This is a genomic window from Pseudomonas sp. LBUM1652 (assembly GCF_059716105.1).
This window is the reverse complement of sequence record NZ_CP166804.1, coordinates 5,655,273-5,712,943: the sequence shown is the minus strand read 5'-3', so window position 1 is coordinate 5,712,943 and position 57,671 is coordinate 5,655,273. Positions and strand designations below refer to the sequence as shown.

Genomic DNA, 57,671 nt, shown 5'->3' with positions numbered 1-57,671 from the left:
TTGGCTCGATGAACAGTTGGCAATCCTCTTTGCAGATCAGGGCTGGGGCGCCGTGCCCCCGGCCACGTTGACCGCGGCCAGTAGCGACGCGAGTTTCCGCCGTTACTTCCGTTGGGAAGGCGCGGGTCGCAGTTTCGTCGTAATGGACGCGCCGCCGCCCCAGGAAAACTGCAAACCGTTCGTGGATATCGCCTTTTTGCTGGCGAAATCCGGAATAAATGTGCCGAAAATTTATGCCGAAGACCTCGAACGCGGATTTCTTTTGCTCAATGACCTGGGCAACAAGACCTATCTGGACGTGATCGATGGCGAAAATGCCGACGCATTGTTCAGCGATGCCCTGCAAGCGCTGCTGGCTTTTCAGCAGTTGCCGATGGTCGCACCGTTACCGAGTTACGACGTTGCATTACTGCGTCGTGAGCTGGAACTGTTTCCCGAGTGGTACGTGAAGCGTGAATTGGGTATCGAATTCGATTCGACCCAACAGCAACAGTGGCAACACGTCAGCGACCTGCTGATCGACAGTGCCCTGGCCCAGCCGAAAGTGCTGGTGCACCGCGACTACATGCCGCGCAACCTGATGCTCAGCGAGCCGAACCCCGGCGTGCTGGATTTTCAGGATGCGGTCTATGGCCCGGTGACCTACGACGTGACCTGCCTGTTTAAGGACGCCTTCCTCAGTTGGCCTGAAGAGCGCGTCCGTGGCTGGCTGGAAACTTACTGGCAGCAAGCCTCGGCACTGAACATTCCCGTGCAGCCGGACTTCGAAGACTTCCTGCGCGCCAGCGACCTGATGGGCGTGCAGCGTCACCTGAAAGTCATCGGCATTTTCGCTCGCATCTGCCATCGCGATGGCAAACCGCGTTACCTCGCCGACGTACCGCGCTTCTTCTCCTATATAGAAGCAGTGATCGCCCGTCGTCCTGAGCTGGCCGAACTGCAAGCGCTGTTCATCAGCCTGCGTGGTGGAGCGACGGCATGAAAGCAATGATTCTGGCGGCAGGCAAAGGCGAGCGTATGCGCCCGCTGACCCTGACCACGCCGAAACCGCTGGTACGTGCCGGCGGCGTCCCGTTGATCGAATATCACCTGCGTGCCCTCGCGTCGGCGGGTTTCAGCGAGATAGTAATCAATCATGCCTGGCTCGGTCAGCAGATCGAGGATTACCTGGGCGACGGTTCGCAGTTTGGTCTGAGCATCCAGTACTCGCCGGAAGGCGAGCCGCTGGAAACCGGCGGCGGGATTTTCCGTGCGCTGCCGTTGCTCGGCGATGATGCGTTCCTGGTGGTGAACGGTGATATCTGGACCGATTACGATTTCAGCGTGCTGCACCAGCCGATCACCGGTCTGGCGCATCTGGTGCTGGCGGATAATCCGGCGCATCACCCGACAGGTGATTTTTCTTTGGTCGACGGTCAGGTCATCGACGGCCAGCCGACTGCCGCCACCCTGACCTACAGCGGTATCGCCGTGATCCATCCGCAACTGTTCGACGGCTGCGCGGACGGTGCCTTCAAGCTGGCACCGCTACTGCGCAAGGCCATGGCGGATGGGCAGGTGACGGGCGAGCGTCTGAAAGGTCATTGGGTGGATGTCGGCACGCATGAGCGTCTGGCCGAAGCTGAAACCTTGATAGAAGCGAGTCGCTGATATGTTGTGGCCAGGGACTCTGATTGGAGCCGGAGCGGGTTTTGCGATTGCCAGCATTCCGGGGGCCATGCTTGGGGCTTTGTTGGGGCAGGCGCTGGATCGGCGCCTGCATTTGCAGAGCTGGGGGCATCTGCGGGAGAAACTCGGTGGTCGGCCGATGCTGCGCAACGACGAATTGTTGTTCGTGTTGCTCGGGCGTCTGGCCAAGAGTGACGGACGGGTGACGGATGGACATATCCAGCAGGCGCGCAATGAGATGCGCGCGCTGGAGATGAGCGAGCCGGCGACGCGCCGGGCGATTGCGGCGTTCAATCGCGGCAAGTCCGGGGACGATAATCTTCGCGGTTATCTACGGCGCCTGAGTGCGCAGCCGCATGCGGCCGAAGGCGTGTTGCGCGCGTGTTGGCGGATGGTCTGGGCCGATGGTCGTGCCGGCGTCAGCGAGCGGGAATTGTTGGCGCAGTGGGGTAAATGGCTGGGCTGGACGACGCATCAGGTGCAGGCGTTGGCCAGTGATTACGAGCCCGGCAAACGGCCCATCGTCAGTGCGGCGGTAAGCTATCAGGAAGCGATGCGATTGCTCGGTGTTTCGGCGAGCAGCGAACCGGCGCAAATCAAACGAGCTTATCGACGTCTGCTCAGCCGTCATCATCCGGACAAGATTGCCGGCAGCGGTGCAACGCCGATGCAGGTGCGAGAGGCGACCGATAAGACCCGCGAGTTGCACAATGCCTACACGTTGATTCGTGAACGGCGGGATTTTCGTTAGGCGGTTTCAAGATCAAAAGATCGTCCGATCGCGGCCTGAGCTTTCGGACGATCTTTTGCTTTTGGGTCAGTCTGTGTTCTGTGGGCTCAACCAGCCACGCACCCGACGGAACAACTGTTCCTGCTCAGCCTTGTTATCCGGTAACGCCTTGAGCGCCACTTGGCTGAACGCCGACGTCTTCAAGCGCTTGCTCGCCTGCATGCGCTCCAGCGCCGCGTTGCGATCCAGCGCTTTGTCCATGTAGAAAATATCAGCCGTTGGCAGTTTCAGCGTTGGCGTCAGTTCCACCAGCGGCGGCTTGGCTTTGGCCGGTGCTTGCGCGTCGACCATGACGAATTTCTCCACCTGCGCCGTTTGCCGCTCGCTCAAGAAACGCGCCGCCCAATACGCGCCCGTTCCATGACCGAGCACGACAATGCGCCGCGCACTTTGCTGTTCGGCGTAGGCAATGGCGGCGTCGATGCGCGCGAAGATGCGTTCGGCATCGGCTTTGGACTGTTCTTCAGTCGTTTCGGCGATCACCTGGTCGGCGACTTCGGCCTCACCGCCTGCTGCTTGTTCGATCGGCTGCGCGGTGGTGGCGTCCTTGCTGCCTGTTTCGGGGGCTTTCGGCGCAGCAACGGCTTCAATTACGCGTGGAGCGATGGCATCGCTTTGCAGATCGGGCAGGGTGATACTCAGACTGCTCCATTCGGCGTCCGGCAATTTGCTCCGCAACGGGCCGATTGCTTGTGGCCAGTCAGCGGTTTCGCCGGCACCGGGGACGATAATCACCGCGCCTTTCGGTTCAGCGGTGTTGGCCGGTTTCCACAAGGCGAGGAAAGTGTCGCTGCCGGCTTGAAGCTGTTGCTGTTCTTGCGCCGGGACTTTACGTTCCAGTGCCGCGGCCTCTTCCTGACTACGCTCAAGCAGTGGTTGGCGCTCGGCCGGTTTTTCTTCGGCGGATTTTTCCGCAGGGGCGGCAGGGGCCGGGTCGGCCGCGTGGACAGAAAACGCACAAGGCAGGATCAGCGACAGGCACAATGCTGGCATTGCCAGGCGGTAGACAGAGGGCATCGGTTATTCCAGGCCAGAAAGTATCCCGGCAGCCTAATGGGTTGGTCAGAATTTGTCAGTGTATGAGACTTCAATGAAGCGATTTTGCTGCCTGTGGGTTATCGGCTGTTTGTGGCTTCCCTTGATGGGCTGGGCGGCGCCTGCGCCATCGGCACACGTTGCGCAGTTGTCAGCCAGCGAGCAGCAATGGCTCGCGCAACACAACGAATTGCGGGTCGGATTGGTGTTGCAGGCGCCGTACGCGCAATACGATCGGCGTTTGCAGCGACTGTCCGGGGCCAACGTCGAGCTGATGAAATTGCTGGCCAAAGCCCTTGATGTCGAATTGAGCTGGCGCAATTTTCAGGATCTGGCGCAACTGGAAGCGGCTGCACGCGATGGCGAGATCGACATCGCTCCTGGTCTGACCCAGACACCGAGCGCGCTGCGCCTGTGGCAGTTTTCCGATCCGTACATGCGTGTGCCACAACTGGTGGTCAGCGACCAGAAGGCCAGCGGTGTGGTGGATCTGGAAAAACTCGATGGCCAGACCCGCGTCGCCGTGCGCATGCCGAGCACCACCGCCGACTATCTGCGCGGCAACTATCCACACCTGAATCTGCAAGGCGTGCCGCTGGAGCGTCAAGCGCTGCAATTGTTGCTGAGTCAGCAGGCGTCTTACGCGGTGGTCGATGAAGCGCAGCTCGGGCGGTTGTCGGCAGAACCGGAGTTCGCTGAACTGGTAGTGGTCGGCGATATCGGCCTGCCGCAATTGTTGCGAGTCGCTTCGCGCCGGGACTGGCCTGAGCTGGCCGGCATCGTCCAGAGCGCGCTGCGCTCGATCCCGGCCAAGGATCTGGAGCGCCTGCACAATCAATGGCTGCAACCCAAATATCCACGGTTGTCGGAATCGCCGGGGTTCTGGCAGAACCTCAGTCTGTTGTTCGCGGTCATGCTGCTCAGTTGCGTGGCGATCGTGTTCTGGCAGCGGCGCCAGCAGCACAGCCTCGAACAACGCCTGCTCGCCGCGCGTGAAGACATCGCCTTGCGCGCCGCCAGCGAAGAAGCGCTGCGCCTGACGCAGTTTTCCATCGATCAAAGCACTGTCGGCATCCTTTGGGTCAACTGGGATAGCCATGTGCGCTACGCCAACCGGGCGGCGGAAAACATGCTCGGCTACCCCTCGGGCGGGCTGATCGAGCGGCCGCTGATTGATTTCGAACCGGATCTGCACATGGACCGCTGGCTCAATCTGTGGAAACGCGCGCGTGCCAGTGAAGAAGGGCCGCTGAGTTTTGAGACAAGCTGTGTGCGCGCCGATGGAAGTATTTTGCCGGCGGATGTATCGCTGAGTTTCCTGCGTTTTCGCGACAGCGAGTATTTGGTGGTCTATCTCAACGACGTCACCGAGCGCCGTCGCGCACTCGCGGCGTTGCAGGAAAGTGAAGCGCGTCTTCAAGGCATCGCCGCCAATGTGCCGGGCCTGGTGTTCCGCCTGGAGCGGGCGCCGGTCACCGGGCAGATCGACTTTGCCTACATCAGTGAGGGCAGCGAAAGTCTGGTCGGCTACGCGCCGGCCGCTATTGCCCACCGCGACATGGGCCTGCGCAGTCTGGTGCATCCGGATGACAAGGCCAGTTATCACCGCACCCAGGATCAGGCGCTGGACACCGATAGCGACTGGTCGTGGCAGGGGCGAATTCTCACACGACAGGGCGAGCAGCGCTGGGCCGAGATCAAAGCGATCACCCGGCAGCTTGAAGATGGCGCTTATGTCTGGGACGGCATCGTCTGGGACATTACCGAGAGCAAGCGCATCGAGCTGGAGCTGGCGGCATCGCGTGAGCAACTGCGCGAGCTGTCGGCACACCTTGAGAGCGTGCGCGAAGAAGAGAAGGCGCGGATTGCCCGGGAAGTACACGATGAGCTGGGGCAGATGCTGACGGTGCTGAAACTGGAGACATCGATGTGCGAACTGGCCTACGCGCAACTCGACCCCGGTCTGCACGACAGGTTGAACAGCATGAAGCGCCTGATCGCCCAGTTGTTCCAGTTGGTGCGTGATGTAGCGACCGCATTGCGCCCGCCGATTCTCGATGCGGGGATTGCGTCAGCGATTGAGTGGCAGGCGCGCCGGTTCGAGGCGCGCACGCAGATTCCGTGTCTTGTGCAGGTGCCGGACAATCTGCCGCCGCTCAGCGATGCCAAGGCGATTGGCCTGTTCCGCATCCTGCAGGAGGCGCTGACCAACGTCATGCGTCATGCCCAGGCGCATACTGTGGAACTGACGCTGGCGCTGGAAGGCGATGAATTGTGTCTGACGGTCAGCGATGATGGCGTAGGATTTGTCGCCGCTGCCGGTCGGCCGACTTCGTTTGGCTTGGTGGGCATGCGTGAACGGGTGCTGATCATGGGGGGGCGCCTGGCGCTTGAGAGTGAGCCGGGGGAGGGCACCAGTCTGAATGTCTGGGTGCCGGTGGATGAGGTTTGACTGAATCTGGAGAACAACGTGATCCGTGTACTGGTAGCCGAAGACCACACCATCGTCCGTGAAGGCATCAAGCAATTGATCGGCCTGGCCAAGGACCTGCAAGTCGTGGGAGAGGCGAGCAATGGTGAACAACTGCTCGAAACCCTGCGCCATGTGCCGTGCGAAGTGGTGCTGCTGGACATCTCCATGCCAGGCGTCAACGGCCTGGAAGCGATCCCGCGAATCCGTGCGCTGAACAATCCGCCGGCGATTCTGGTGTTGTCGATGCACGACGAGGCGCAAATGGCTGCTCGCGCCTTGAAGGTCGGCGCTGCGGGTTATGCGACCAAGGACAGCGATCCGGCGCTGTTGCTGACGGCCATCCGCAAAGTCGCGGCGGGTGGGCGCTACATCGACCCGGATCTGGCCGACCGCATGGTCTTCGAGGTCGGCCTGACCGATGCGCGGCCGTTGCATTCATTGTTGTCCGAGCGCGAGTTCTCGGTGTTCGAGCGCTTGGCCCAGGGCGCCAACGTCAACGACATCGCCCAGCAATTGGCCCTGAGCAGCAAGACCATCAGCACCCACAAGGCGCGGCTGATGCAGAAGCTCAACATCACTTCGCTGGCGGAACTGGTGAAGTACGCGATGGAACACAAGCTCCTCTGAACAACGCCGCGCTCTGTGTAGGAGTTGCCGAAGGCTGCGATCTTTTGATCTTGCTGTTTACAGGGTCAAAAGATCGCAGCCTTCGGCAGCTCCTACAGTAGACCGCGTTGGCATATCCATTCGCGACAAACGCTTTTGCCGTTACTGGCGGCTTGCAGCTTGACGCTCGTAGTCGGCGTGCCAATCCGCGCCATCCTTGTAGGGCAATCCCTACCCCCAACCTTCCATCCCGCTGAGGCGATTCTCTCCTGCGCCCCGATTTGCGTGCCTGCCGCCAGCCACTAGGCTTGGTACACAAGCAGTCATCAACAACAAAGGTGTGGGTATGAGCCAGGTCGATACAAACGCAGGGGCCAGTGATGTGCTGGTCAGCTTTCGTGGAGTGCAGAAGAGCTACGACGGCGAGAACCTGATCGTCAAAGACCTCAACCTGGACATTCGCAAAGGCGAATTCCTTACCCTGCTCGGGCCGTCCGGTTCCGGCAAGACCACCAGCCTGATGATGCTCGCCGGTTTCGAAACGCCGACCGCTGGCGAAATCCTCTTGGCCGGGCGCGCGATCAACAACGTGCCGCCGCATAAGCGCGACATCGGCATGGTGTTCCAGAACTACGCACTGTTCCCGCACATGACCGTCGCGGAAAACCTCGGGTTCCCGCTGACTGTGCGCGGCCTGAACAAGAGTGACGTCGCCGACAAGGTCAAGAAAGTCCTGAGCATGGTGCAGCTCGACGCGTTCGCTTCGCGCTACCCGGCGCAGTTGTCCGGCGGTCAGCAACAGCGTGTGGCCCTGGCCCGTGCGTTGGTGTTCGAGCCGCAACTGGTGCTGATGGACGAACCCCTCGGCGCCCTCGACAAACAACTGCGTGAACACATGCAGATGGAGATCAAGCATCTGCACCAGCGCCTCGGCGTGACCGTGGTCTACGTAACCCACGATCAGGGCGAAGCGCTGACCATGTCCGATCGCGTCGCCGTGTTCCACCAAGGCGAAATTCAGCAGATCGCGCCGCCGCGTACGCTTTACGAAGAGCCTAAAAACACCTTCGTCGCCAACTTCATCGGCGAGAACAATCGCCTCAACGGTCGTTTGCTCAGCCAGAGCGGTGAGCGTTGCGTCGTCGAGTTGGGCCGTGGCGAGAAGGTCGAGGCACTGGCGGTCAACGTCGGCCAGACCGGCGAGCCAGTGACCCTGTCGATTCGCCCGGAGCGCGTCAGCCTCAACGGTTCCAGCGACCAATGCGTTAACCGCTTCTCAGGGAGGGTGGCGGAATTCATCTATCTGGGCGACCACGTCCGAGTGCGCCTGGAAGTCTGCGGCAAGACCGACTTCTTCGTGAAACAACCGATTGCCGAGCTCGATCCCGCGCTCGCGGTTGGTGACGTGGTTCCGCTTGGCTGGCAGGTCGAGCACGTTCGCGCGCTTGATCCGCTGTTAGAGGCGAACTGATCGCCCCCCGCAATACCAACACCAACCCTGCACGTGGAGAGAACAATAAATGTTGAGATCCCTGAAGTTCACCGCCCTGACCCTGGGCCTGATGGGTGCGGCCAGCGCAATGGCCGCTGGCCCGGATTTGACCGTGGTGTCGTTTGGCGGGGCGAACAAGGCGGCGCAAGTCAAAGCCTTCTATGCACCGTGGGAAGCGGCGGGTAACGGCAAAATCGTCGCCGGTGAGTACAACGGCGAAATGGCCAAGGTCAAAGCCATGGTCGACACCAAGAGCGTGTCGTGGGATCTGGTCGAAGTTGAATCGCCAGAGCTGTCCCGTGGCTGCGACGAAGACATGTTCGAGCAACTCGACCCGGCACTGTTCGGCAAAACCGAAGACTACGTCAAAGGCGCGATTCAGCCGTGCGGCGTAGGTTTCTTCGTCTGGTCGACCGTACTCGCCTACAACGCCGACAAGCTGAAAACCGCGCCGACCAGTTGGGCCGATTTCTGGGACACCAAGAAATTCCCGGGCAAACGTGGCCTGCGTAAAGGCGCCAAGTACACCCTCGAATTCGCTTTGATGGCTGATGGTGTGGCGCCTAAAGACGTCTACAAAGAGCTGGCGAGCAAGGGTGGTCAGGATCGCGCGTTCAAGAAACTCGACGAGCTGAAGCCAAGCATTCAGTGGTGGGAGGCCGGCGCACAACCGCCGCAATACCTCGCTTCCGGCGACGTGGTCATGAGCTCTGCCTACAACGGTCGCATCGCTGCCGTGCAGAAAGAGTCGAACCTGAAAGTGGTGTGGAACGGCGGTATCTACGACTTTGACGCGTGGGCCATCCCGAAAGGTCTGGACGCCAAGCGTGCTGAAGCGGCGAAGAAGTTCATCGCCTACTCGGTACAGCCGCAGCAGCAGAAGATCTACTCGGAAAACATCGCTTACGGCCCGGCCAACACCCAGGCTGTTCCGTTGCTGAGCAAGGATGTGCTGAAAGATATGCCGACTACCCCGGAAAACATCGCCAACCAGGTGCAGATCGACGTCAGCTTCTGGGCTGACAACGGCGAGCAACTGGAACAGCGCTTCAACTCCTGGGCGGCGAAGTAACCACTGTTTCACCTGCATGGGAGATGGCGATGGGTGCTTTTGTGGCGAGGGGATTTATCCCCGATCGGCTGCGCAGCAGTCGTAGAACCTGAGACTCCAACCTTCCTGACACACCGAGCTGCGTGGTTTTGGGGCTGCTTCGCAACCCATCGAGGATAAATCCCCTCGCCACAAGGTTCGATCTCTCAGGAAAGCTCGCGCCCACAGGTAGCTGTGTTCCAACACAACAGAGGTGGTTCGCCACCTCTGTAACGATCAAAGATTTGCGGAGTACGTCATGGCCATCGCCGTTCCCCTGAACGAGGGCGCCAGCCCCACCTTGAAGCAGAAGCTCAAGCGCGCCGAGCGGGTCAACCGCTGGAAAGCCCAGGCGTTGATTGCGCCGTTGGTGCTGTTTCTGTTGCTGGTGTTTCTGGTGCCGATCGTGGCGCTGCTCTACAAAAGCGTCGGCAACCCGGAAGTGGTCGGCGGCATGCCGCGCACCGTGGCGGCCATCGCCAGTTGGGACGGCCGTGGCCTGCCCGCTGAACCGGTGTACAAAGCGGCCGGCGAAGACCTCGCCGAAGCGCGCAAAAACCAGACACTGGGCGATCTGTCGAAGCGCTTGAACATGGAGTTGGCCGGCTATCGCAGCCTGCTGACCAAAACTGCCCGGGCGCTGCCATTTGCCAGCGAACCGGCCTCTTATAAAGAAGCACTGGAAGCACTCGACGAACGTTGGGGCGATCCGGCCTACTGGCAAGCGGTGAAACGCAACACCAGCAGCATTACGCCGTATTACTTGCTGGCATCGGTCGATCACCGCATCGACGACCTCGGTGAAATCGCCCCGGCGACCCCGGATCAGGCGATCTACCTGGACATCTTCGCCCGCACCTTCTGGATGGGTCTGGTCATCACCGTGATCTGCCTGCTGCTCGCCTATCCACTGGCATACCTGCTGGCAAACCTGCCATCGCGCCAGAGCAACCTGTTGATGATTCTGGTGCTGCTGCCGTTCTGGACGTCAATCCTGGTGCGGGTCGCGGCGTGGATCGTGCTGCTGCAATCGGGCGGTCTGATCAACAGCGCGCTGCTGGCCATGGGCATCATCGATAAACCGCTGGAACTGGTGTTCAACCGCACGGGCGTCTACATCTCGATGGTGCACATCCTGCTGCCGTTCATGATCCTGCCGATCTACAGCGTGATGAAAGGCATCTCGCCGACCTACATGCGTGCGGCGATCTCGCTGGGCTGCCATCCGTTCGCCAGTTTCTGGCGCGTGTATTTCCCGCAGACCTATGCCGGTGTCGGCGCCGGGTGCCTGTTGGTATTCATCCTCGCCATCGGCTACTACATCACCCCGGCGCTGCTCGGCAGCCCGAACGATCAGATGGTCAGCTACTTCGTCGCGTTCTACACCAACACCAGCATCAACTGGGGCATGGCCACCGCGCTGGGCGGGCTGTTGCTGCTGGCGACCGTGGTGCTTTATCTGATTTACAGCTGGCTGGTGGGCGCCAGTCGCCTGCGCCTGAGCTAAGGGGAATTTGAAATGCTGAGTCCTTATATGTCGCCCATTGAACGGGTGTGGTTCTACAGCTTGCGGATCCTCTGCGGCTTGATTCTGCTGTTTTTGATTCTGCCGGTGCTGGTGATCGTGCCGCTGTCGTTCAACTCGGGCAGTTTTCTGGTGTACCCACTGCAAGGCTTCTCGCTGCAGTGGTATCACGACTTCTTCGCCTCGGCGGAATGGATGCGCGCGCTGAAGAACAGCATCATCGTCGCCCCGGCCGCGACGGTGCTGGCGATGATCTTCGGCACGCTGGCGGCGATCGGCCTGACCCGTGGCGACTTACCCGGCAAAGCACTGGTGATGGCGCTGGTGATTTCGCCGATGGTGGTGCCGGTGGTGATTATTGGTGTGGCGAGTTACCTGTTCTTTGCACCGCTGGGGCTAGGTAATAGCTTCTTCTCGTTGATCGTTGTGCACGCGGTGCTGGGTGTGCCGTTTGTGATCATCACGGTGTCGGCGACGTTGCAGGGGTTTAACCACAATCTGGTGCGTGCCGCGGCCAGCCTTGGCGCTTCGCCGTTGACCGCGTTCCGTCGGGTGACTTTGCCGCTGATTGCGCCGGGGGTGATTTCCGGTGCGCTGTTTGCCTTTGCGACGTCGTTTGATGAGGTGGTGGTGACGCTGTTTCTTGCAGGTCCCGAGCAGGCGACGTTGCCTCGGCAGATGTTTAGCGGGATTCGGGAGAATTTGAGTCCGACGATTGCGGCGGCTGCTACGTTGCTGATCGCCTTTTCCGTAATCCTTTTGCTGACGCTGGAATGGTTGCGTGGGCGCAGCGAAAAACTGCGAACCGCGCAGGTTTAAGGGCCAGATCAAAAGCTTACCCCCTCACCCCAGCCCTCTCCCCCAAGGGGGCGAGGGGGAAGGGAGCAGATCGTTGTGCTGTTCAAGGCCTGAGTTCGACTCGGTAATTCAGGTCGATGTACTTCGAGAGTACAACTCGGTCAGTCCCCTCTCCCTCCGGGAGAGGGCTAGGGTGAGGGGCTGTTGATCTTGCCCTTGATGGGTCATTCACGACCTGAATAGCAGACAACCCCAAATCTCCAGCTAATCTTGTGCCCAGCTCCCACATCTATAAGAGGCTGCGCACGATGAGTCTTTCCCAGTTCAAAATCGCTCACAAATTGATCACCGGCGCGGGGGCCATCGAGCAACTGGCGGCCGAACTCACCCGTCTCGATATCGACAATCCGCTGATCGTCACCGACGCCGCGCTGGTCAAGTCCGGCACCGTGGAGCTGGCGCTGGTGCAATTGGGGGGGCGCGAGTACGAGATTTTCGACCGCGTGCTGCCGGATCCGGAAATCGCCATCGTCGAAGACTGCATGCGTGTCTATCGCGAGGGTGGGCATGACGGCTTGATCGGTCTCGGTGGCGGCAGTGCCATCGACATCGCCAAGAGTGTCGCGGCCTATGCCGGTTATCACGGCGCGCTGGAAGATCTGTTCGGCGTCGAACAGGTGCCACGCAAAGGCCCGCCGCTGATCGCCATCCCGACCACCGCCGGCACCGGTTCGGAAGTGACCAACGTCGCCATCCTTTCCGACAAGGTTGCGCAACTGAAGAAAGGCATCGTCAGCGACTATCTATTGCCGGACGTGGCGCTGGTCAGCCCGCAAATGACCCTGACCTGTCCGCGCAGTGTCACCGCGGCCAGTGGCGTTGATGCGCTGGTGCACGCCATCGAATCCTATCTGTCGGTCAACGCTTCGCCGATCACTGACTCCCTGGCCATCGGCGCCATCAAGCTGATCGCCAACGCACTGCCCAAGGCCTACGCCAACGGCGCCAACCTGCAAGCCCGAGAAGACATGGCCACCGCCAGCCTGATGGCCGGCATGGCGTTCGGCAATGCCGGCGTCGGCGCGGTGCATGCGCTGGCTTATCCACTGGGCGGGCGTTTCAACATTGCCCATGGCGTCAGCAATGCCTTGCTGCTGCCGTATGTCATGACCTGGAACAAGATGGCCTGCGTCGAGCGGATGCAGGATATCGCCGAGGCCATGGGCGTGAAGACCGCTCATCTGAGTGCCAGCGAAGCGGCGGACAAAGCCGTGCAGGCCATGACCGACCTCTGTATGGCGGTGGAAATCCCCGTCGGCCTGCGCAGTTTCGGTGTGCCGGAAGACGCGATCCCGGCCATGGCCGTGGAGGCCGCGGGAATCGAGCGCTTGATGCGCAATAACCCGCGCAAGCTCAGCGCCATCGATATCGAGAAGATCTACCGCGCGGCCTACTGATCATCGCGGTCACGGTGCGCGCGCGGAAACTTGAGGTATACAATGCGCGCCATCGTGATTTAGCTCAGAAAAGGTGCGTCATGCAGCCCTTCGTAATTGCTCCGTCGATTCTCTCCGCCGACTTCGCCCGCCTCGGCGAAGAAGTGGACAACGTCCTCGCCGCTGGTGCCGACTTCGTCCACTTCGATGTCATGGACAACCACTATGTGCCCAATCTGACCATCGGTCCGATGGTTTGCGCGGCATTGCGCAAGTACGGCATCACCGCGCCAATCGACGCGCACCTGATGGTCAGTCCGGTGGATCGCATTGTTGGCGACTTCATCGAAGCCGGCGCGACTTACATCACATTCCACCCGGAAGCCACGCTGCACGTCGATCGCTCGTTGCAACTGATCCGCGAGGGCGGCTGCAAATCCGGTCTGGTGTTCAACCCGGCGACCCCGCTGGACGTGCTCAAGTACGTGATCGACAAAGTCGACATGGTCTTGCTGATGAGCGTCAACCCAGGCTTCGGCGGACAGAAGTTCATTCCCGGCACCCTCGACAAACTGCGCGAAGCGCGGGCAATCATTGATGCGTCGGGCCGTGACATTCGTCTGGAAATCGACGGCGGCGTCAACGTCAACAATATCCGTGAAATCGCTGCCGCTGGCGCCGACACCTTTGTTGCCGGCTCGGCGATCTTCAACGCGCCGAACTATCAGGAAGTCATCGACAAGATGCGTTCCGAACTGGCACTGGCACGCCCATGAGCGGTTTTGAGCAGCTGTTCCCGGGCAAACTGCCACGGTTGGTGATGTTCGATCTGGATGGCACGCTGATCGACTCGGTTCCCGACCTGGCGGCGGCGGTGGACAACATGCTGCTCAGCCTCGGCCGCCAGCCTGCGGGCATCGAGTCGGTGCGCGAGTGGGTCGGCAACGGCGCGCCAGTGTTGGTGCGTCGTGCGCTGGCCGGCGGTATTGATCACTCGGCTGTCGACGACGTCGAGGCCGAACATGCGCTGGAAGTGTTCATGGAAGCCTATGGCGCCAGCCATGAGCTGACCGTGGTCTATCCCGGCGTGCGCGACACCCTGAAATGGCTGCACAAGCAGGGCGTGGCGATGGCGCTGATCACCAACAAACCGGAGCGTTTTGTCGCGCCGCTGCTGGATCAGATGAAAATCGGCCGCTACTTCAAGTGGATCATTGGCGGCGACACCCTGCCGCAGAAGAAGCCTGATCCAGCGGCGCTGTTCTTCGTGATGAAAATGGCCAACATCCCGGCCTCGCAATCGCTGTTCGTCGGCGACTCGCGCAGCGATGTGCTGGCGGCGAAAGCGGCGGGGGTCAAATGCGTGGCGCTGAGTTATGGCTATAACCATGGCCGACCAATCGCCGAAGAGTCCCCGGCGCTGGTGATTGACGATCTGCGCAAGCTAATTCCCGGTTGCCTGGATCTGGCCGGTGGGATAACGTTGCCCGACGCTGTTCAACCCCCTGCCGGAAACGCCATCGTGGTGGTCACTCGCAAACTCTGGATGAAAGTCATCAAGGCCCTGGCCCGCTGGCGTTGGCGCGCCTGACTTGTTCCTGGCCGGCCCGCCGGCACGTTTGCCTACCTGACTGATTAGCACCTCACACCACGAGGCACCTCATGATCCGCGAAGAATTCCTGCGCTTGGCCGCTGATGGCTACAACCGCATTCCGTTGGCCTGCGAAACCCTGGCCGACTTCGACACGCCGCTGTCGATCTACCTGAAACTGGCTGACCAGCCCAACTCCTACCTGCTCGAATCGGTTCAGGGTGGCGAGAAATGGGGCCGTTACTCGATCATCGGTCTGCCGTGCCGCACCGTGCTGCGGGTTCACGACCATCACGTCAGTATCACCGTCGATGGCGTCGAGACTGAAAGCCATGACGTCGAAGACCCGTTGGCCTTCGTCGAAACCTTCAAGGCTCGCTACAACGTGCCGACCATCGCCGGTCTGCCGCGTTTCAATGGCGGTCTGGTCGGTTACTTCGGCTATGACTGCGTGCGTTATGTGGAAAAGCGTCTGGGCAAATGCCCGAACCCTGATCCGCTGGGCGTGCCGGACATTCTGCTCATGGTTTCCGATGCGGTCGTGGTGTTCGACAACCTCGCCGGCAAGATGCACGCAATCGTACTGGCCGACCCTGCTCAGGCGGATGCCTACGAGCAAGGGCAGGCGCAATTGCAGGGCCTGCTGGAGAAACTGCGCCAACCGATCACCCCGCGTCGTGGCCTGGACTTCAGCAAGCAGCAATCGGCTGACCCGGTATTCCGCTCCAGTTTCACCCAGGACGATTACGAAAAAGCCGTCGACACCATCAAGGAATACATCCTTGCCGGTGACTGCATGCAGGTCGTGCCATCGCAGCGCATGTCGATCGACTTCAAGGCTGCACCAATCGACCTTTACCGCGCACTGCGTTGCTTCAACCCGACGCCGTACATGTACTTCTTCAACTTCGGCGACTTCCACGTCGTCGGCAGTTCGCCGGAAGTGCTGGTGCGGGTCGAAGACAATCTGATCACCGTGCGCCCGATTGCCGGTACTCGCCCGCGCGGTGCCACCGAAGAGGCGGATCTGGCGCTGGAAGAAGATCTGCTGTCGGACGACAAAGAGATCGCCGAGCACCTGATGCTGATCGACCTCGGTCGTAACGATACCGGTCGCGTTTCGGAAATCGGTTCGGTGAAGCTCACCGAGAAGATGGTCATCGAGCGTTATTCCAACGTGATGCACATCGTGTCCAATGTCACCGGCCAGTTGAAAGCCGGGCTGACGGCGATGGACGCGCTGCGGGCGATTTTGCCGGCGGGCACCTTGTCGGGCGCACCGAAGATTCGGGCGATGGAAATCATCGACGAACTGGAACCGGTCAAGCGTGGTGTGTATGGCGGGGCGGTCGGTTATTTCGCCTGGAACGGCAACATGGACACCGCAATTGCCATCCGTACCGCAGTGATCAAAAACGGCGAACTTCATGTGCAGGCCGGTGGCGGCATCGTTGCCGACTCGGTGCCGGCGCTGGAATGGGAAGAAACCCTGAACAAGCGTCGGGCGATGTTCCGCGCTGTGGCCCTGGCCGAGCAAACCCCAGAAGCCTGAATCCGCGTAAAACCTGTGGGAGCGATCCTCTGTGGTGAGGGGATTTATCCCCGATGGGGCAGCGGAGCGGCCCTGAAACCTGCAACAGAGATTTTTCAGGTATACCGTGAACAACGGTTTGCGACTGCTGCGCAGCCGATCGGGGATAAATCCCCTCGCCACAGAGGAATATGAATACGCATAAAAAAGCGGCGCCTGAGAGGGCGCCGCTTTTTTGTGCCTGCGCTTCAGAAGTCCAGCACGACGCCGACGTTAACCCCTTGCTGGGTAAAGTCATCATCCTTGCGGAATGTGTACCCACCACGCAGCGCCAGATCCGCCGTGAGTTTGTGGCTGACGCCCAGGCTCAAGCGGTTCAAATGACTCTGCGGCGTATAGCCCTCAAGTGTGAAGTCGTTGGCCGGCAGGGTGTTGAGCGCGATGTTGACCTTCTGCACATCATCTTCGTACTCACGCTCGTGGGCGTACTCGCCGAACACCTGAGTTTGCGGCGTGAAGTTGTACTTGCCCTGAATACCCACGCCCAAACGTTTCGAATCGCGCGCCTGATCATCGAAAGTCAGTGCGGTGGCGCGGTTGCTCTTCTCCGAGTAGCCGTCGACGTCGACACTGGCGTAGTCGGCGCTGACGAATGGCGACAGATGCCATTCACTGCCCGGCTGGGCGATGTCGTAGCCGACGCGGGTACTGAATGCCCACAGATGGCCGTCGGTATCACCTTTCTCCGCCCCCTCGCTGACACCCAGATCGAACTTGCGCTTGAGGTTGTCGTAGTCGAGCTTGCCACCAGTCAGCGCGGCATCAGCCCACCAGCGATTTTGCTGGAACTGGGCAAAAGCTGTAGCCAGATAGCTGTTGAGTTTGTAGTCCGAATCGTTATGACCGGCCTCCAGATTCTGCCGGTAAAAACCCGCTGCCACGCCAACGCGCCAAGCCTCATTGAGGCGATAGCTGCCACCCACGTTGAGGTTGTAACCGCTGCCGTCGGCGCTGGCGCCGCTGCTTTGGCTGTCGACGTCCAGGTGCTGGCCGCCGGCGGAAACAATGGCGCGCCATTGGCCGACTGCCTGCCAGTTTTCCCAGTCCGCCTGCCATTGGCTGCGCAGTTCATCCTGATGCGCGCGCACGGTGGCGTGGGCCATTTCCGGGAGCAGCGTCAATTCCCACGGCGCGGCCAGCAGGGAATAGGCGTAATCGGAAATCAGTTTCTGCCCGGCTTCAGTCGGGTGCACGCCGTCGTTGTAGATCAGTTTGCTCGGATCCGGTGTCCCACTGTTGATGCCGTAACGGGCGTTTTCCGTGCAACTGCTGCCGCTGAAGCAGGTTGCGGTCAGGTTTTGGTCTGTGGCGAGGCCGAAACGTCCTGGATCGGCAAACACTTCGGACAGAAGCACCGGAATGTTCAATGGAATGATTTCGGCGTTGATGCCTTGCAGGCGGGTGGTCAACTGACTGTTGAACTGGCCGGCAAGTTGACTACTGAACGCTTGCAAAGGCGTGCCGTTGATTGCCGGAGTCAGGCCGACGTCAGGCAACAGCCAGACCATCACGTATTTGGCGCCGGCGGTTTGCAGGGTTTGCACGCTATCGGCCAGTCGATCTGCCGCCGCATTGGCTTGGGGCAGGCTGAGAATACGACCTTGCAGGAAGTCGTTACCGCCGCCGGAGATGTAATACAGCGCATTCGGATCGGCACGGAAACCGTTCGACGGCAGGTAGCCGGCGCGGGTGCGTTCACCGGTGGCTGATTGCGTGGTGATCGAATCGAGGATCTGATCCGTGCGGTAGCCGCCGACCGCCCAGTTATTGCCGTCGGGCTGGCCATTGTCGGCGCGCACTGCCGAACTGGAAGAGGCCGTCTGATCCGCCGTAAAGCCGAGGCGTCCGCCCAGCAGTTGGGTGGAGTTCAGCGAATACAGCTCACCGCTGCCATCCAGATAAACCGGACCGGTACGGTTGGTATAGCGTTCAGTAGAACCCGCCGGGCCGCCGCTATCGGCGAAGGTCCCGGCGTCGTTGAGGCTGTCGCCGAAGACAATGAAATTCGAATAAGGATTGGGCGCCGCATTCGCCTGGGCACAGGCCAGTGCGAGCAAGCAGCCGGCCAGCGGTACAAACAACGTCTGTTTGATCATGAGCAAGTCCGTTTTATTTATTGTTGTAGGTGAACGAAACGACAGTACCAAAAACTTCCGGCCTAGTGCCATCGGTCGCGAACCCTCCCTTGGATTTCTCCCCCAAAGGCCCCGCCATATTGCACGCTCTGCCCAGCTAAGTTACTGTGCCGGAACGTATGAACGAGACCTTCCCCGTGTTGATCACCAGCAAACTTCTGGATCAAGTCATCAAGGCACACGCCCGTTGGCGTTGGCGCGCCTGAATCTTTTCTGCCGGCCCGGCCGGATCTGTATCGCTTTGCCTTCCTTGCCCGTTTGAAATGCCGCTTTGCCGACGCCACTTGCGTGTCCGACATCGTGCAGCGCCCTGCGGGCAAGTCATCTGAAGGCTGTCTTCAAGTCAGAATTCAAGAGGTTCGAAACGCCATGTTGCTGATGATCGACAACTACGACTCCTTTACTTACAACGTTGTGCAATACCTCGGCGAGCTGGGTGCCGAGGTCAAAGTCGTGCGCAACGATGAATTGACCATTGCTGAAATCGAAGCGCTCAAGCCCGAGCGCATCGTCGTGTCCCCTGGCCCTTGCACGCCGACCGAAGCCGGCATCTCTATCGACGCCATCAAGCACTTCGCCGGCAAACTGCCGATCCTCGGCGTCTGCCTCGGCCACCAGTCCATCGGCCAAGCCTTTGGTGGTGATGTGGTGCGTGCCCGCCAAGTGATGCACGGTAAGACTAGTCCGGTATTCCACGAGGACAAGGGCGTTTTCCAAGGCCTGAATCATCCGCTGACCGTTACCCGCTACCACTCGCTGATCGTCAAGCACGAGACGTTGCCCGATTGCCTGGAGCTGACCGCGTGGACGCAACACGATGATGGTTCGGTCGACGAAATCATGGGCCTGCGTCACAAGACCCTGAACATTGAGGGCGTACAGTTCCACCCCGAGTCGATCCTGACCGAACAGGGCCATGAACTGTTTGCCAACTTCCTCAAACAAACCGGCGGCACGCGCTAAGGACTTCCCATGAATATCAAGACAGCCCTGAGCCGTATCGTCGATCACCTCGACCTCAGCACCGATGAAATGCGCGATGTGATGCGCGAAATCATGACCGGCCAGTGCACCGAGGCACAGATCGGCGCGTTCATGATGGCCATGCGCATGAAGAGCGAGAGCATCGACGAAATCGTCGGCGCGGTATCGGTGATGCGTGAGCTGGCCGATCAGGTCGAACTCAAGACCCTCGACGGTGTGGTCGATGTGGTTGGCACCGGCGGTGACGGTGCGAATATTTTCAACGTATCCACCGCTTCTTCTTTTGTCGTTGCGGCAGCAGGTTGCACCGTGGCCAAGCACGGCAACCGCGCGGTCTCGGGCAAGAGTGGCAGTGCCGACTTACTGGAAGCCGCCGGCATCTACCTCAACCTGACGCCGGTGCAGGTCGCCCGTTGCATCGACAACGTCGGCATCGGTTTCATGTTCGCCCAGACACACCACAAAGCCATGAAGTACGCCGCCGGCCCGCGCCGCGATCTCGGCCTGCGTACGCTGTTCAACATGCTCGGCCCGCTTACGAATCCGGCCGGTGTTAAACATCAGGTGGTGGGTGTGTTCAATCAGGCGTTGTGCCGCCCGTTGGCTGAAGTCTTGCAGCGTCTGGGTAGCAAGCATGTGCTGGTGGTGCATTCGAAGGACGGTCTGGACGAATTCAGTCTGGCGGCGCCGACTTTTGTTGCCGAGCTTAAGAACAACGAGATCACCGAGTATTGGGTCGAGCCGGAAGATCTAGGTATGAAGAGCCAGAGCCTGCACGGCCTGTCGGTCGACGGCCCGGAAGCTTCGTTGGCGTTGATTCGCGATGCGCTGGGCAAGCGCAAGACTGAAAACGGCCAGAAAGCCGCTGAAATGATTGTGCTAAACGCCGGTGCAGCGCTGTACGCCGCCGACGTAGCCAGCAGTTTGAAACAAGGCGTGGAGCTTGCGCACGACGCCCTGCACACCGGCCTCGCTCGGGAAAAACTCGAGGAGCTGGGTGCCTTTACCGCGGTATTCAAAGTGGAGAATGAGGGATGAGTGTACCGACGGTTCTGGAAAACATTCTGGCGCGCAAAGTTCAGGAAGTCGCCGAGCGTAGCGCTCGTGTCAGCCTGAGTGAGCTGGAAAGTCTGGCCAAGGCGGCCGATGCACCCCGTGGTTTCGCCAAGGCTTTGCTGGCGCAGGCCAAGAAAAAACAACCGGCGGTGATTGCCGAAATCAAAAAGGCTTCGCCAAGCAAAGGCGTGATCCGCGAGAACTTTGTTCCCGCCGACATCGCCAAAAGCTACGAGAAGGGCGGGGCAACCTGTCTCTCGGTGCTGACTGATATCGATTACTTCCAGGGCGCCGATGCCTACCTGCAGCAGGCCCGTGCCGCGTGCAAGCTGCCGGTGATCCGCAAGGACTTCATGATCGATCCATACCAGATCGTCGAAGCCCGTGCGCTGGGCGCCGACTGTGTGTTGTTGATCGTCTCCGCGCTGGACGACGTGAAAATGGCCGAGTTGGCTTCCGTGGCAAAAGGCGTTGGTCTCGATGTGCTGGTGGAAGTGCACGACGGCGATGAGCTGGAGCGCGCGTTGAAAACCCTCGACACGCCACTGGTCGGGGTCAACAACCGTAACCTGCATACCTTCGACGTCAGCCTGGAAACCACCCTCGATCTGCTGCCGCGTATTCCGCGTGATCGTCTGGTAATCACTGAGAGCGGCATCCTCAACCGTGCCGATGTCGAGCTGATGGAGATCAGCGACGTGTACGCGTTCCTGGTCGGTGAGGCGTTCATGCGCGCCGAAAGCCCGGGTACTGAGCTGCAACGATTGTTCTTCCCGGAGCGCGGTGTTTCGGTGAGTGGTTCGACCCTCGACTGATCACTCCTTCACAGGCACCCGCGCCCCCTGTGGGAGCGGGCTTGCCCGCGAAGAGGCCAGCCAGTTCCCTAAAGATTCCAGATCTGCCGGAGTCCGCTATGTCGCTGCCAACCTCCCTGACCATCGAAGCCGGCCTGCAAGCCGAACAGGACTTGCTGGCCTCGATCTGTGCCGGCGACGCCGAATTCGGACTTCTATTCTGGCAGCCCAGCGACCGCGCTCTGGTCATGCCTCGCCGCTTGAACCGCCTACCCGGATTCGAACACGCCTGCGAAGTCTCCGCCGCCGCCGGCTGGCCGGTGCTGCTACGCGAAACCGGCGGGGAACCGGTCCCGCAATCGGCCGCGACCATCAATATCGCACTGGTTTACGCACCGCCTCGCAGCGAAGGCGATCTCAACCGCATCGAAACCGGCTACCGCCGTCTGTGCGATCCGATCTGCCAATTGCTGGATGAGTTGGGCGGCACTTCGTCATTGGGAGAAATCGAGGGCGCGTTTTGCGACGGTCGCTTCAACGTCAACCTCGACGGCCGCAAAATGGTCGGCACCGCCCAGCGCTGGCGCCAGAGTCAGGGCGGACAGCGTCCGGTGGGTTTGGTACACGGTGCGATGCTGATGGATAACGAGCGGGATTCGATGGTGGCAGCGGTCAATCGCTTCAACGAAGCCTGTGGTCTGGAGCAGCGGGTACGCGCGCAAAGCCACATTGCCCTGCATGAAAAATTCAACGCGCCACAGGCCTTGGCGCGTCTCGATGAGTTGTTTCGTTTAATGCTGGCGCAGATGTACAGCGTTTAAGCGTTCGCGTTTAACGTGTACCGAAGACCACCATGGTCTTGCCCTTCACATTGACCAGGTTGCGTTCCTCAAGATCCTTGAGAACGCGACCGACCATCTCCCGCGAACACCCGACAATCCGCCCGATTTCCTGACGGGTCACCTTGATCTGCATGCCGTCGGGGTGGGTCATCGCGTCCGGCTGTTTGCACAGTTCCAGCAGGCAACGAGCCACGCGACCGGTAACGTCGAAGAACGCCAGATCGCCGACCTTGCGCGTGGTATTGCGCAGGCGTTGTGCGATTTGTCCGCTGAGCACGTAAAGAATGTCCGGATCCTGCTGCGATAATTCGCGGAATTTCGCGTAGCTGATTTCCGCAGTCTCACACTCGACCTTGGCCCGCACCCAGGCGCTGCGCTGCTGCTCCTGACCCGCCTGCTCGAACAGTCCCAGTTCACCAAAGAAATCCCCGGCGTTGAGATACGCGATGATCATCTCGCGGCCGTCGTCATCCTCAATCAGGATCGTTACCGAGCCCTTGATGATGAAGTACAGCGTGTCCGAACGATCGCCAGCGCAAATGATGTTGCTCTTGGCCGCATGGCGGCGACGTTGGCAATGCATCAACAGCTTGTCGAGGTTCTTGATTTTGGGTGTGGGGGTAATAGCAACCATGGTTGTATCCCGAAAAGACTGCACGGTGATGTTTGATTTTTTTATGAGGCGCTGAAGGCGGTCGCTACACAGCTGGCATGGGGCGCCAGCGAATTGGCGCCAGCTTACCAGACACTTCGTCGAAAATTCGAGAAATTACCTACGCAGTTGGAGCATCCGTCCTAGGAACAGTCGCGCTGTCAGAGCAAAACCCTGTGCTAAGCTGGCGACCCTTTTTTTACAGTGGAGTCTGGGCGATGAAGGCACGCATCCAATGGGCTGGCGAAGCCATGTTCCTCGGCGAATCCGGCAGTGGCCATGTCGTGGTCATGGACGGTCCGCCGGACGCCGGTGGTCGTAATCTGGGTGTTCGCCCGATGGAAATGCTCCTGTTGGGCGTCGGCGGTTGCAGCAACTTCGACGTGGTCAGCATTCTGAAGAAATCGCGCCAGGCTGTTGAAAGCTGTGAGGCCTTCCTCGAAGCCGAGCGCGCAACCGAAGATCCTAAAGTGTTTACCAAGATCCACATGCATTTCGTGGTCAAGGGCCGTGGCCTGAAAGAAGCCCAGGTCAAGCGCGCCATCGAACTGTCCGCCGAGAAGTATTGCTCGGCCTCGATCATGCTCGGTGCGGCTGGCGTGGCGATCACCCACGATTACGAAATCATCGAACTCGGTTGAACCGACATTCAACTATCATAAAAGCAGTGCAGACTCTGGGGATCCCCCTCCTGACGTCTGCATAATGCGCGACTTTTTTCAGGGCGGTGATCGGTCAACCGACGTGTCATCCGCCTGAACAGATAACCGTAATCGCCATCGCGAAGAGGTGTTGACCGTCCTACGCAGGTGCGTTGTTCGCACTTGACGGGCATGCTTGATCACGCGGCCGGGCCGCATACACAGAGAGTTTTCAACGGTGAAAAGCAAACTCAAGCTCCACGGGTTCAATAACCTGACAAAGACCTTGAGCTTCAACATCTATGACATCTGCTACGCGGAAACCCCGCAAGACCAGCAGGCTTACGTCGAGTACATCAATCAAGAGTACAACGCGAAACGCCTGACGCAGATTCTCACCGAAGTTGTCGAAATCATTGGTGCCAACATCCTGAACATTGCCAGTCAGGACTATGAACCTCAGGGCGCCAGTGTCACGATTCTGATTTCTGAAGAGCCGGTAACCCCGACTGAAAGCCAGATTGAAGAGTCCCCGGGCCCGTTGCCTGAAATCATCCTGGCCCACCTCGACAAGAGTCACATCACGGTGCACACCTATCCGGAAATCCACCCGGACGACGGCATTGCCACCTTCCGTGTGGACATCGATGTGTCGACGTGTGGTGTCATTTCACCGCTTAAAGCGCTCAATTTCCTCATTCACCAGTTCGATTCGGACATTGTGACTGTGGATTACCGTGTGCGTGGTTTCACCCGTGATGTTGAAGGCAACAAACACTTCATCGACCACGAGATCAATTCGATTCAGAACTACCTGTCCGAAGACACCCGCGACGCGTACCAGATGACCGACGTGAACGTGTACCAGGAAAATCTGTTCCACACCAAAATGCTGCTGAAGGACTTCGAACTGGACAACTACCTGTTCGGCGACGCCACCAGCAGCCTGTCTCCTGAGCAGCGCGCTCAAGTGACTGAGCGTGTGAAACACGAAATGCTCGAAATTTTCTACGCGCGGAACATGCCGACGTAAGAAATCCAAGCGCAAAAAAGGCGACTACTTAGCGGTAGTCGCCTTTTTTATCGCGCAAACACATAACCCTGTAGGAGTGAGCCTACTAGCGGTGAGGCCCTTAAAGCGTCTAAAGCTTCAGATCCGATAAGTACTCTTGGTCATAACCTTCGCCAACAGACTCATCCCGAACTTCACCGGCGCCGGAAAACGGAAGCCGCCAGCATCCAGCGCGCTCTCCGCATGATGCTCCTCATCAATACGCATCTGCTCCAGAATCGCCCGGGACTTCTCGTCCTCGGCCGGAAGTTGTTCCAGATGCTCGTTCAAGTGTTTGCACACCTGATGCTCGGTCGCTGCGACAAACCCGAGGCTGACCTTGTCGCTGATCAGCCCGGCCACCGCGCCAATCCCGAACGACATGCCGTAGAACAGCGGATTGAGAACGCTGGTATGGCTGCCCAACTGGTGAAGGCGTTGTTCGCACCAGACCAGATGATCGATCTCTTCTTCGGCTGCGTGCTCCATGGCTTCGCGCACCTGCGGCAGCTTGGCGGTCAGGGCCTGCCCTTGATACAGCGCCTGGGCACAGACTTCGCCGGTATGGTTGATACGCATCAGGCCGGCGACGTGGCGAGTGTCTTCGTCGCTCATCTGCGTGTCTGGCTGCAGAATCGCTGGCGACGGACGGTATGGCTGGCCGCTGAAGGGCAGCAAGGTACGCATCGCGGCATCGGCTTGCAGCAGAAGACGGTCAATCGGCGAGTAGTGACGTTGGGTAGTCATGCTGACCTCCGGGAAGAATCTCGGCGGCCAGTTTAACCGAATCGGCCGGGGAGCGTTTGCGCTGGGTCATGTGGGAGCAGGGCGCTCCCACAGATTTGCCGTGGATCAGCCCGGCGGCCAGTTCATCTGGCGCTGACCGAGTACGTGCATATGAATGTGGTAGACGGTCTGCCCACCTTTCTCATTGCAGTTCATCACCACCCGGAAGCCGTCTTCGCAGCCCAGCTCCAGTGCCAGACGCTGGGCTGTGAAAAGAATGTGCCCGGCCAATGCCTTGTCGTCTTCGGTCAGGTCATTGAGGGTGCGCACCGGTTTTTTCGGGATCACCAGAAAGTGCACTGGCGCCTGAGGTGCGATGTCGTGGAACGCCAGAACCTGGTCGTCCTCGTAGATGATCTTGGCCGGGATTTCCCGGTTGATGATCTTGGTGAACAGAGTATCCACTGCTGTTTTCTCCGTGGTGTGGGCTGGTCTGAGTGTACTCATGGGGAAAGAACCCGCCCAGTGTTTTGCCGTAGGACAGTTCAGCGCGGGCAGTAAGCCTTGTTGACCATGCCGACGATGGTGCGGTTGAGCCAGCGCGAACCCAGTCGCGGCAGAAACGCGAACCAGCGGTTGCGTCGTCCCGGAATAATGATTGCGCGGTTCTTGTCGAGCGCACGCACGGTGTACAGCGCGACCTCTTCGGGGCTCATCAGCAACTTGCTGTCTTTGAGTTTGTCGCTGTTCAACTGCGCGGTGCGGAAAAACGCCGTGCGGGTCGGGCCGGGGCAGAGCACTGAAACCTTCACCGCGCTCTGTTTGAGTTCAACTCTCAGTGCTTCGGAGAAGTGCAGCACATAGGCCTTGCTGGCGTAATAGGTGCTCATCCACGGGCCGGGGTTGAACGCCGCTACCGAGGCAACGTTGAGAATCTGCCCACCGCCTTGCAGCGCCATGCTGTTGCCGATCGCATGGCACAAACGGGTGAGGGCGAGGATGTTCACCTCGATCAAGTCCTGCTCGGTCATCCAGTCCTGAGCCAGGAATGGACCACAGGTGCCAATGCCGGCGCAGTTCACCAACAGATCGATCTGCCGGTCACCTTCTTCCAGTTCCAGCAAAAAGCCGGACAGGCGCAACGGCTCACCGAGGTCGCAGGCGCGAAACAGCACCTCGACGCCGAAGCGCTGGGTCAACTCGATCGCAATACTTTCCAGCTGATCACGCTGTCGTGCCACCAGAATCAGGCTGCGGCCGCGCCTGGCCAGCGCTTCGGCCATGGCCAGGCCGATACCGCTGGAGGCGCCAGTGATCAGAGCGTAACGGGTCATGCATTTCTCCATCGCAACAGCTCCGCGCCAGCGACGCAGGTGTCACGGCGGGGAGCGCTGTTCATTCTTTCGCAGAGTCTACAGGGGCCTGCGCCGCTTCGGCTGCATCGTCGGCGGAATTCGCTGCCGGTTCGACCTCGACGTCGATTTCATCGGTAGTTACCGAGCCGCTGTCGTAGCTGCTTTCGAGGCTGGTTTCGTATTCCTGCTGAATGGCGGAGATCCCGCCGAGCATTCCACCTACGAAAAACAGCCCGATGAATACGATCCACAGAGAGCACAGCACCTTGACTGCTGTGCTGTTGGGCGGAGGTGGTGGCCCGTAGCGGTTTGCACCGGTATTGCCCGGCACAACCATGATCACAAAAGGAAAGATGCTGCCCACCAACGGGACAAGATTCAGCAGCCAGAGCCAGCCGGACCAGCCGATATCGTGCAGGCGTTGAACGGTGAACAAAATGCTGATGATGATGAGCGCCAAACCCAGAATGGCCGCGATGAGGCCGCCGATGATCAGGCCGCTGGTGGAGTCGGAACTGACAAGGCCGACGGCGATCAGCGCAAAAATGCTGAGAATTGGCAGGCTTACCAGCGTCACGACCATCGTCCAGGCCAGAAAGCGCAGACGTCCGATCCGGCCTTCGACGCTCAACGGTTTGAGCACGGCGAATGCCGGAAGGTTTTCACCAACACTGGCGCGGGGTGGCGCATAAGGTGAGTTCGGTTCCGCGTAGGCGGGAGCGGGGGAGTGCTCGTGGACGTCCGACAGATTCAGCTCGATGGCCGTGTCAGATTCGATCCGTGCGTCAATCCCGGTTTTGCTCAATGCCTGCAGATAAGTCTGCGCATCGCTGTGCGACAGATCACGCTTAAGCGCCACGGTGCTGCCATTGAACAGTCGCTCGATGGCTGCAACATCGCTTTTGAACAAATCCGCCAGATTGAGCTTGGCAGTGGTGATATCGACACCGGGCTGTAGAGCACCGTCGAAAACGATCTTGTAACGGGGTTCGCTCATGGCCGAGGCATCCTTGTCGCGAAGAGAATGAAAGGTCGTTAGTGTAAGGCCAGTCCATGAGCGACTGGCTTGATTTTTACCTTGGCCAGCGTTTCGGCAGCTGTGCTGCGCGTTCCTGTGCCTGACGATATTCAGCATCGAGTCGAGCGATCAACTGATCCACGCCTGGCAGATCGTCGATCTGCCCCACGCCTTGCCCGGCTGACCACACGGTCTTCCAGGCTTTGGCTTCATCGCTGATCGGTTTGAGCTTGTCGCCAAAATTCACTTCGCCTTTACCTTGTAGCGCTGCCATGTCGAAACCGGCCGCCTCCAGGCTTTGCCGCATGAAACTGGCCGGCACTCCCGACACCGCTGGAGTATGGATGATGTCGGCCGCTTTGGCTGTCAGCAGCATCTCCTTGTAGGCGTCAGGTGCATGACTTTCGGTGGTGCCGATAAAGCGCGTACCGAAGTAGGCCAAATCCGCGCCGAGCATCTGTGCGGCGAGAATCTCATGGCCGTGGTTAAGACATCCTGCAAGCAGCAGGGTTTTGTCGAAGAACTCGCGAATCTCGGCGATCAGCGCAAACGGACTCCAGGTGCCGGCATGGCCACCGGCCCCGGCCGCGACCGCAATCAGACCGTCGACACCAGCCTCGGCGGCCTTCTCGGCATGCCGACGGGTGGTGACATCGTGGAAGACCAGGCCGCCATAACTGTGCACTGCATCGACCAGTTCCTTCACCGCGCCGAGGCTGGTGATAACGATCGGTACCTTGTGCTCCACGCAAATGGCCAGATCCGCCTGCAAGCGTGGATTACTGTTGTGCACGATGAGGTTCACCGCGTACGGCGCGGGGTTGTCCAGCGCCGCGAGGCCCGCTTCGATCTGTTCCAGCCAAGCCTTGAACCCGCTGCTTTCGCGCTGGTTCAGCGCGGGAAAACTGCCGACCACGCCATTGCGGCAGCAGGCCAGCACCAGTTCAGGGTTGGAAATCAGGAACATCGGCGCAGCCACCACAGGCAGGCGCAGACGTTGTTCGAGCAAAGCGGGCAGCGACATTGGAAGTACCCCGAAGTGATTGACTTATTAAAGTTAGAACGGCTTGACCACGACCAGAATTACGATAGCCAGCAATATCAGAACCGGCACTTCATTGAACCAGCGATAAAAGACATGGCTGCGGGTGTTCTCGCCACGGGCGAAGCGTTTTACCTGCGCGCCGCACATATGGTGGTAACCGATCAGCAAGACGACCAGGGTCAGTTTGGCGTGAATCCAGCCGCCCATGCTGAAGATGCCCGGGTTGAGATAGATCAACCAGCCGCCGAAGATCAGCGTGGCGATCATTGCCGGGCCCATGATGCCGCGATACAGCTTGCGCTCCATGACGCTGAAGCGTTCTTTGCTGACCGTGTCTTCACTTTGCGCGTGATAAACGAACAGTCGCGGCAGGTAAAACAGGCCTGCAAACCAGCAAACGACGCTGACGATGTGAAACGCTTTGATCCACAGATAGAGCATTTTTAGGTATTCCCTTATTCACGGTAAGCCGGATAGTAGAGGCTTGAGCGTCCGCGCGTCACCTTGACGGTTGTCGCAGGGCCGCGTGGCCCCTATTATCGACGGCTTTCCAGTGGGTTCGTTGAGGGCAGGTTTATGGTCAAGGTCGGTATCGTCGGCGGCACGGGTTACACCGGTGTCGAACTGCTGCGTCTGTTGGCACAGCATCCGCAGGCAGAAGTGGTGGTGATCACTTCCCGATCCGAGGCCGGTCTGGCCGTGGCTGACATGTACCCCAACCTGCGCGGCCACTACGACGGCCTGGCCTTCAGCGTGCCGGACATCAAGACCTTGGGCGCCTGTGACGTGGTGTTCTTCGCCACACCGCATGGTGTCGCTCACGCTTTGGCAGGTGAACTGCTGGCGGCGGGCACCAAGGTTATCGATCTGTCGGCGGACTTCCGTCTGCAAGACGCCGAGGAGTGGGCCAAATGGTACGGTCAGCCGCACGGTGCGCCGGAGCTGCTGGACGAAGCGGTTTACGGTTTGCCGGAAGTCAATCGTGAGCAGATCAAAAAGGCTCGCCTGATCGCGGTGCCAGGTTGCTATCCGACCGCTACTCAGTTGGGTTTCTTGCCGCTGCTTGAAGCGGGTCTGGCTGATGCTTCGCGTCTGATCGCCGACTGCAAATCCGGTGTCAGCGGTGCCGGTCGCGGTGCGGCTGTAGGCTCCCTGTACTCGGAGACGTCGGAAAGCATGAAGGCTTACGCGGTGAAAGGTCACCGTCACCTGCCGGAAATTCGCCAGGGGCTGCGTCGCGCAGCGGGCGGCAAGGATGTCGGTCTGACATTCGTCCCGCATCTGACGCCGATGATCCGTGGCATTCACTCCACGCTTTACGCGACCGTGGTTGATCGCTCGGTGGATCTGCAGGCGCTGTTTGAAAAGCGTTATGCCAACGAACCGTTCGTCGATGTAATGCCAGCCGGCAGCCATCCGGAAACCCGCAGCGTGCGTGGCGCCAACGTTTGCCGCATTGCGGTTCACCGTCCGCAGGATGGCGATCTGGTGGTGGTGTTGTCGGTGATCGACAATCTGGTCAAAGGCGCGTCGGGTCAGGCTGTGCAGAACATGAACATCCTGTTTGGTCTGGATGAGCGCTTGGGTCTGTCCCATGCCGGCATGCTGCCGTAACACTTAATCCGACACAGCAAAAAGGCCCGTCAAACGGGCCTTTTTGCATGCTGAACAGCTGGTCGGGTTTATTGATATACCGTAACAATAGTTGACCGATTTTCTCGGACAAGCGGATAATGCGCGTCATCACGCATTATGGCGGCGTAACGCCGGGAGATAGTCAGCATGAGCGTCGAATCCTTCACCCCCACGGCTTTGCAATTCACCCAAGGTGCTGCGCACAAGGTGAAGAGCCTGGTCGATGAAGAGGGGAATGATCGCTTGAAGCTGCGCGTATTCGTTACGGGCGGCGGTTGTTCAGGGTTTCAGTACGGTTTCACCTTCGATGAAGATGTGGCTGAGGATGACACCATCGTCGAGCGCGAAGGCGTGAGCCTGGTGGTTGATCCGATGAGTTTCCAGTACCTGGCCGGTGCAGAAGTGGACTACCAGGAAGGTCTGGAAGGTTCGCGCTTCGTGATCAAGAACCCGAACGCCACCACGACTTGTGGTTGCGGGTCTTCGTTCTCGATCTGATCGCACTTCGCTGCACACAATAAAACGCCGCAGAGCCTTGGGTTCTGCGGCGTTTTTTGTTGTCAGCGTTTTGTTTAGTTGGGGTAGATGGCGCCGAGTACGCGCAGCCCTTTGGCGCCAGTGACACTTGGCCGGTTGGCGGCAATACCTTCGAGGCAGCAATGGGCCAGCCAGGCGAACGCCATGGCTTCAACCCAGTCCGGATCAACGCCGTGGGTGGCGGTGCTGGCGACTTTTGCGTCCGGCAGCAGATCAGCCAATCGCTTCATCAATGTGGCGTTGTGTGCGCCGCCGCCACAGACCAACAGCTCTTGAGTATCCGTTTGAGCGCTTTGCAGCGACTCGACGACGGTCAACGCTGTCAGCTCGAGCAGCGTGGCCTGTACGTTTTCAGCGGGGAAGTCTGGCAGACGTGAGAGGTGCTGCTCCAGCCAAGGCAGGTTGAACACTTCTCGGCCGGTACTTTTCGGGCCCTTGGTCATGAAGAACGGATCACTGAGCAATGCTTTCAGCAGCGTTGGTTCAACGGTGCCGGTAGCGGCCCACTGGCCATTGCGGTCGAAGTTTTCACCGCGTTGCTGGTGAATCCAGGCATCCATCAGCACATTCCCCGGACCGCAGTCGAAACCGGCTACAGCCTTGGTCGGCTCTATCAGACTGAGATTGCTGAAGCCGCCGACATTCAGGACAGCCTGGTTACCGGTACGCTCTTCGAACAAAGCTTCATGGAAGGCGGGCACCAGAGGGGCACCTTGACCACCGGCAGCGACATCGCGACTGCGGAAGTCGCTGACAACGGTGATGCTTGTCAGCTCGGTCAGCAGGGCAGGGTTGCCGATCTGTATGGTGAAACCTCGAGCCGGTTCATGGCGAATAGTCTGGCCGTGGCTGCCAATCGCGCGAATCGCCTCCGGTTTGAGCTGTTGCTGGTCGAGGAGGGCGTGAATGCCCTGTGCGGCAAGCTTCACCCAGTTCTGCTGGGCTATCGCCGAGCGGGCGATCTCGTCAGGGCCGCTGGCGCACAAGCCAAGCAGCTCGGCGCGCAGGGATTCAGGCATGGGAATGTAGTGCGTGGCGATCAGGTTGATCGCCGAGGTCTGTTCGATCAGGGCAATGTCCAGGCCGTCGAGGCTGGTTCCGGACATCACACCGATATAAAGGGCCATGGCTTAACGCTTGCTCGAAGCCAGCATGGTGGCCTTCTCTTGATCCATACGCGCCATCAACGGCTGGCTCTGAGCCATGAAGCGGGCACGTTCTGCTTTGGCAATCGGATCGGCCATTGGCAACTTCTGGCCCAGTGGATCGACATGAACGCCGTTGACCTGGAACTCATAGTGCAAGTGCGGTCCGGTGGACAGCCCTGTCGTGCCAATGAAACCGATTACTTGGCCTTGCTTGACCGTGCCGCCGGTTTTCACGCCTTTGGCGAAGCCTTGCATGTGGCCGTATAGCGTGCGGTAGGTGTTGCCGTGCTGGATGATCACAGTGTTGCCGTAACCGCCACGACGGCCGGCCAGCAGCACTTTGCCGTCACCGGCAGCCTTGATTGGCGTGCCGCGTGGCGCAGCGTAATCAACGCCTTTGTGCGCGCGTATCTTGTTGAGGATAGGGTGTTTGCGGCCCATGGAGAACTTCGAGCTGATGCGGGCAAAGTCCACCGGCGTTCGGATGAACGCCTTGCGCATGCTATTGCCGTCGGCCGTGTAATAGCTGCTGTTGCCTTGCTTGTTGGTGTAACGCACGGCGGTGTAGGTCTTGCCGCGATTGGTGAAGCGGGCGGACAGGATCGGGCCATTGCCAACAGCTTTACCGTTGACCACTTTCTGTTCGTAGATCACATCGAATTCGTCACCCTGGCGGATGTCTTGTGCGAAGTCGACGTCATAGCCGAATACGCTGGCCATATCCATGGTCAGGCTGTGAGAGAGGCCTGCACGCGCAGCGGACTGTGACAACGAGCTGTTGATCACTCCGTGAACGTAAGCGGTACGAACGGTAGGTTTTGCGGTTACACGATTGAAGGCGTAACCCTTGTCATTCTTGGTCAGCGTGATGGTTTCAAGATCGCTGACCTTGCTGTGCAGGCTGGTGAGCTGGCCTTCCGGGTTCAGTTCAAATTCGAGCTTCTGGCCGCGTTTGAGCTGGCTGAACTGTTTGGCTTGCTTGTCGCTGGCCAGTATTTCATGCACGGCTGTGGCTGGAAGGCCGACTTTTTCGAACAGTGTCGAAAGCGTATCGCCCTTGGAAACGACGACTTCCCGGTGACCTGGCGCTTTCGGTTTTTCCGCGAGAGGTTCGGGCGCAGGTTTGGCTTCCGCGGTTTGCGGAGCGTTTTCTTCTGTGTTTTCGATTTGTGCAAACGGTGAGGCTACTGGCTCATTTGTGGCTTGAGCGGCGTCAGCAGCGTCTTGATCTTGTGTCAGTTGTTCAGCAGGACTTTCCAGTTCAAGGCTCAGGGTCGTCTTTTTGGCTTCAACATCACTGGAAGGAAATACCAGGAGCGCCAGGCTGAGAAGGGCGGCGATACCACTTGCGGCGAGCAGGTGGGTCTTCGGGTAAAGCGGTGGCGCTTTAGACGGTTCAGTGGTCATAAGTAGTTTTGACTTTGAATAGTGATGAATTGGAAAAGATGAATGACATGATGAAGATGAAATAACTGTATAAAATATAACCAAATCATCTCTTAAGCAAGTCTACAGACATCACGTCTGTGGATTGGTGTCCGTGCGCCGGGCAAAACTTGTAATTGGTGCGCGATCTTGTATGGTTGGTTCCCTTTGAATCTGAGCCTTGCGGGTCTGTTATGAAGTCGGTTGAAGAGCAGCTAGCGCTGATTAAACGTGGTGCGGAAGAACTGTTGGTTGAGTCCGAGCTGATCGAGAAGCTCAAGCGTGGCCAACCGCTGCGTATCAAGGCTGGTTTCGATCCAACCGCTCCGGATCTGCACTTGGGCCACACCGTGCTTATTAATAAGCTGCGCCAGTTCCAGGATCTGGGGCATCAGGTGATCTTCCTTATAGGTGATTTCACCGGGATGATCGGTGATCCGAGCGGCAAAAGCGCAACTCGTCCTCCGCTGACGCGCGAGCAGGTTCTGGAAAACGCTGAAACCTACAAGACTCAGGTTTTCAAGATTCTTGATCCGGCGAAAACCGAAGTTGCTTTCAACTCCACCTGGATGGATCAGATGGGGCCGGCGGACTTCATTCGTCTGACTTCGCAATACACCGTCGCTCGTATGCTTGAGCGTGATGACTTCGACAAGCGCTACACCACCAATCAGCCGATCGCTATTCACGAGTTCCTCTATCCGCTGGTTCAGGGTTATGACTCGGTCGCTCTGCGTGCGGACGTCGAGTTGGGTGGTACCGATCAGAAGTTCAACTTGCTGATGGGGCGCGAGCTGCAACGTGGTTATGGTCAAGAGGCTCAGTGCATTCTGACCATGCCGCTGCTCGAGGGGCTGGATGGCGTCAAGAAGATGTCCAAATCGCTGGGCAACTATGTCGGCATTCAGGAAGCTCCGGGTGTCATGTACAGCAAGTTGGTTTCGATTCCGGATGCGTTGATGTGGCGCTACTTTGAATTGCTCAGCTTCCGCTCCATGGATGAGATCAATGCGTTCCGCGCCGATGTGGAGGCAGGTGCTAATCCGCGTGACATCAAGATCAAGCTGGCGGAAGAGATCGTTGCGCGCTTCCATGGTGAGGAGGCTGCGGCTAATGCTCATCGTGCAGCGGGTAACCGTATGAAGGATGGTGAGCTGCCGGATGATCTGCCGGAAATCGAATTGGCTTCTGCTGAGGATATGCCGATTGCTGCCGTCCTTAATAAAGCAGGGCTGGTGAAGAACTCTGCGGCGGCGCGCGATCTGCTCGCTTCCGGTGGTGTGCGTATAGATGGTGAGGTCGTTGATCGTTCCTTTATATACGTAGTGGGTGCGACCCACGTTTGCCAGGCTGGCAAGAAGGCGTTTGCGCGAATTACGCTGAAATCTGAATAAAGTTGAGATTGGGGGTTGACGGCGAATTCTAGGAGTCTATAATTCGCCCCACTTCCGGCGCAGTCGAAACGGAAAACTCCTTGAGATTCAATGAGTTATACGGTTTTCGGCAGTGGGTTGCTTCAGTTCATCGAAGCCTGGAAGGAGTTGAAAGAGCGGTGATGTTTGGCTCTTTTAACGGTTCGATCTTCTCGGTCGAAAGCGGAGAAAAAGAGGTGTTGACAACAGCGACTAACGCTGTAGAATTCGCCTCCCGCTAACGAGAGATCGGAAGCGCAAGTGGTTGAAGTTGCTGAAGAATTCTTCGAAAACTTCTGAAAATAATCACTTGACAGCAAATGAGGCTGCTGTAGAATGCGCGCCTCGGTTGAGACGAAAGATCTTAACCAACCGCTCTTTAATAACTGAATCAAGCAATTCGTGTGGGTGCTTGTGGAGTCAGACTGATAGTCAACAAGATTATCAGCATCACAAGTTACTCCGCGAGAAATCAAAGATGTAACCAACGATTGCTGAGCCAAGTTTAGGGTTTCTTAAAAACCCAAAGATGTTTGAACTGAAGAGTTTGATCATGGCTCAGATTGAACGCTGGCGGCAGGCCTAACACATGCAAGTCGAGCGGATGAGAGGAGCTTGCTCCTGGATTCAGCGGCGGACGGGTGAGTAATGCCTAGGAATCTGCCTGGTAGTGGGGGACAACGTTTCGAAAGGAACGCTAATACCGCATACGTCCTACGGGAGAAAGCAGGGGACCTTCGGGCCTTGCGCTATCAGATGAGCCTAGGTCGGATTAGCTAGTTGGTGAGGTAATGGCTCACCAAGGCGACGATCCGTAACTGGTCTGAGAGGATGATCAGTCACACTGGAACTGAGACACGGTCCAGACTCCTACGGGAGGCAGCAGTGGGGAATATTGGACAATGGGCGAAAGCCTGATCCAGCCATGCCGCGTGTGTGAAGAAGGTCTTCGGATTGTAAAGCACTTTAAGTTGGGAGGAAGGGCATTAACCTAATACGTTAGTGTTTTGACGTTACCGACAGAATAAGCACCGGCTAACTCTGTGCCAGCAGCCGCGGTAATACAGAGGGTGCAAGCGTTAATCGGAATTACTGGGCGTAAAGCGCGCGTAGGTGGTTTGTTAAGTTGGATGTGAAATCCCCGGGCTCAACCTGGGAACTGCATTCAAAACTGACAAGCTAGAGTATGGTAGAGGGTGGTGGAATTTCCTGTGTAGCGGTGAAATGCGTAGATATAGGAAGGAACACCAGTGGCGAAGGCGACCACCTGGACTGATACTGACACTGAGGTGCGAAAGCGTGGGGAGCAAACAGGATTAGATACCCTGGTAGTCCACGCCGTAAACGATGTCAACTAGCCGTTGGGAGCCTTGAGCTCTTAGTGGCGCAGCTAACGCATTAAGTTGACCGCCTGGGGAGTACGGCCGCAAGGTTAAAACTCAAATGAATTGACGGGGGCCCGCACAAGCGGTGGAGCATGTGGTTTAATTCGAAGCAACGCGAAGAACCTTACCAGGCCTTGACATCCAATGAACTTTCCAGAGATGGATTGGTGCCTTCGGGAACATTGAGACAGGTGCTGCATGGCTGTCGTCAGCTCGTGTCGTGAGATGTTGGGTTAAGTCCCGTAACGAGCGCAACCCTTGTCCTTAGTTACCAGCACGTAATGGTGGGCACTCTAAGGAGACTGCCGGTGACAAACCGGAGGAAGGTGGGGATGACGTCAAGTCATCATGGCCCTTACGGCCTGGGCTACACACGTGCTACAATGGTCGGTACAAAGGGTTGCCAAGCCGCGAGGTGGAGCTAATCCCATAAAACCGATCGTAGTCCGGATCGCAGTCTGCAACTCGACTGCGTGAAGTCGGAATCGCTAGTAATCGTGAATCAGAATGTCACGGTGAATACGTTCCCGGGCCTTGTACACACCGCCCGTCACACCATGGGAGTGGGTTGCACCAGAAGTAGCTAGTCTAACCTTCGGGAGGACGGTTACCACGGTGTGATTCATGACTGGGGTGAAGTCGTAACAAGGTAGCCGTAGGGGAACCTGCGGCTGGATCACCTCCTTAATCGACGACATCAGCTGCTCCATAAGTTCCCACACGAATTGCTTGATTCATTGAAGAAGACGATAAGAAGCAGCCCGAAATTGGGTCTGTAGCTCAGTTGGTTAGAGCGCACCCCTGATAAGGGTGAGGTCGGCAGTTCGAATCTGCCCAGACCCACCAATTTTGTGTGGGAAACGCCTGTAGAGAATACGGGGCCATAGCTCAGCTGGGAGAGCGCCTGCCTTGCACGCAGGAGGTCAGCGGTTCGATCCCGCTTGGCTCCACCACTACTGCTTCTGAAGTTTTGAAAGCTTAGAAATGAGCATTCCATCAGTATGATGATGAATGTTGATTTCTAGTCTTTGATTAGATCGTTCTTTAAAAATTTGGGTATGTGATAGAAAGATAGACTGAACGTTACTTTCACTGGTAACGGATCAGGCTAAGGTAAAATTTGTGAGTTACTCTGAATTGAGTATTATCGAATTTTCGGCGAATGTCGTCTTCACAGTATAACCAGATTGCTTGGGGTTATATGGTCAAGTGAAGAAGCGCATACGGTGGATGCCTTGGCAGTCAGAGGCGATGAAAGACGTGGTAGCCTGCGAAAAGCTTCGGGGAGTCGGCAAACAGACTTTGATCCGGAGATGTCTGAATGGGGGAACCCAGCCATCATAAGATGGTTATCTTGTACTGAATACATAGGTGCAAGAGGCGAACCAGGGGAACTGAAACATCTAAGTACCCTGAGGAAAAGAAATCAACCGAGATTCCCTTAGTAGTGGCGAGCGAACGGGGACTAGCCCTTAAGTGGCTTTGAGATTAGCGGAACGCTCTGGAAAGTGCGGCCATAGTGGGTGATAGCCCTGTACGCGAAAATCTCTTAGTCATGAAATCGAGTAGGACGGAGCACGAGAAACTTTGTCTGAATATGGGGGGACCATCCTCCAAGGCTAAATACTACTGACTGACCGATAGTGAACTAGTACCGTGAGGGAAAGGCGAAAAGAACCCCGGAGAGGGGAGTGAAATAGATCCTGAAACCGTATGCGTACAAGCAGTGGGAGCCCACTTTGTTGGGTGACTGCGTACCTTTTGTATAATGGGTCAGCGACTTATTTTCAGTGGCGAGCTTAACCGAATAGGGGAGGCGTAGCGAAAGCGAGTCTTAATAGGGCGTCTAGTCGCTGGGAATAGACCCGAAACCGGGCGATCTATCCATGGGCAGGTTGAAGGTTGGGTAACACTAACTGGAGGACCGAACCGACTACCGTTGAAAAGTTAGCGGATGACCTGTGGATCGGAGTGAAAGGCTAATCAAGCTCGGAGATAGCTGGTTCTCCTCGAAAGCTATTTAGGTAGCGCCTCATGTATCACTGTAGGGGGTAGAGCACTGTTTCGGCTAGGGGGTCATCCCGACTTACCAAACCGATGCAAACTCCGAATACCTACAAGTGCCGAGCATGGGAGACACACGGCGGGTGCTAACGTCCGTCGTGAAAAGGGAAACAACCCAGACCGTCAGCTAAGGTCCCAAAGTTATGGTTAAGTGGGAAACGATGTGGGAAGGCTTAGACAGCTAGGAGGTTGGCTTAGAAGCAGCCACCCTTTAAAGAAAGCGTAATAGCTCACTAGTCGAGTCGGCCTGCGCGGAAGATGTAACGGGGCTCAAACCATACACCGAAGCTACGGGTATCACCTTCGGGTGATGCGGTAGAGGAGCGTTCTGTAAGCCTGTGAAGGTGAGTTGAGAAGCTTGCTGGAGGTATCAGAAGTGCGAATGCTGACATGAGTAACGACAATGGGTGTGAAAAACACCCACGCCGAAAGACCAAGGTTTCCTGCGCAACGTTAATCGACGCAGGGTTAGTCGGTCCCTAAGGCGAGGCTGAAAAGCGTAGTCGATGGAAAACAGGTTAATATTCCTGTACTTCTGGTTATTGCGATGGAGGGACGGAGAAGGCTAGGCCAGCTTGGCGTTGGTTGTCCAAGTTTAAGGTGGTAGGCTGGAATCTTAGGTAAATCCGGGATTCTAAGGCCGAGAGCTGATGACGAGTCATCTTTTAGATGACGAAGTGGTTGATGCCATGCTTCCAAGAAAAGCTTCTAAGCTTCAGGTAACCAGGAACCGTACCCCAAACCGACACAGGTGGTTGGGTAGAGAATACCAAGGCGCTTGAGAGAACTCGGGTGAAGGAACTAGGCAAAATGGCACCGTAACTTCGGGAGAAGGTGCGCCGGTGAGGGTGAAGGACTTGCTCCGTAAGCTCATGCCGGTCGAAGATACCAGGCCGCTGCGACTGTTTATTAAAAACACAGCACTCTGCAAACACGAAAGTGGACGTATAGGGTGTGACGCCTGCCCGGTGCCGGAAGGTTAATTGATGGGGTTAGCTAACGCGAAGCTCTTGATCGAAGCCCCGGTAAACGGCGGCCGTAACTATAACGGTCCTAAGGTAGCGAAATTCCTTGTCGGGTAAGTTCCGACCTGCACGAATGGCGTAACGATGGCGGCGCTGTCTCCACCCGAGACTCAGTGAAATTGAAATCGCTGTGAAGATGCAGTGTATCCGCGGCTAGACGGAAAGACCCCGTGAACCTTTACTATAGCTTTGCACTGGACTTTGAATTTGCTTGTGTAGGATAGGTGGGAGGCTTTGAAGCGTGGACGCCAGTTCGCGTGGAGCCAACCTTGAAATACCACCCTGGCAACTTTGAGGTTCTAACTCAGGTCCGTTATCCGGATCGAGGACAGTGTATGGTGGGTAGTTTGACTGGGGCGGTCTCCTCCTAAAGAGTAACGGAGGAGTACGAAGGTGCGCTCAGACCGGTCGGAAATCGGTCGTAGAGTATAAAGGCAAAAGCGCGCTTGACTGCGAGACAGACACGTCGAGCAGGTACGAAAGTAGGTCTTAGTGATCCGGTGGTTCTGTATGGAAGGGCCATCGCTCAACGGATAAAAGGTACTCCGGGGATAACAGGCTGATACCGCCCAAGAGTTCATATCGACGGCGGTGTTTGGCACCTCGATGTCGGCTCATCACATCCTGGGGCTGAAGCCGGTCCCAAGGGTATGGCTGTTCGCCATTTAAAGTGGTACGCGAGCTGGGTTTAGAACGTCGTGAGACAGTTCGGTCCCTATCTGCCGTGGACGTTTGAGATTTGAGAGGGGCTGCTCCTAGTACGAGAGGACCGGAGTGGACGAACCTCTGGTGTTCCGGTTGTCACGCCAGTGGCATTGCCGGGTAGCTATGTTCGGGAAAGATAACCGCTGAAAGCATCTAAGCGGGAAACTTGCCTCAAGATGAGATCTCACTGGAACCTTGAGTTCCCTGAAGGGCCGTCGAAGACTACGACGTTGATAGGTTGGGTGTGTAAGCGCTGTGAGGCGTTGAGCTAACCAATACTAATTGCCCGTGAGGCTTGACCATATAACACCCAAGCAATTTGCGTCGAAAGGCCAGATTGCGGTGTGTGAAGACGAAACGAACCGAAAGTTCGATGTTCACAAAACACCGACAGCTGTCACATACCCAATTTGCTGAAGCGAGGCCAGCCGGTCACGACTCAGTACCCGAATTTCTTGACGACCATAGAGCGTTGGAACCACCTGATCCCATCCCGAACTCAGCAGTGAAACGATGCATCGCCGATGGTAGTGTGGGGTTTCCCCATGTGAGAGTAGGTCATCGTCAAGATTAAATTCCGAAACCCCAATTGCGAAAGCAATTGGGGTTTTGTTTTGCCCGCAGGAAATGCGCCTGCTTGATTTCTATGCAACGGCCCGGGGCATGGCTATTATTCGGGCCTCATTGTGAGGCGAGACCTGCATGCTGACGTTGTTGAATCTTCTGAAGGATGGGCGATTCCATTCTGGTCAAGACCTGGGTGCAGCCTTGGGAATTAGCCGAAGTGCGGTGTGGAAGCAGCTTCAGCATCTTGAGGTTGAGCTTGGGCTATCTATCCACAAAGTTCGAGGCCGTGGCTATCAGTTGGCTGCTCCATTGATGCTGCTCGATCCTCTAAAAATGGCGGGAATGAAAGTCGGCTGGCCAATAACTGTCTTTGATTCTATCGACTCCACCAACGCAGAGGCATTGCGCGCGATTGGCCAAGGCCAATCGGCGCCCTTCTTGGTGCTTGCCGAGCGGCAGGTCGCCGGGCGCGGACGTAGAGGGCGCAAGTGGGTAAGTCCGTTTGCCGAAAACCTTTATTACAGTCTTGTTCTGCGTATTGATGGTGGAATGCGCCAGCTTGAAGGCCTGAGTCTCGTTGTTGGATTGGCCGTTATGCAGGCCCTGCGGAAGATGGGGGTGCCCGGTGCAGGTTTGAAGTGGCCCAACGATGTTCTGGCGGGCAATAAGAAAATTGCCGGCATTCTGCTGGAGCTGATTGGAGATCCGGCAGATGTGTGTCACGTGGTGCTAGGTATAGGCATTAACGTGAATATGCAGGTTGCAGAAGAGGTCGACCAACAATGGACGTCTATGCGGCTTGAGTCTGGCAAAAACTGTGATCGCAATGTCCTGGTCGCTGAATTGAGCGAGCAGTTGCAGGCATACATACAGCGGCAGCAAATGCATGGTTTTTCGGTTCTCCAGGCGGAATGGGAGGAAAATCATTTGTGGCAGAAGCGTTCCGTGTCGTTGATTGCTGGTGTCAACCAAATAGATGGTGTAGTGCTCGGTATTGATAGTCAGGGTGCGTTGCGATTACAGGTGAATGGCGTGGAAAAAGTCTTTAGTGGTGGCGAGCTCAGCCTGAGGTTGCGTGATGATTCTTGAGCTTGACTGCGGCAACAGCTTTATAAAATGGCGTGTGCTGAATGCTGAGGCTGTTACTTTGATCGCGGAGGGGGTGGTCGACTCAGATCAGGCGCTCAGTGAAGGTCTGTGGGCGCTGAGTGGGGTGTCGTTAAGCAAGTGCCGATTAGTGAGTGTTCGTTCCGCCGAGGAAACCGGTGCATTAATTCAGATGCTTAAGCAAGAGTTTGGAGTAACGGTCATATGCGCGGAGCCTGCTCGTGAGATGTCCGGTGTTGTAAACGGTTACGAAGAATACGAGCGTCTAGGGCTTGATCGTTGGCTGGCTATGCTCGGCGGGTTTCACTTGGCTAAAGGTGCGTGCCTGGTGCTTGATTTCGGCACGGCGGTTACCGCCGACTTCATTGCGCAAGATGGGGGGCATCTCGGTGGCTTCATCTGTCCGGGTATGCCGTTGATGCGCAGTCAGTTACGAACCCATACCCGAAAAATTCGTTATGGCGATCTTGCAGCAGAGCGTGCATTAACCAGTCAGGCGCCCGGTCGAAACACTGTAGAGGCGGTGGAGCGCGGCTGCTCCATGATGCTGAGGGGGTTCGTGCTCACCCAGCTCGAAATGGCGCGAGCATATTGGGGGGACGGCTTCACTGTTTTCATTACGGGTGGTGATGCTGGGTTGGTTGCAGATGTCGCGCCTGAGGCCAGGATTGTTCCTGATCTTGTATTCGTAGGTTTGGCTATGGCGTGTCCTTTGTCCTGAGGTAGGTTTGGCTATGGCGTGTCCTTTGTCCTGAGGTATGTATGCGTTGGTTGTTCCTGCTGCTCCTTGTTCTCAATGTTTTCTATTACGTCTGGCATCAGCAGGAAGCACCCTTGCGGGCAAAAGACGTAACCCCTCTCAGTTTGTATAAAGGCTCGCAGCAGGATATTCGTCTGTTGAGCGAGAGTGTCGGTGCTTCTAAGGCAAGGCCTGGTGTGCCGCGGACTGAGGAGAGGTGCCTTTATTTGGGTGGATTTGCTCGTGAGGAGCAAGTTATGCCGCTGAGCCAGCGTTTGGCTGAGATGGATATCAAGGCTGAACTTTCAGCGAATGATGTTCCTGCGACAGGTTACTGGCTGCGTATTGCACCTGAAAGCCAGCGTTTGCTGGGGGATGCGCAACTGCAAAACCTTTCCAAGGAATTCAATGAGTTAAAACATAAAATAATGCTGTGCGAGGGGGTTGCACCTGCTGAATAGTTTGAATAGAATGGCGCCCGCTCCGCAGTGAAGACCTTTCAAAGGTTAACGAGGCGGGGTGGTGTCAATGCAGCTAACCTCAGGTTTTTAAATGAGAAAATGCTTGACAGGGGTTTGGCATAGTATAGAATGCCGGCCTGATTAGGAGGGGTTCCCGAGCGGCCAAAGGGATCAGACTGTAAATCTGACGTCTACGACTTCGAAGGTTCGAATCCTTCTCCCTCCACCAGATTTGAGCGTGAGCTGTAAGCTCTGCGGGTATAGTTTAGTGGTAGAACCTCAGCCTTCCAAGCTGATGATGCGGGTTCGATTCCCGCTACCCGCTCCAAGTTTGCAGGTTGTGCAAAGTGTTTTGCTCTTGTAGCTCAGTTGGTAGAGCACACCCTTGGTAAGGGTGAGGTCAGCGGTTCAAATCCGCTCAAGAGCTCCATATAACAAGGCAGATATGAAAATATCTGCCTTTGTTTTAATGGTTGATATTGTTTGTCTAATTCTTCTGTTTGAGGGTGATATCGATGGCTAAGGAAAAATTTGATCGTTCCCTGCCCCACGTCAACGTTGGGACCATTGGTCACGTTGACCACGGTAAAACCACTCTGACTGCTGCTCTGACTCGCGTTTGCTCCGAAGTTTACGGTTCCGCAATCGTTGACTTCGACAAGATCGACAGCGCACCAGAAGAAAAAGCTCGTGGTATCACCATCAACACCGCGCACGTTGAATACAACTCGCTGATCCGTCACTACGCTCACGTTGACTGCCCAGGTCACGCTGACTATGTGAAGAACATGATCACCGGTGCTGCCCAGATGGACGGCGCAATCCTGGTTTGCTCGGCCGCTGATGGTCCGATGCCGCAAACCCGTGAGCACATCCTGCTGTCCCGCCAGGTTGGCGTTCCGTACATCGTGGTTTACCTGAACAAGGCTGACCTGGTAGACGACGCTGAGCTGCTGGAGCTGGTTGAGATGGAAGTGCGCGATCTGCTGAGCACTTACGACTTCCCAGGCGACGACACTCCGATCATCATCGGTTCTGCTCGTATGGCTCTGGAAGGCAAAGACGATAACGAAATGGGCACTACGTCCGTTCGTAAACTGGTTGAAACTCTGGATAGCTACATTCCGGATCCAGTTCGTGTTATCGACAAGCCGTTCCTGATGCCAATCGAAGACGTGTTCTCGATCTCGGGTCGCGGTACTGTTGTAACCGGTCGTATCGAGCGCGGTATCGTTAAGGTTCAAGATCCACTGGAAATCGTTGGTCTGCGTGACACTACCGTCACCACCTGCACCGGTGTTGAAATGTTCCGTAAGTTGCTCGACGAAGGTCGTGCTGGCGAGAACTGCGGCGTTCTGCTGCGCGGTACCAAGCGTGACGACGTTGAGCGTGGTCAGGTTCTGGTTAAGCCGGGTTCGGTTAAGCCGCACACCAAGTTCGAAGCTGAGGTGTACGTGCTGAGCAAGGAAGAAGGCGGTCGTCACACTCCGTTCTTCAAAGGCTACCGTCCACAGTTCTACTTCCGCACTACCGACGTAACTGGTAACTGCGAACTGCCGGAAGGCGTAGAAATGGTAATGCCGGGCGACAACATCAAAATGGTTGTTACCCTGATCAAAACCATCGCGATGGAAGATGGTCTGCGTTTCGCTATCCGTGAAGGCGGTCGTACCGTCGGCGCTGGTGTCGTAGCCAAAATCATCGAATAAGCGGTTGTAATGTATTTTTCAGGCCGGCATAATGGTCGGCCTGATTTTGTTTTAGGTCAGTAGCTCAATTGGCAGAGCGACGGTCTCCAAAACCGTAGGTTGGGGGTTCGATTCCCTCCTGACCTGCCAGATTCACTCGGTGTATCTGGCTTTCTTTTCACAGGATCTTCATAGATGACTCCTAAAGCTGAAGCTCAAAGCTCTCGCTTCGATCTACTCAAGTGGCTTGTAGTAGTTGCTTTGGTGGCTGTTGGCGTTGTTGGCAATCAGTACTACGCCGCTTCGCCGATCCTGTACCGCGTACTCGCTCTACTTGTGATTGCTGCTGTAGCTGCCTTTGTAGGCCTGCAGACTGCGAAGGGCAAGTCTTTCTTTGTACTGGTTAAGGAAGCTCGCACCGAGATTCGTAAAGTCGTTTGGCCAACTCGCCAAGAAACCACACAGACCACGCTGATTGTCGTGGCTGTTGTACTGGTTATGGCGTTGCTGTTGTGGGGGCTAGATTCCCTGCTCGGCTGGCTTGTTTCCTTGATTGTCGGCTAAGGGTGTCCCGTGGCTAAGCGTTGGTACGTTGTGCATGCTTACTCGGGTTACGAGAAGCATGTCATGCGCTCGCTCGTTGAGCGAGTAAAGCTGGCTGGCATGGAAGATGGCTTCGGCGAAATTCTGGTTCCCACTGAAGAAGTGGTTGAAATGCGTAATGGCCAGAAGCGCAAAAGCGAACGCAAGTTCTTCCCAGGTTATGTGCTGGTACAGATGGATATGAATGAGGGTACTTGGCACTTGGTCAAGGATACTCCTCGGGTGATGGGTTTCATCGGCGGTACTGCTGATAAACCGGCGCCGATCACTGATAAAGAGGCAGAGGCGATTCTGCGTCGTGTTGCTGATGGTAGCGACAAGCCTAAGCCGAAGACTCTCTTCGAACCAGGTGAAACGGTACGAGTCAATGACGGTCCATTTGCTGATTTCAATGGTGTCGTTGAAGAAGTTAACTACGAAAAGAGCCGCATCCAAGTGGCTGTGCTCATTTTCGGTCGCTCTACCCCGGTAGAGTTGGAGTTCAGTCAGGTCGAAAAGGTCTAACTGGACAAGCATCCCAACCCCGCAGCCATAGGCTGTGGGGTTTTGTCGTCACTGGGATAAACGCGCAAGTAACCGGGGAGCCTTTCGAGGCGTTCGAACCCGTAATTGGAGTGCCTCATGGCCAAGAAGATTACCGCTTACATCAAGCTGCAAGTGAAGGCCGCTCAGGCTAACCCAAGCCCACCTGTTGGTCCTGCTTTGGGTCAGCACGGCGTGAACATCATGGAATTCTGCAAGGCCTTCAACGCCCGTACTCAGGGTCTTGAAGCAGGTCTGCCGACTCCAGTGATCATCACTGTTTACAGCGACCGTAGCTTCACTTTCGAAACCAAATCCACCCCTGCTTCGGTTCTGCTGAAGAAGGCGGCCGGTCTGACCAGCGGTTCCGCTCGTCCGAACACCGTTAAGGTTGGCACTGTTACCCGTGCTCAGCTGGAAGAAATCGCGAAAACCAAAAACGCGGATCTGACTGCAGCTGATATGGATGCAGCCGTGCGTACTATCGCCGGTTCTGCTCGTAGCATGGGCCTTAACGTGGAGGGTGTGTAATGGCTAAGCTGACTAAGCGTCAAAAGGCTATCGCCGGCAAAATCGAAGCAGGCAAGGCCTACAACATTGTAGATGCCGCTGCTCTGCTGGCTGAGCTGTCGACTGTCAAGTTCAGCGAGTCGTTTGACATTGCTGTAAACCTGGGTGTAGACCCGCGTAAATCCGACCAGGTTGTTCGTAGCGCTACTGTGCTGCCACACGGCACTGGCAAGACTGTTCGCGTTGCTGTGTTCACTCAGGGTCCAGCTGCTGAAGCCGCTCTGGCTGCCGGCGCTGACCGCGTAGGTATGGACGACCTGGCTGCCGAAATGAAAGGCGGCGACCTGAACTATGACGTAGTGATTGCATCCCCGGATGCCATGCGCGTAGTAGGTCAACTGGGCCAGATCCTCGGTCCACGTGGTCTGATGCCTAACCCTAAAGTCGGCACCGTAACTCCAGACGTAGCCACCGCGGTTAAAAACGCCAAGGCTGGTCAGGTTCGTTATCGCACCGACAAAAACGGCATCATTCACACTTCCGTTGGCAAGATGGGCTTCGACGCCGTCAAGCTGAAGGAAAACGTTGAAGCCCTGATCGCTGATCTGAAGCGCATCAAGCCAGCTTCTTCGAAAGGTATTTACGTCAAGCGCGTTACCCTGAGCACCACTATGGGCCCAGGTCTGGTCATCGACCAGAGCTCGCTGGACGCGTAAGACAAAGGTTGGCGCGATTGATCGCGCCAATTGAAATATTGGGGTCCCTGCCTGGCGGGGGCTATCCAAGACCGTAGGCGGCGCAAGCCTTAAACCAAAAGCCTACGCAGATGGTGCTCCCGGTTCCTTACCGAATCAGACACCAAAACGACATTCGGTTTCGATCGAATGAAACGGTAACAAGCAGGAGTTAAACCCGTGGCAATTAATCTCGAAGACAAGAAGGCCATCGTCGCTGATGTCAACGAGGCTGCCAAAGTCGCTCTGTCCGCTGTCGTGGTTGATGCCCGTGGCGTAACAGTAGGCGCAATGACCGGACTCCGTAAAGAGGCTCGTGAAGCTGGCGTATACGTACGTGTTGTACGTAACACCCTGCTCAAGCGCGCCGTTGCTGACACTCAATACAGTGTTCTCAACGACGTGTTCACCGGCCCGACCCTGATTGCATTCTCGAACGAACATCCGGGCGCTGCTGCCCGTATCTTCAAAGAGTTTGCCAAGGGTCAGGACAAGTTCGAGATCAAGGCAGCTGCGTTCGAGGGCAAGTTCCTCGCAGCTAATCAGATCGACGTACTGGCAACCCTGCCGACCCGTGACGAAGCAATTTCTCAGCTGATGAGCGTGATTCAAGGCGCTACCAGCAAATTGGCTCGTACTCTGGCGGCAATTCGCGACCAGAAAGAAGCTGCCGCAGCCTAAGGCTCGTCAACTTCTCGCGTTTTTTGTTTATTTCGATGGTCGCGTAGGCCGTCCCCCAATTCAGGAAATAAGTCATGTCTCTGACTAACGAACAAATCATCGACGCAATCGGCGAAAAATCCGTAATGGAAATCGTTGAGCTGATCAAGGCAATGGAAGAGAAGTTCGGCGTTACTGCTGCAGCTGCTTCCGCTGGCCCAGCTGCTGCTGCCGCTGTTGTTGAAGAGCAAACCGAGTTCAACGTTGTTCTGCTGGAAGCTGGCGAGAAGAAAGTAAACGCCATTAAAGCAGTTCGCGAGCTGACCGGTCTGGGCCTGAAAGAAGCCAAAGAGAAAGTAGACGGCGCTCCTCAGGTTGTTCTGGAAGGCGTTTCGAAAGACGCTGCTGAAGACGCCAAGAAGAAGCTGGAAGAAGCAGGCGCTAAAGTCGAGCTGAAGTAAGCTTCGACTTTGCTCCTCCAGCCCGAGCGTCAAGCGACAGGCTGATGGCTGGTGGCTCTTGCCACCGGCCTTTTTCCGTTATTGGCAGCCGACTGGGTCGGTGCTGATAAAGGTGCTGTAACCACCCGATGTGGTGGCGCAAACCATGGGGTTTGCACGATTTTCTGGCTGCTCCCGTCGGGAGGGGCCAAACAAGCAGGTGACCAAGCTGGGGAACGCTGATGGCTTACTCATATACTGAGAAAAAACGTATCCGCAAGGACTTTAGCAAGTTGCCGGACGTCATGGATGTGCCTTACCTCCTGGCCATCCAGCTGGATTCGTATCGTGAATTCTTGCAAGCGGGAGCGACTAAAGATCAGTTCCGCGACGTGGGCCTGCATGCGGCCTTCAAATCCGTTTTCCCGATCATCAGCTACTCCGGCAATGCTGCGCTGGAGTACGTCGGTTATCGCCTGGGCGAACCGGCATTTGATGTCAAAGAATGCGTATTGCGCGGTGTAACTTTCGCCGTACCTTTGCGGGTAAAAGTGCGCCTGATCATTTTCGACAAAGAGTCGTCGAACAAAGCGATCAAGGACATCAAAGAGCAAGAAGTCTACATGGGTGAAATTCCCCTGATGACTGAGAACGGTACCTTCGTAATCAATGGTACCGAACGTGTAATCGTTTCCCAGCTGCACCGTTCCCCGGGCGTGTTCTTCGACCACGACCGCGGCAAGACGCATAGCTCCGGCAAACTGCTTTACTCCGCGCGCATCATTCCTTACCGCGGTTCGTGGCTGGACTTCGAGTTCGACCCGAAAGACTGCGTATTCGTGCGTATCGACCGTCGTCGCAAGCTGCCGGCCTCGGTACTGCTGCGCGCGCTCGGCTACACCACCGAAGAAGTACTGGACGCGTTCTACACCACCAACGTATTCCACCTGAGCGGCGAAACCCTCAGCCTGGAACTGATTGCATCGCGTCTGCGTGGTGAAATTGCCGTTCTGGACATCCAGGATGAAAAAGGCAAGGTCATCGTTGAAGCGGGCCGCCGTATTACCGCGCGCCACATCAATCAGATCGAAAAAGCCGGGATCAAGACGCTGGAAGTGCCTCTGGACTACGTCCTGGGCCGCACTACCGCCAAGGTCATTGTGCATCCGGCTACCGGCGAAATCCTGGCAGAGTGCAACACCGAACTGAACACCGAAGTCCTGGCAAAAATTGCCAAGTCCGGCGTTGTGCGCATCGAAACTCTGTACACCAACGACATCGACTGTGGCCCGTTCGTCTCTGACACGCTGAAGATCGACTCCACCAGCAACCAATTGGAAGCGCTGGTCGAGATCTATCGCATGATGCGTCCAGGCGAGCCGCCAACCAAAGACGCTGCCGAAACCCTGTTCAACAACCTGTTCTTCAGCCCTGAGCGCTATGACCTGTCTGCGGTCGGCCGGATGAAGTTCAACCGTCGTATCGGTCGCACCGAGATCGAAGGTTCGGGCGTGCTGTGCAAGGAAGACATCGTCGCGGTACTGAAGACTCTGGTCGACATCCGTAACGGTAAAGGCATCGTCGATGACATCGACCACCTGGGTAACCGTCGTGTTCGCTGTGTAGGCGAAATGGCCGAGAACCAGTTCCGCGTTGGCCTGGTACGTGTTGAGCGTGCGGTCAAAGAGCGTCTGTCGATGGCTGAAAGCGAAGGCCTGATGCCGCAAGACCTGATCAACGCCAAGCCAGTGGCTGCGGCGGTGAAAGAGTTCTTCGGTTCCAGCCAGCTGTCTCAGTTCATGGACCAGAACAACCCGCTGTCCGAGATCACCCACAAGCGTCGTGTTTCTGCACTCGGCCCTGGCGGTCTGACTCGTGAGCGTGCTGGCTTTGAAGTTCGTGACGTACACCCGACTCACTACGGTCGTGTATGCCCGATTGAAACGCCGGAAGGTCCGAACATCGGTCTGATCAACTCCCTGGCCGCTTACGCGCGCACCAACCAGTACGGCTTCCTGGAAAGCCCGTACCGTGTGGTGAAAGAGGGTGTGGTTACCGACGAGATCGTGTTCCTGTCCGCCATTGAAGAAGCCGATCACGTGATCGCGCAGGCTTCGGCGACCATGAACGACCAGAAAGTCCTGATCGACGAGTTGGTAGCCGTACGTCACCTGAACGAATTCACCGTCAAGGCGCCTGAAGAAGTCACTTTGATGGACGTTTCGCCGAAGCAGGTAGTTTCGGTTGCAGCGTCGCTGATCCCGTTCCTCGAGCACGACGACGCCAACCGTGCGTTGATGGGTTCGAACATGCAGCGTCAAGCTGTACCAACCCTGCGCGCTGACAAGCCGCTGGTAGGTACCGGCATGGAGCGTAACGTAGCTCGTGACTCCGGCGTTTGCGTCGTGGCTCGTCGTGGCGGCGTGATCGACTCCGTTGATGCCAGCCGTATCGTGGTTCGTGTTGCTGATGACGAAGTTGAAACCGGCGAAGCTGGTGTCGACATCTACAACCTGACCAAATACACCCGCTCGAACCAGAACACCTGCATCAACCAGCGTCCGCTGGTGAGCAAGGGTGATCGCGTTCAGCGTAGCGACATCATGGCCGACGGCCCGTCCACCGATATGGGTGAGCTGGCTCTGGGTCAGAACATGCGCATCGCGTTCATGGCATGGAACGGCTTCAACTTCGAAGACTCCATCTGCCTTTCCGAGCGTGTTGTTCAGGAAGACCGTTTCACCACGATCCACATTCAGGAACTGACCTGTGTGGCCCGTGACACCAAGCTTGGCCCAGAGGAAATCACTGCGGACATCCCGAACGTGGGTGAAGCTGCACTGAACAAGCTGGACGAAGCCGGTATCGTTTACGTAGGTGCTGAAGTAGGCGCAGGCGACATCCTGGTCGGTAAGGTCACTCCGAAAGGCGAGACTCAACTGACTCCGGAAGAAAAGCTGCTGCGTGCGATCTTCGGTGAAAAAGCCAGCGACGTTAAAGACACCTCCCTGCGCGTGCCAACCGGCACCAAAGGTACTGTCATCGACGTACAGGTCTTCACTCGTGACGGCGTTGAGCGTGATGCTCGTGCACTGTCGATCGAGAAGTCCCAACTGGACGAGATCCGCAAGGATCTGAACGAAGAGTTCCGTATCGTTGAAGGCGCGACTTTCGAACGTCTGCGTTCCGCTCTGGTAGGCCACAAGGCTGAAGGCGGCGCAGGTCTGAAGAAAGGTCAGGACATCACCGACGAAGTTCTCGACGGTCTTGAGCATGGTCAGTGGTTCAAACTGCGCATGGCTGAAGATGCTCTGAACGAGCAACTCGAGAAGGCTCAGGCCTACATCGTTGATCGCCGCCGTCTGCTGGACGACAAGTTCGAAGACAAGAAGCGCAAACTGCAGCAGGGCGATGACCTGGCTCCGGGCGTGCTGAAGATCGTCAAGGTTTACCTGGCAATCCGTCGTCGCATCCAGCCGGGCGACAAGATGGCCGGTCGTCACGGTAACAAAGGTGTGGTCTCCGTGATCATGCCGGTTGAAGACATGCCGCACGATGCCAATGGCACCCCGGTCGACGTCGTCCTCAACCCACTGGGCGTACCTTCGCGTATGAACGTTGGTCAGATCCTCGAAACCCACCTGGGCCTCGCGGCCAAAGGTCTGGGCGAGAAGATCAACCGGATGGTCGAAGAGCAGCGTAAAGTCGCTGAGCTGCGCACCTTCCTGGACGAGATCTACAACCAGATCGGCGGTCGTAACGAAGATCTGGACAGCTTCTCCGATCAGGAAATCCTGGATCTGGCGAAGAACTTGCGTGGCGGTGTTCCAATGGCCACCCCAGTATTCGACGGCGCCAAGGAAAGCGAAATCAAGGCCATGCTGAAACTGGCAGACCTGCCGGAAAGCGGCCAGATGCAGCTGACTGACGGCCGTACCGGCAACAAGTTCGAGCGTCCAGTTACCGTTGGCTACATGTACATGCTGAAGCTGAACCACTTGGTAGACGACAAGATGCACGCTCGTTCTACCGGTTCGTACAGCCTGGTTACCCAGCAGCCGCTGGGTGGTAAGGCGCAGTTCGGTGGTCAGCGTTTCGGGGAGATGGAGGTCTGGGCACTGGAAGCATACGGTGCTGCTTACACTCTGCAAGAAATGCTCACAGTGAAGTCGGACGATGTGAACGGCCGTACCAAGATGTACAAAAACATCGTGGATGGCGATCACCGTATGGAGCCGGGCATGCCCGAGTCCTTCAACGTGTTGATCAAGGAAATTCGTTCCCTCGGCATCGATATCGATCTGGAAACCGAATAACACGTGACGCGAATCGAGAGCGGGGCAGGATTGCCCGCTCTCTGCTCCGCCAGGAGGAAAGGCCTTGAAAGACCTACTGAATTTGCTGAAAAACCAGGGTCAAGTCGAAGAGTTCGACGCCATCCGTATTGGATTGGCCTCGCCTGAGATGATCCGTTCGTGGTCGTTCGGTGAAGTTAAAAAGCCGGAAACCATCAACTACCGTACGTTCAAACCTGAGCGTGATGGCCTGTTCTGCGCCAAGATCTTTGGCCCGGTAAAGGATTACGAGTGCCTGTGCGGTAAGTACAAGCGCTTGAAGCACCGTGGTGTGATCTGCGAGAAGTGCGGCGTTGAAGTTGCACTGGCCAAGGTTCGTCGTGAGCGCATGGCGCACATCGAACTGGCTTCGCCGGTTGCCCACATCTGGTTCCTGAAATCGCTGCCGTCCCGTATCGGCTTGCTGATGGACATGACCCTGCGTGATATCGAACGCGTTCTCTACTTCGAGAGCTATGTCGTTATCGATCCAGGCATGACCACACTTGAAAAAGGTCAGCTGCTGAACGACGAGCAGTACTTCGAAGCGCTGGAAGAGTTCGGTGACGACTTCGACGCCCGCATGGGTGCTGAGGCTGTCCGCGAACTGCTGCACGCTATCGACCTGGAGCACGAGATTGGCCGTCTGCGCGAAGAGATTCCGCAAACCAACTCCGAAACCAAAATCAAGAAGCTGTCCAAGCGTCTGAAGTTGATGGAAGCCTTTCAGGGTTCCGGCAACCTGCCAGAGTGGATGGTGCTGACCGTTCTGCCGGTTCTGCCGCCAGATCTGCGTCCACTGGTCCCGCTGGATGGCGGTCGTTTCGCGACTTCCGACCTCAACGATCTGTATCGTCGAGTGATCAACCGTAACAACCGTTTGAAGCGCCTGCTGGATCTGTCCGCTCCGGACATCATCGTGCGCAACGAAAAGCGTATGTTGCAGGAAGCTGTCGATGCACTGCTCGACAACGGTCGTCGTGGCCGCGCTATCACCGGTTCGAACAAGCGTCCTCTGAAATCCCTGGCTGACATGATCAAGGGTAAGCAAGGTCGTTTCCGTCAGAACTTGCTTGGTAAGCGTGTTGACTACTCCGGTCGTTCGGTAATTACCGTAGGTCCGACCCTGCGTCTGCACCAGTGCGGTCTGCCGAAGAAGATGGCTCTCGAGCTGTTCAAACCGTTCATTTTCGGCAAGCTGGAAATGCGCGGTCTCGCGACCACCATCAAAGCGGCCAAGAAAATGGTCGAGCGCGAACTGCCAGAGGTTTGGGACGTTCTCGCTGAAGTGATTCGCGAACACCCGGTTCTTCTCAACCGTGCACCGACCCTTCACCGTCTGGGTATCCAGGCGTTTGAACCGGTACTGATCGAAGGTAAGGCTATCCAGCTGCACCCGCTGGTCTGCGCCGCGTACAACGCCGACTTCGACGGCGACCAAATGGCCGTGCACGTACCGCTGACGCTGGAAGCCCAGCTCGAAGCGCGTGCGTTGATGATGTCGACCAACAACATTCTGTCGCCAGCTAACGGTGAGCCAATCATCGTTCCGTCGCAGGACGTTGTATTGGGTCTGTACTACATGACTCGTGAAGCGATCAACGCCAAGGGCGAAGGTCGTGTATTCGCGGATCTGCAGGAAGTTGACCGTGTGTTCCGTGCCGGCGAAGCCGCACTGCACGCCAAGGTTAAAGTTCGTATCAACGAAACCGTCAACGACCGTGACGGCAACAGCGTGAGCGGTACCCGTATCGTCGACACTACAGTCGGCCGTGCGCTGCTGTTCCAGGTTGTGCCAAAAGGTCTGTCGTACGACGTCGTCAACTTGCCGATGAAGAAAAAGGCGATCTCGAAACTGATCAACCAGTGCTACCGCGTGGTTGGTCTGAAAGAGACCGTGATCTTCGCTGACCAGTTGATGTACACCGGTTTCGCTTACTCGACCATTTCCGGCGTTTCCATCGGTGTTAACGACTTCGTTATCCCGGATGAAAAAGCTCGCATCATCGGTGCTGCCACCGACGAAGTGAAAGAGATCGAGAGCCAGTACGCCTCCGGCCTGGTAACCCAGGGCGAGAAGTACAACAAAGTGATCGACCTTTGGTCGAAAGCGAACGACGAAGTTTCCAAGGCGATGATGGCCAACCTCTCGAAAGAGAAAGTCATCGACCGTCATGGCGTTGAAGTCGATCAAGAGTCTTTCAACTCGATGTACATGATGGCCGACTCGGGTGCGCGGGGTTCCGCAGCACAGATTCGTCAGCTGGCCGGTATGCGTGGTCTGATGGCCAAGCCGGACGGTTCCATCATTGAAACGCCGATTACTGCGAACTTCCGTGAAGGTTTGAGCGTACTTCAGTACTTCATCTCGACTCACGGTGCTCGTAAAGGTCTGGCGGATACCGCGTTGAAAACTGCGAACTCCGGTTACCTGACTCGTCGTCTGGTAGACGTGGCGCAGGATCTGGTTGTAACCGAGATCGATTGCGGCACCGAACACGGTCTGCTGATGACTCCGCACATTGAAGGCGGTGACGTTGTAGAGCCGTTGGGTGAGCGCGTATTGGGTCGTGTTATCGCCCGTGACGTATTCAAGCCAGGTACCGAGGACGTTATCGTTCCTGCCGGCACTCTGGTAGACGAGAAGTGGGTTGAATTCATCGAGCTGAACAGCATCGACGAAGTGATCGTGCGTTCGCCGATCAGCTGTGAAACCCGCTATGGCATCTGCGCCAAGTGCTACGGCCGTGATCTGGCTCGTGGTCACCAGGTGAACATCGGTGAAGCGGTCGGCGTTATCGCTGCCCAGTCCATCGGTGAGCCGGGTACCCAGCTGACGATGCGTACGTTCCACATCGGTGGTGCGGCAAGCCGTACTTCCGCAGCCGACAGCGTTCAGGTGAAGAATGGCGGTACCGTCCGTCTGCACAACCTGAAGCACGTTGAGCGAGTGGATGGTCACTTGGTAGCTGTGTCCCGTTCCGGTGAGCTGGCAATCGCTGATGACTTCGGTCGTGAGCGTGAGCGTTACAAGCTGCCATACGGTGCCGTGATTTCGGTTAAAGAAGGTGACAAGGTCGACGCTGGCGCAATCGTGGCCAAGTGGGATCCGCACACTCACCCAATCGTTACCGAAATGAAAGGTACCGTGACCTACGTGGGCATGGAAGAAGGCATCACGATCAAGCGTCAGACTGACGAATTGACCGGTATGACCAACATTGAAGTACTCGACGCGAAAGATCGTCCAGCTGCCGGTAAGGAAATCCGTCCTGCAGTGAAGATGGTCGACGACAACGGCAAGGATCTGTTGCTGCCAGGCACTGACGTTATCGCTCAGTACTTCCTGCCAGCCAACGCCCTGGTCGGTGTTGCGGACGGTGCGAAGATTGCGATCGGTGATGTTATCGCTCGTATCCCGCAAGAAACTTCGAAAACCCGTGACATCACCGGTGGTCTGCCGCGTGTTGCCGACTTGTTCGAAGCTCGTCGTCCGAAAGAAGCGTCGATTCTGGCTGAGGTCAGCGGCACCATCGCGTTCGGTAAGGAGACCAAAGGCAAGCGCCGTCTGGTTATTACCCCGAACGACGGTAGCGATCCGTACGAAGAGCTGATTCCGAAGTGGCGTCACCTGAACGTGTTCGAAGGCGAACAGGTAAACCGCGGCGAAGTTATCTCCGACGGCCCAAGCGATCCGCACGACATCCTGCGTCTGCTGGGTGTGAGCGCGCTGGCCAAGTACATCGTTAACGAGATCCAGGACGTTTACCGTCTGCAAGGCGTGAAGATCAACGACAAGCACATCGAGACCATCCTGCGTCAGATGCTGCGTAAAGTTGAGATCGCTGAATCCGGCGATTCCAGTTTCATCAAGGGCGACCAGATGGAACTCACTCACGTACTGGTAGAGAACGAGCGTCTGGGCGGCGAAGACAAGTTCGTGTCCAAGTACACTCGCGTACTGCTGGGTATTACCAAGGCGTCGTTGTCGACCGAATCGTTCATCTCGGCGGCTTCCTTCCAGGAAACCACTCGCGTACTGACCGAAGCGGCCGTAACCGGCAAGCGCGATTACCTGCGCGGCCTGAAAGAAAACGTGGTTGTGGGTCGTCTGATCCCGGCCGGTACCGGTCTGGCTTATCACAGCGAGCGCAAGCGTCGTCGTGAAGCTGACAAACCGTTGCGCGTAAGCGCCAGTGAAGTGGAAGCTGCACTGACCGAAGCGCTGAACTCGAGCGGTAACTGAGTTCTGCGATAAATGAGCGTAAGGCCCTGATCGCTCCGTTCATCGAATCGAGACAATTTGTCGAGGTTCGAGGGGCGGGGAGGTCGGGGCCTTGCCTTGACTGGGGGCAAGATCCTCTTTAGACTCTTGATCCCCTAAATTTGGCGGGAATTCGTTCCTGCCATTTTGCTTTTCTTGCAAGACAATAGCGTCGCAAGACAACAGTGGAGCTAGTAGATGGCAACTATCAACCAGCTGGTACGTCAGCCGCGTAAGCGTATCGTCGAGAAATCCGACGTACCTGCGCTGCAGAACTGCCCGCAACGTCGTGGCGTGTGCACCCGTGTGTACACCACTACGCCGAAAAAACCTAACTCGGCACTGCGTAAAGTATGCCGTGTGCGTCTGACCAACGGTTTCGAGGTTTCCTCGTACATCGGTGGTGAAGGCCACAACCTGCAAGAGCACAGCGTGGTACTGATCCGCGGCGGTCGTGTAAAAGACTTGCCAGGTGTTCGTTACCACACCGTTCGCGGCTCCCTGGATACTTCCGGCGTTAAAGGTCGTAACCAAGGTCGTTCGAAGTACGGTACCAAACGTCCGAAGTAATCGGCCGTTTTGCAGATTTTCATTTTATTGAGTCGATAAGAGTAAGGTCGGGCACGCATCCATTGGATCTGTCCCGAGCTAACCTGAAGACCGCTTGAGGGCTTATCATGCCAAGACGTCGCGTAGCAGCAAAGCGTGAGATTCTGGACGATCCGAAATACGGAAGCCAGATCCTCGCCAAATTCATGAACCACGTTATGGAAAGCGGCAAGAAAGCCGTTGCCGAGCGTATCGTTTATGGTGCCCTGGAAACCGTTGCGACCCGTAAGGCTGGCACCGATCCCCTGGAACTCTTCGAAAAAGCACTCGACGCCATCGCTCCGCTGGTCGAAGTGAAGTCGCGCCGCGTTGGTGGTGCTACTTACCAGGTTCCGGTCGAGGTTCGTCCTTCCCGTCGTAACGCTCTGGCAATGCGCTGGTTGGTAGACTTCGCACGTAAGCGTGGCGAGAAGTCTATGGCTCTGCGTTTGGCTGGCGAACTGCTGGATGCTGCTGAAGGTAAAGGTGCTGCTGTTAAGAAGCGTGAAGACGTGCACCGTATGGCCGAAGCCAACAAAGCTTTCTCGCACTACCGCTTCTAATTTTAGCTTCACTAATTTTGCGAGGGCTTTATGGCTCGTACTACTCCGATTAGTCGCTACCGTAACATCGGTATCGTCGCTCACGTGGATGCTGGTAAAACCACCACCACCGAGCGCGTCCTTTTTTACACCGGCAAAAGTCACAAAATGGGCGAGGTGC

Annotated in this window: 48 protein-coding genes, 6 tRNA genes and 3 rRNA genes (2 of these 57 cut by a window edge); 46 read left to right on the top strand and 11 right to left on the bottom strand. The window is 57.1% G+C overall.

Translation table 11 applies throughout. From position 1 onward, the window contains the following. The 3 genes in view from ACA069_RS25870 to ACA069_RS25860 are tightly spaced (at most 1 nt apart) and all read left to right on the top strand, a layout consistent with a single transcriptional unit that may run on beyond the window. Positions 1-982: the 3' portion of an aminoglycoside phosphotransferase family protein gene (locus ACA069_RS25870; protein WP_497615462.1), read on the top strand. It extends 38 nt beyond the left edge of the window; 982 of the gene's 1,020 nt are visible here — the last part of the coding sequence; its start codon lies beyond the left edge, outside the window; it ends in the stop codon at positions 980-982. Next, a complete protein-coding gene (gene murU / locus ACA069_RS25865) occupies positions 979-1,650 on the top strand; it encodes an N-acetylmuramate alpha-1-phosphate uridylyltransferase MurU (RefSeq protein ID WP_401270095.1) in 672 nt (223 codons plus the stop codon). Before ACA069_RS25870 ends, murU begins: the two co-directional genes overlap by 4 nt. Position 1,651: 1 nt before the next feature. Beyond that, a complete protein-coding gene (locus ACA069_RS25860; RefSeq protein WP_187680826.1) occupies positions 1,652-2,419 on the top strand; it encodes a TerB family tellurite resistance protein in 768 nt (255 codons plus the stop codon). Positions 2,420-2,485: 66 nt separating this feature from the next. Here ACA069_RS25860 and ACA069_RS25855 read toward each other — a convergent pair whose 3' ends face one another. Further along, entirely contained in the window at positions 2,486-3,475 is a 990-nt protein-coding gene (locus ACA069_RS25855) for an alpha/beta hydrolase family protein (RefSeq protein ID WP_497615461.1), read from the bottom strand. 73 nt (positions 3,476-3,548) lie between these two features. Here ACA069_RS25855 and ACA069_RS25850 point away from each other — a divergent pair, with 73 nt between their 5' ends. The 10 genes from ACA069_RS25850 (at position 3,549) to trpE (ending at position 16,057) form a co-directional block, all read left to right on the top strand. Then, positions 3,549-5,945, top strand: a complete 2,397-nt coding sequence (locus tag ACA069_RS25850) for a PAS domain-containing sensor histidine kinase (protein WP_497615460.1) — start codon at positions 3,549-3,551, stop codon at positions 5,943-5,945. 18 nt (positions 5,946-5,963) lie between these two features. Beyond that, on the top strand, positions 5,964-6,593 hold the full coding sequence (locus ACA069_RS25845) for a response regulator (protein ID WP_008085218.1): 630 nt from the start codon (positions 5,964-5,966) through the stop codon (positions 6,591-6,593). A gap of 325 nt (positions 6,594-6,918) precedes the next feature. Next, entirely contained in the window at positions 6,919-8,043 is a 1,125-nt protein-coding gene (locus ACA069_RS25840) for an ABC transporter ATP-binding protein (protein ID WP_187681115.1), read from the top strand. Between the two features lie 49 nt (positions 8,044-8,092). Further along, complete coding sequence (locus ACA069_RS25835) at positions 8,093-9,136, top strand: ABC transporter substrate-binding protein (protein ID WP_497615459.1); 1,044 nt, start codon at positions 8,093-8,095, stop codon at positions 9,134-9,136. A 277-nt stretch (positions 9,137-9,413) separates the two neighbouring features. Then, positions 9,414-10,661 (top strand): ABC transporter permease, encoded by a 1,248-nt coding sequence (locus ACA069_RS25830; RefSeq protein ID WP_187681116.1) that lies wholly within the window; start codon positions 9,414-9,416, stop codon positions 10,659-10,661. 12 nt (positions 10,662-10,673) lie between these two features. Continuing rightward, on the top strand, positions 10,674-11,498 hold the full coding sequence (locus ACA069_RS25825) for an ABC transporter permease (protein WP_497615458.1): 825 nt from the start codon (positions 10,674-10,676) through the stop codon (positions 11,496-11,498). A 287-nt stretch (positions 11,499-11,785) separates the two neighbouring features. Beyond that, positions 11,786-12,934 (top strand): iron-containing alcohol dehydrogenase, encoded by a 1,149-nt coding sequence (locus ACA069_RS25820; protein ID WP_497615457.1) that lies wholly within the window; start codon positions 11,786-11,788, stop codon positions 12,932-12,934. A gap of 80 nt (positions 12,935-13,014) precedes the next feature. Then, the gene (gene rpe, locus ACA069_RS25815) at positions 13,015-13,689 is read left to right on the top strand and encodes a ribulose-phosphate 3-epimerase (RefSeq protein ID WP_003228808.1); all 675 of its coding nucleotides are present in this window, start codon (positions 13,015-13,017) and stop codon (positions 13,687-13,689) included. Further along, positions 13,686-14,504 (top strand): phosphoglycolate phosphatase, encoded by an 819-nt coding sequence (locus ACA069_RS25810; protein WP_497245467.1) that lies wholly within the window; start codon positions 13,686-13,688, stop codon positions 14,502-14,504. The genes rpe and ACA069_RS25810 overlap by 4 nt, the downstream gene beginning before the upstream one ends. A 71-nt stretch (positions 14,505-14,575) precedes the next feature. Then, positions 14,576-16,057, top strand: coding sequence for an anthranilate synthase component I (gene trpE / locus ACA069_RS25805; RefSeq protein WP_401270068.1), 1,482 nt, complete (start codon positions 14,576-14,578; stop codon positions 16,055-16,057). Positions 16,058-16,284: 227 nt separating this feature from the next. Here the strand turns inward: trpE and estP are convergent, their stop codons facing one another. After that, on the bottom strand, positions 16,285-18,192 hold the full coding sequence (gene estP / locus ACA069_RS25800) for an esterase EstP (RefSeq protein ID WP_497615456.1): 1,908 nt from the start codon (positions 18,190-18,192) through the stop codon (positions 16,285-16,287). 408 nt (positions 18,193-18,600) lie between these two features. Between estP and ACA069_RS25795 the strand changes: the two genes are divergently transcribed. From ACA069_RS25795 to ACA069_RS25780, 4 genes are all read left to right on the top strand, one after another. Next, on the top strand, positions 18,601-19,194 hold the full coding sequence (locus tag ACA069_RS25795) for an aminodeoxychorismate/anthranilate synthase component II (RefSeq protein WP_187681121.1): 594 nt from the start codon (positions 18,601-18,603) through the stop codon (positions 19,192-19,194). A 9-nt stretch (positions 19,195-19,203) separates the two neighbouring features. Then, a complete protein-coding gene (gene trpD / locus ACA069_RS25790; protein ID WP_305440093.1) occupies positions 19,204-20,253 on the top strand; it encodes an anthranilate phosphoribosyltransferase in 1,050 nt (349 codons plus the stop codon). After that, the gene (trpC, locus tag ACA069_RS25785) at positions 20,250-21,086 is read left to right on the top strand and encodes an indole-3-glycerol phosphate synthase TrpC (RefSeq protein WP_497615455.1); all 837 of its coding nucleotides are present in this window, start codon (positions 20,250-20,252) and stop codon (positions 21,084-21,086) included. Before trpD ends, trpC begins: the two co-directional genes overlap by 4 nt. 98 nt (positions 21,087-21,184) lie before the next feature. Continuing rightward, on the top strand, positions 21,185-21,886 hold the full coding sequence (locus ACA069_RS25780) for a lipoate--protein ligase family protein (protein ID WP_401270062.1): 702 nt from the start codon (positions 21,185-21,187) through the stop codon (positions 21,884-21,886). Between the two features lie 10 nt (positions 21,887-21,896). On the opposite strand, the gene crp is transcribed toward ACA069_RS25780, so the two are convergent. Further along, the gene (gene crp / locus ACA069_RS25775) at positions 21,897-22,541 is read right to left on the bottom strand and encodes a cAMP-activated global transcriptional regulator CRP (RefSeq protein WP_123532372.1); all 645 of its coding nucleotides are present in this window, start codon (positions 22,539-22,541) and stop codon (positions 21,897-21,899) included. 236 nt (positions 22,542-22,777) lie between these two features. Here crp and ACA069_RS25770 point away from each other — a divergent pair, with 236 nt between their 5' ends. Beyond that, a complete protein-coding gene (locus ACA069_RS25770; RefSeq protein WP_007941657.1) occupies positions 22,778-23,200 on the top strand; it encodes an OsmC family protein in 423 nt (140 codons plus the stop codon). A gap of 238 nt (positions 23,201-23,438) precedes the next feature. Next, positions 23,439-24,233, top strand: a complete 795-nt coding sequence (gene speD / locus ACA069_RS25765) for an adenosylmethionine decarboxylase (RefSeq protein WP_187681126.1) — start codon at positions 23,439-23,441, stop codon at positions 24,231-24,233. A gap of 117 nt (positions 24,234-24,350) precedes the next feature. Here speD and coq7 read toward each other — a convergent pair whose 3' ends face one another. The 6 genes from coq7 to hemJ all read right to left on the bottom strand — a co-directional run bounded on the left by coq7 (position 24,351) and on the right by hemJ (position 28,836). Next, positions 24,351-24,998, bottom strand: a complete 648-nt coding sequence (gene coq7 / locus ACA069_RS25760; RefSeq protein ID WP_123469224.1) for a 2-polyprenyl-3-methyl-6-methoxy-1,4-benzoquinone monooxygenase — start codon at positions 24,996-24,998, stop codon at positions 24,351-24,353. Positions 24,999-25,103: 105 nt separating this feature from the next. Continuing rightward, a complete protein-coding gene (locus tag ACA069_RS25755; protein ID WP_053124353.1) occupies positions 25,104-25,442 on the bottom strand; it encodes a histidine triad nucleotide-binding protein in 339 nt (112 codons plus the stop codon). An 80-nt stretch (positions 25,443-25,522) separates the two neighbouring features. Next, positions 25,523-26,311, bottom strand: a complete 789-nt coding sequence (locus ACA069_RS25750) for an SDR family NAD(P)-dependent oxidoreductase (RefSeq protein ID WP_034155108.1) — start codon at positions 26,309-26,311, stop codon at positions 25,523-25,525. 61 nt (positions 26,312-26,372) lie between these two features. Then, positions 26,373-27,329, bottom strand: a complete 957-nt coding sequence (locus ACA069_RS25745; RefSeq protein ID WP_497618308.1) for a DUF805 domain-containing protein — start codon at positions 27,327-27,329, stop codon at positions 26,373-26,375. Positions 27,330-27,405: 76 nt separating this feature from the next. Next, a complete protein-coding gene (locus tag ACA069_RS25740) occupies positions 27,406-28,374 on the bottom strand; it encodes an NAD(P)H-dependent flavin oxidoreductase (protein WP_489879408.1) in 969 nt (322 codons plus the stop codon). 33 nt (positions 28,375-28,407) lie between these two features. Continuing rightward, a complete protein-coding gene (gene hemJ, locus ACA069_RS25735; RefSeq protein WP_187681128.1) occupies positions 28,408-28,836 on the bottom strand; it encodes a protoporphyrinogen oxidase HemJ in 429 nt (142 codons plus the stop codon). A 135-nt stretch (positions 28,837-28,971) separates the two neighbouring features. On the opposite strand from hemJ, the gene argC reads away from it, so the two are divergent. After that, entirely contained in the window at positions 28,972-30,009 is a 1,038-nt protein-coding gene (argC, locus tag ACA069_RS25730) for an N-acetyl-gamma-glutamyl-phosphate reductase (RefSeq protein WP_401270052.1), read from the top strand. A gap of 168 nt (positions 30,010-30,177) precedes the next feature. Then, positions 30,178-30,528, top strand: coding sequence for an iron-sulfur cluster insertion protein ErpA (gene erpA, locus ACA069_RS25725; protein WP_003228776.1), 351 nt, complete (start codon positions 30,178-30,180; stop codon positions 30,526-30,528). A gap of 74 nt (positions 30,529-30,602) precedes the next feature. On the opposite strand, the gene ACA069_RS25720 is transcribed toward erpA, so the two are convergent. After that, complete coding sequence (locus tag ACA069_RS25720; protein WP_497615454.1) at positions 30,603-31,694, bottom strand: anhydro-N-acetylmuramic acid kinase; 1,092 nt, start codon at positions 31,692-31,694, stop codon at positions 30,603-30,605. Positions 31,695-31,697: 3 nt separating this feature from the next. Then, positions 31,698-33,122, bottom strand: coding sequence for a peptidoglycan DD-metalloendopeptidase family protein (locus ACA069_RS25715; protein ID WP_187681131.1), 1,425 nt, complete (start codon positions 33,120-33,122; stop codon positions 31,698-31,700). A gap of 212 nt (positions 33,123-33,334) precedes the next feature. Between ACA069_RS25715 and tyrS the strand changes: the two genes are divergently transcribed. The 25 genes from tyrS to fusA all read left to right on the top strand — a co-directional run. Beyond that, on the top strand, positions 33,335-34,534 hold the full coding sequence (tyrS, locus tag ACA069_RS25710) for a tyrosine--tRNA ligase (protein WP_187681133.1): 1,200 nt from the start codon (positions 33,335-33,337) through the stop codon (positions 34,532-34,534). Positions 34,535-35,087: 553 nt separating this feature from the next. Next, positions 35,088-36,624, top strand: a 16S ribosomal RNA gene (locus ACA069_RS25705). Positions 36,625-36,706: 82 nt separating this feature from the next. Beyond that, positions 36,707-36,783, top strand: a tRNA-Ile gene (locus tag ACA069_RS25700). 31 nt (positions 36,784-36,814) lie between these two features. Further along, a tRNA-Ala gene (locus ACA069_RS25695) sits at positions 36,815-36,890 on the top strand. A gap of 250 nt (positions 36,891-37,140) precedes the next feature. Then, positions 37,141-40,034: ribosomal RNA gene (locus ACA069_RS25690) — 23S ribosomal RNA — on the top strand. Positions 40,035-40,185: 151 nt separating this feature from the next. Continuing rightward, positions 40,186-40,301, top strand: a 5S ribosomal RNA gene (gene rrf, locus ACA069_RS25685). The 16S, 23S and 5S rRNA genes sit together here with 2 tRNA genes alongside, the layout of an rRNA operon. A gap of 132 nt (positions 40,302-40,433) precedes the next feature. Beyond that, entirely contained in the window at positions 40,434-41,387 is a 954-nt protein-coding gene (gene birA / locus ACA069_RS25680; protein WP_401272201.1) for a bifunctional biotin--[acetyl-CoA-carboxylase] ligase/biotin operon repressor BirA, read from the top strand. Beyond that, complete coding sequence (locus ACA069_RS25675) at positions 41,377-42,126, top strand: pantothenate kinase (protein ID WP_187679956.1); 750 nt, start codon at positions 41,377-41,379, stop codon at positions 42,124-42,126. The genes birA and ACA069_RS25675 overlap by 11 nt, the downstream gene beginning before the upstream one ends. A 41-nt stretch (positions 42,127-42,167) precedes the next feature. Next, complete coding sequence (locus tag ACA069_RS25670; protein ID WP_401272203.1) at positions 42,168-42,605, top strand: hypothetical protein; 438 nt, start codon at positions 42,168-42,170, stop codon at positions 42,603-42,605. 144 nt (positions 42,606-42,749) lie between these two features. Then, a tRNA-Tyr gene (locus ACA069_RS25665) sits at positions 42,750-42,834 on the top strand. A 25-nt stretch (positions 42,835-42,859) separates the two neighbouring features. After that, positions 42,860-42,933: transfer RNA gene (locus ACA069_RS25660), tRNA-Gly, on the top strand. A 26-nt stretch (positions 42,934-42,959) separates the two neighbouring features. Further along, positions 42,960-43,035, top strand: a tRNA-Thr gene (locus tag ACA069_RS25655). An 85-nt stretch (positions 43,036-43,120) separates the two neighbouring features. Beyond that, positions 43,121-44,314, top strand: a complete 1,194-nt coding sequence (tuf, locus tag ACA069_RS25650) for an elongation factor Tu (RefSeq protein ID WP_497615453.1) — start codon at positions 43,121-43,123, stop codon at positions 44,312-44,314. A gap of 53 nt (positions 44,315-44,367) precedes the next feature. After that, a tRNA-Trp gene (locus ACA069_RS25645) sits at positions 44,368-44,443 on the top strand. A gap of 45 nt (positions 44,444-44,488) precedes the next feature. Continuing rightward, on the top strand, positions 44,489-44,857 hold the full coding sequence (gene secE, locus ACA069_RS25640) for a preprotein translocase subunit SecE (RefSeq protein WP_401272204.1): 369 nt from the start codon (positions 44,489-44,491) through the stop codon (positions 44,855-44,857). Between the two features lie 9 nt (positions 44,858-44,866). Further along, positions 44,867-45,400, top strand: coding sequence for a transcription termination/antitermination protein NusG (gene nusG, locus ACA069_RS25635; protein ID WP_007916492.1), 534 nt, complete (start codon positions 44,867-44,869; stop codon positions 45,398-45,400). A gap of 117 nt (positions 45,401-45,517) precedes the next feature. Further along, positions 45,518-45,949, top strand: coding sequence for a 50S ribosomal protein L11 (rplK, locus tag ACA069_RS25630; RefSeq protein ID WP_003228756.1), 432 nt, complete (start codon positions 45,518-45,520; stop codon positions 45,947-45,949). Then, positions 45,949-46,644: a 50S ribosomal protein L1 gene (gene rplA / locus ACA069_RS25625; protein WP_016984191.1), complete on the top strand. Its 696-nt coding sequence runs from the start codon at positions 45,949-45,951 to the stop codon at positions 46,642-46,644. The genes rplK and rplA overlap by 1 nt, the downstream gene beginning before the upstream one ends. Before the next feature lie 198 nt (positions 46,645-46,842). Beyond that, positions 46,843-47,343, top strand: coding sequence for a 50S ribosomal protein L10 (rplJ, locus tag ACA069_RS25620; RefSeq protein ID WP_489881490.1), 501 nt, complete (start codon positions 46,843-46,845; stop codon positions 47,341-47,343). Between the two features lie 74 nt (positions 47,344-47,417). Next, on the top strand, positions 47,418-47,783 hold the full coding sequence (gene rplL, locus ACA069_RS25615; RefSeq protein WP_489881489.1) for a 50S ribosomal protein L7/L12: 366 nt from the start codon (positions 47,418-47,420) through the stop codon (positions 47,781-47,783). Between the two features lie 221 nt (positions 47,784-48,004). Further along, positions 48,005-52,078, top strand: coding sequence for a DNA-directed RNA polymerase subunit beta (rpoB, locus tag ACA069_RS25610; protein WP_064392269.1), 4,074 nt, complete (start codon positions 48,005-48,007; stop codon positions 52,076-52,078). A 64-nt stretch (positions 52,079-52,142) separates the two neighbouring features. After that, positions 52,143-56,342 (top strand): DNA-directed RNA polymerase subunit beta', encoded by a 4,200-nt coding sequence (gene rpoC, locus ACA069_RS25605; protein ID WP_016984189.1) that lies wholly within the window; start codon positions 52,143-52,145, stop codon positions 56,340-56,342. A gap of 216 nt (positions 56,343-56,558) precedes the next feature. Next, on the top strand, positions 56,559-56,930 hold the full coding sequence (gene rpsL, locus ACA069_RS25600; protein WP_003186084.1) for a 30S ribosomal protein S12: 372 nt from the start codon (positions 56,559-56,561) through the stop codon (positions 56,928-56,930). A 107-nt stretch (positions 56,931-57,037) separates the two neighbouring features. Beyond that, the gene (gene rpsG / locus ACA069_RS25595) at positions 57,038-57,511 is read left to right on the top strand and encodes a 30S ribosomal protein S7 (RefSeq protein ID WP_007916467.1); all 474 of its coding nucleotides are present in this window, start codon (positions 57,038-57,040) and stop codon (positions 57,509-57,511) included. 30 nt (positions 57,512-57,541) lie between these two features. Further along, positions 57,542-57,671 carry the beginning of an elongation factor G gene (gene fusA / locus ACA069_RS25590; protein WP_187679960.1) on the top strand. It continues 1,976 nt past the right edge of the window, so only the first 130 of its 2,106 coding nucleotides appear in the window; the start codon lies at positions 57,542-57,544; its stop codon lies off the right edge, out of view.

Bases quoted from the DNA above. Each gene is read 5' to 3' on its own strand.
- murU (WP_401270095.1), top strand. From the start codon at position 979: ATGAAAGCAATGATTCTGGCGGCAGGCAAAGGCGAGCGTATGCGCCCG.
- ACA069_RS25860 (WP_187680826.1), top strand. From the start codon at position 1,652: ATGTTGTGGCCAGGGACTCTGATTGGAGCCGGAGCGGGTTTTGCGATT.
- ACA069_RS25855 (WP_497615461.1), bottom strand. From the start codon at position 3,475: ATGCCCTCTGTCTACCGCCTGGCAATGCCAGCATTGTGCCTGTCGCTG.
- ACA069_RS25850 (WP_497615460.1), top strand. From the start codon at position 3,549: ATGAAGCGATTTTGCTGCCTGTGGGTTATCGGCTGTTTGTGGCTTCCC.
- ACA069_RS25840 (WP_187681115.1), top strand. From the start codon at position 6,919: ATGAGCCAGGTCGATACAAACGCAGGGGCCAGTGATGTGCTGGTCAGC.
- ACA069_RS25835 (WP_497615459.1), top strand. From the start codon at position 8,093: ATGTTGAGATCCCTGAAGTTCACCGCCCTGACCCTGGGCCTGATGGGT.
- ACA069_RS25830 (WP_187681116.1), top strand. From the start codon at position 9,414: ATGGCCATCGCCGTTCCCCTGAACGAGGGCGCCAGCCCCACCTTGAAG.
- ACA069_RS25825 (WP_497615458.1), top strand. From the start codon at position 10,674: ATGCTGAGTCCTTATATGTCGCCCATTGAACGGGTGTGGTTCTACAGC.
- ACA069_RS25820 (WP_497615457.1), top strand. From the start codon at position 11,786: ATGAGTCTTTCCCAGTTCAAAATCGCTCACAAATTGATCACCGGCGCG.
- rpe (WP_003228808.1), top strand. From the start codon at position 13,015: ATGCAGCCCTTCGTAATTGCTCCGTCGATTCTCTCCGCCGACTTCGCC.
- ACA069_RS25810 (WP_497245467.1), top strand. From the start codon at position 13,686: ATGAGCGGTTTTGAGCAGCTGTTCCCGGGCAAACTGCCACGGTTGGTG.
- trpE (WP_401270068.1), top strand. From the start codon at position 14,576: ATGATCCGCGAAGAATTCCTGCGCTTGGCCGCTGATGGCTACAACCGC.
- estP (WP_497615456.1), bottom strand. From the start codon at position 18,192: ATGATCAAACAGACGTTGTTTGTACCGCTGGCCGGCTGCTTGCTCGCA.
- ACA069_RS25795 (WP_187681121.1), top strand. From the start codon at position 18,601: ATGTTGCTGATGATCGACAACTACGACTCCTTTACTTACAACGTTGTG.
- trpD (WP_305440093.1), top strand. From the start codon at position 19,204: ATGAATATCAAGACAGCCCTGAGCCGTATCGTCGATCACCTCGACCTC.
- trpC (WP_497615455.1), top strand. From the start codon at position 20,250: ATGAGTGTACCGACGGTTCTGGAAAACATTCTGGCGCGCAAAGTTCAG.
- ACA069_RS25780 (WP_401270062.1), top strand. From the start codon at position 21,185: ATGTCGCTGCCAACCTCCCTGACCATCGAAGCCGGCCTGCAAGCCGAA.
- crp (WP_123532372.1), bottom strand. From the start codon at position 22,541: ATGGTTGCTATTACCCCCACACCCAAAATCAAGAACCTCGACAAGCTG.
- ACA069_RS25770 (WP_007941657.1), top strand. From the start codon at position 22,778: ATGAAGGCACGCATCCAATGGGCTGGCGAAGCCATGTTCCTCGGCGAA.
- coq7 (WP_123469224.1), bottom strand. From the start codon at position 24,998: ATGACTACCCAACGTCACTACTCGCCGATTGACCGTCTTCTGCTGCAA.
- ACA069_RS25750 (WP_034155108.1), bottom strand. From the start codon at position 26,311: ATGACCCGTTACGCTCTGATCACTGGCGCCTCCAGCGGTATCGGCCTG.
- ACA069_RS25745 (WP_497618308.1), bottom strand. From the start codon at position 27,329: ATGAGCGAACCCCGTTACAAGATCGTTTTCGACGGTGCTCTACAGCCC.
- ACA069_RS25740 (WP_489879408.1), bottom strand. From the start codon at position 28,374: ATGTCGCTGCCCGCTTTGCTCGAACAACGTCTGCGCCTGCCTGTGGTG.
- hemJ (WP_187681128.1), bottom strand. From the start codon at position 28,836: ATGCTCTATCTGTGGATCAAAGCGTTTCACATCGTCAGCGTCGTTTGC.
- argC (WP_401270052.1), top strand. From the start codon at position 28,972: ATGGTCAAGGTCGGTATCGTCGGCGGCACGGGTTACACCGGTGTCGAA.
- erpA (WP_003228776.1), top strand. From the start codon at position 30,178: ATGAGCGTCGAATCCTTCACCCCCACGGCTTTGCAATTCACCCAAGGT.
- ACA069_RS25720 (WP_497615454.1), bottom strand. From the start codon at position 31,694: ATGGCCCTTTATATCGGTGTGATGTCCGGAACCAGCCTCGACGGCCTG.
- ACA069_RS25715 (WP_187681131.1), bottom strand. From the start codon at position 33,122: ATGACCACTGAACCGTCTAAAGCGCCACCGCTTTACCCGAAGACCCAC.
- tyrS (WP_187681133.1), top strand. From the start codon at position 33,335: ATGAAGTCGGTTGAAGAGCAGCTAGCGCTGATTAAACGTGGTGCGGAA.
- birA (WP_401272201.1), top strand. From the start codon at position 40,434: ATGCTGACGTTGTTGAATCTTCTGAAGGATGGGCGATTCCATTCTGGT.
- ACA069_RS25675 (WP_187679956.1), top strand. From the start codon at position 41,377: ATGATTCTTGAGCTTGACTGCGGCAACAGCTTTATAAAATGGCGTGTG.
- ACA069_RS25670 (WP_401272203.1), top strand. From the start codon at position 42,168: ATGCGTTGGTTGTTCCTGCTGCTCCTTGTTCTCAATGTTTTCTATTAC.
- tuf (WP_497615453.1), top strand. From the start codon at position 43,121: ATGGCTAAGGAAAAATTTGATCGTTCCCTGCCCCACGTCAACGTTGGG.
- secE (WP_401272204.1), top strand. From the start codon at position 44,489: ATGACTCCTAAAGCTGAAGCTCAAAGCTCTCGCTTCGATCTACTCAAG.
- rplK (WP_003228756.1), top strand. From the start codon at position 45,518: ATGGCCAAGAAGATTACCGCTTACATCAAGCTGCAAGTGAAGGCCGCT.
- rplA (WP_016984191.1), top strand. From the start codon at position 45,949: ATGGCTAAGCTGACTAAGCGTCAAAAGGCTATCGCCGGCAAAATCGAA.
- rplL (WP_489881489.1), top strand. From the start codon at position 47,418: ATGTCTCTGACTAACGAACAAATCATCGACGCAATCGGCGAAAAATCC.
- rpoB (WP_064392269.1), top strand. From the start codon at position 48,005: ATGGCTTACTCATATACTGAGAAAAAACGTATCCGCAAGGACTTTAGC.
- rpsL (WP_003186084.1), top strand. From the start codon at position 56,559: ATGGCAACTATCAACCAGCTGGTACGTCAGCCGCGTAAGCGTATCGTC.
- rpsG (WP_007916467.1), top strand. From the start codon at position 57,038: ATGCCAAGACGTCGCGTAGCAGCAAAGCGTGAGATTCTGGACGATCCG.